At 71.3% G+C, this 57,671-nt stretch carries 48 protein-coding genes, 2 tRNA genes and 1 pseudogene (2 of these 51 cut by a window edge); 17 read left to right on the forward strand and 34 right to left on the reverse strand.

The window, feature by feature from the left end:
• Together ACZ7MY_RS23980 and pknB are read left to right on the forward strand one after the other, a co-directional pair.
• On the forward strand, nt 1–1,189 hold the 3' portion of the coding sequence (locus ACZ7MY_RS23980) for a peptidoglycan D,D-transpeptidase FtsI family protein (RefSeq protein ID WP_499604581.1). Its footprint begins 275 nt before the window's first position; 1,189 of the gene's 1,464 nt are visible here — the last part of the coding sequence; the start codon falls outside the window, past its left edge; its stop codon occupies nt 1,187–1,189.
• Nucleotides 1,190–1,340: 151 nt separating this feature from the next.
• Nucleotides 1,341–3,341 carry a Stk1 family PASTA domain-containing Ser/Thr kinase gene (pknB, locus tag ACZ7MY_RS23985; RefSeq protein ID WP_499604583.1) on the forward strand — a complete coding sequence of 667 codons (2,001 nt, stop codon included), beginning with the start codon at nt 1,341–1,343 and terminating at the stop codon, nt 3,339–3,341.
• A gap of 208 nt (nt 3,342–3,549) precedes the next feature.
• Here pknB and ACZ7MY_RS23990 read toward each other — a convergent pair whose 3' ends face one another.
• The 6 genes from ACZ7MY_RS23990 to ACZ7MY_RS24015 form a co-directional block, all read right to left on the reverse strand.
• Nucleotides 3,550–4,236 (reverse strand): class E sortase, encoded by a 687-nt coding sequence (locus ACZ7MY_RS23990; RefSeq protein WP_499605026.1) that lies wholly within the window; start codon nt 4,234–4,236, stop codon nt 3,550–3,552.
• 70 nt (nt 4,237–4,306) lie between these two features.
• Nucleotides 4,307–5,815, reverse strand: a complete 1,509-nt coding sequence (locus ACZ7MY_RS23995) for a class E sortase (protein WP_499604585.1) — start codon at nt 5,813–5,815, stop codon at nt 4,307–4,309.
• 4 nt (nt 5,816–5,819) lie between these two features.
• Nucleotides 5,820–6,455: an aminodeoxychorismate/anthranilate synthase component II gene (locus ACZ7MY_RS24000; RefSeq protein WP_499604587.1), complete on the reverse strand. Its 636-nt coding sequence runs from the start codon at nt 6,453–6,455 to the stop codon at nt 5,820–5,822.
• A complete protein-coding gene (locus ACZ7MY_RS24005) occupies nt 6,452–6,628 on the reverse strand; it encodes a hypothetical protein (RefSeq protein ID WP_499604589.1) in 177 nt (58 codons plus the stop codon). The genes ACZ7MY_RS24000 and ACZ7MY_RS24005 overlap by 4 nt, the downstream gene beginning before the upstream one ends.
• Nucleotides 6,629–6,668: 40 nt before the next feature.
• A complete protein-coding gene (locus tag ACZ7MY_RS24010) occupies nt 6,669–7,400 on the reverse strand; it encodes a class E sortase (protein WP_499604591.1) in 732 nt (243 codons plus the stop codon).
• Complete coding sequence (locus ACZ7MY_RS24015) at nt 7,397–8,080, reverse strand: DUF881 domain-containing protein (protein WP_499605028.1); 684 nt, start codon at nt 8,078–8,080, stop codon at nt 7,397–7,399. Before ACZ7MY_RS24015 ends, ACZ7MY_RS24010 begins: the two co-directional genes overlap by 4 nt.
• Before the next feature lie 220 nt (nt 8,081–8,300).
• Between ACZ7MY_RS24015 and crgA the strand changes: the two genes are divergently transcribed.
• On the forward strand, nt 8,301–8,555 hold the full coding sequence (gene crgA, locus ACZ7MY_RS24020) for a cell division protein CrgA (protein ID WP_499604592.1): 255 nt from the start codon (nt 8,301–8,303) through the stop codon (nt 8,553–8,555).
• A gap of 241 nt (nt 8,556–8,796) precedes the next feature.
• On the opposite strand, the gene ACZ7MY_RS24025 is transcribed toward crgA, so the two are convergent.
• Entirely contained in the window at nt 8,797–9,651 is an 855-nt protein-coding gene (locus ACZ7MY_RS24025) for a rhomboid family intramembrane serine protease (protein WP_499604594.1), read from the reverse strand.
• A 95-nt stretch (nt 9,652–9,746) separates the two neighbouring features.
• Nucleotides 9,747–10,274, reverse strand: a complete 528-nt coding sequence (locus ACZ7MY_RS24030) for a peptidylprolyl isomerase (RefSeq protein ID WP_499605030.1) — start codon at nt 10,272–10,274, stop codon at nt 9,747–9,749.
• A gap of 218 nt (nt 10,275–10,492) precedes the next feature.
• Here ACZ7MY_RS24030 and ACZ7MY_RS24035 point away from each other — a divergent pair, with 218 nt between their 5' ends.
• A complete protein-coding gene (locus ACZ7MY_RS24035) occupies nt 10,493–11,260 on the forward strand; it encodes a DUF5324 family protein (RefSeq protein WP_499604596.1) in 768 nt (255 codons plus the stop codon).
• Between the two features lie 98 nt (nt 11,261–11,358).
• On the opposite strand, the gene ACZ7MY_RS24040 is transcribed toward ACZ7MY_RS24035, so the two are convergent.
• The 3 genes from ACZ7MY_RS24040 to ACZ7MY_RS24050 form a co-directional block, all read right to left on the reverse strand.
• Nucleotides 11,359–12,948, reverse strand: a complete 1,590-nt coding sequence (locus ACZ7MY_RS24040; RefSeq protein WP_499604598.1) for an MFS transporter — start codon at nt 12,946–12,948, stop codon at nt 11,359–11,361.
• Between the two features lie 56 nt (nt 12,949–13,004).
• Entirely contained in the window at nt 13,005–16,346 is a 3,342-nt protein-coding gene (locus ACZ7MY_RS24045; RefSeq protein WP_499604600.1) for an AfsR/SARP family transcriptional regulator, read from the reverse strand.
• A gap of 148 nt (nt 16,347–16,494) precedes the next feature.
• Nucleotides 16,495–16,567, reverse strand: a tRNA-Ala gene (locus ACZ7MY_RS24050).
• A gap of 111 nt (nt 16,568–16,678) precedes the next feature.
• On the opposite strand from ACZ7MY_RS24050, the gene ACZ7MY_RS24055 reads away from it, so the two are divergent.
• Both ACZ7MY_RS24055 and ACZ7MY_RS24060 read left to right on the forward strand, forming a co-directional pair.
• A complete protein-coding gene (locus tag ACZ7MY_RS24055; protein ID WP_499604602.1) occupies nt 16,679–17,245 on the forward strand; it encodes a DNA-binding protein in 567 nt (188 codons plus the stop codon).
• Complete coding sequence (locus ACZ7MY_RS24060; protein WP_499604603.1) at nt 17,238–18,476, forward strand: serine/threonine-protein kinase; 1,239 nt, start codon at nt 17,238–17,240, stop codon at nt 18,474–18,476. Before ACZ7MY_RS24055 ends, ACZ7MY_RS24060 begins: the two co-directional genes overlap by 8 nt.
• On the opposite strand, the gene ACZ7MY_RS24065 is transcribed toward ACZ7MY_RS24060, so the two are convergent.
• The 12 genes and pseudogenes from ACZ7MY_RS24065 to dnaA form a co-directional block, all read right to left on the reverse strand.
• On the reverse strand, nt 18,462–19,703 hold the full coding sequence (locus ACZ7MY_RS24065) for a hypothetical protein (RefSeq protein WP_499604605.1): 1,242 nt from the start codon (nt 19,701–19,703) through the stop codon (nt 18,462–18,464). The two genes, ACZ7MY_RS24060 and ACZ7MY_RS24065, sit on opposite strands and share 15 nt — an antisense overlap.
• Nucleotides 19,700–21,583: a vWA domain-containing protein gene (locus tag ACZ7MY_RS24070; protein WP_499604607.1), complete on the reverse strand. Its 1,884-nt coding sequence runs from the start codon at nt 21,581–21,583 to the stop codon at nt 19,700–19,702. The genes ACZ7MY_RS24065 and ACZ7MY_RS24070 overlap by 4 nt, the downstream gene beginning before the upstream one ends.
• 168 nt (nt 21,584–21,751) lie before the next feature.
• On the reverse strand, nt 21,752–21,892 hold the full coding sequence (locus tag ACZ7MY_RS24075; protein WP_018559211.1) for a DLW-39 family protein: 141 nt from the start codon (nt 21,890–21,892) through the stop codon (nt 21,752–21,754).
• Between the two features lie 155 nt (nt 21,893–22,047).
• Nucleotides 22,048–22,121, reverse strand: a tRNA-Ile gene (locus tag ACZ7MY_RS24080).
• Nucleotides 22,122–22,174: 53 nt separating this feature from the next.
• Complete coding sequence (locus ACZ7MY_RS24085; RefSeq protein ID WP_499605032.1) at nt 22,175–22,843, reverse strand: DUF3566 domain-containing protein; 669 nt, start codon at nt 22,841–22,843, stop codon at nt 22,175–22,177.
• Between the two features lie 60 nt (nt 22,844–22,903).
• Nucleotides 22,904–25,495: a DNA gyrase subunit A gene (gyrA, locus tag ACZ7MY_RS24090; protein ID WP_499604608.1), complete on the reverse strand. Its 2,592-nt coding sequence runs from the start codon at nt 25,493–25,495 to the stop codon at nt 22,904–22,906.
• A 43-nt stretch (nt 25,496–25,538) separates the two neighbouring features.
• A complete protein-coding gene (gyrB, locus tag ACZ7MY_RS24095; protein ID WP_499604610.1) occupies nt 25,539–27,581 on the reverse strand; it encodes a DNA topoisomerase (ATP-hydrolyzing) subunit B in 2,043 nt (680 codons plus the stop codon).
• Between the two features lie 269 nt (nt 27,582–27,850).
• Nucleotides 27,851–28,399: a DciA family protein gene (locus ACZ7MY_RS24100; RefSeq protein WP_499604612.1), complete on the reverse strand. Its 549-nt coding sequence runs from the start codon at nt 28,397–28,399 to the stop codon at nt 27,851–27,853.
• The gene (gene recF, locus ACZ7MY_RS24105) at nt 28,396–29,526 is read right to left on the reverse strand and encodes a DNA replication/repair protein RecF (RefSeq protein ID WP_499604614.1); all 1,131 of its coding nucleotides are present in this window, start codon (nt 29,524–29,526) and stop codon (nt 28,396–28,398) included. Before recF ends, ACZ7MY_RS24100 begins: the two co-directional genes overlap by 4 nt.
• A 32-nt stretch (nt 29,527–29,558) precedes the next feature.
• Nucleotides 29,559–30,440, reverse strand: a pseudogene (gene gnd, locus ACZ7MY_RS24110) (phosphogluconate dehydrogenase (NAD(+)-dependent, decarboxylating)); the annotation flags it as partial.
• 79 nt (nt 30,441–30,519) lie between these two features.
• Nucleotides 30,520–31,650 (reverse strand): DNA polymerase III subunit beta, encoded by a 1,131-nt coding sequence (gene dnaN / locus ACZ7MY_RS24115; protein WP_499604616.1) that lies wholly within the window; start codon nt 31,648–31,650, stop codon nt 30,520–30,522.
• Nucleotides 31,651–32,530: 880 nt separating this feature from the next.
• Nucleotides 32,531–34,282, reverse strand: coding sequence for a chromosomal replication initiator protein DnaA (dnaA, locus tag ACZ7MY_RS24120; RefSeq protein WP_499604617.1), 1,752 nt, complete (start codon nt 34,280–34,282; stop codon nt 32,531–32,533).
• A 386-nt stretch (nt 34,283–34,668) separates the two neighbouring features.
• On the opposite strand from dnaA, the gene rpmH reads away from it, so the two are divergent.
• From rpmH to ACZ7MY_RS24165, 9 genes are all read left to right on the forward strand, one after another.
• Nucleotides 34,669–34,806, forward strand: coding sequence for a 50S ribosomal protein L34 (gene rpmH, locus ACZ7MY_RS24125; protein ID WP_003975051.1), 138 nt, complete (start codon nt 34,669–34,671; stop codon nt 34,804–34,806).
• Nucleotides 34,807–34,832: 26 nt separating this feature from the next.
• Nucleotides 34,833–35,207, forward strand: a complete 375-nt coding sequence (gene rnpA, locus ACZ7MY_RS24130; RefSeq protein WP_499604619.1) for a ribonuclease P protein component — start codon at nt 34,833–34,835, stop codon at nt 35,205–35,207.
• The gene (yidD, locus tag ACZ7MY_RS24135) at nt 35,204–35,524 is read left to right on the forward strand and encodes a membrane protein insertion efficiency factor YidD (protein ID WP_499604621.1); all 321 of its coding nucleotides are present in this window, start codon (nt 35,204–35,206) and stop codon (nt 35,522–35,524) included. Before rnpA ends, yidD begins: the two co-directional genes overlap by 4 nt.
• 2 nt (nt 35,525–35,526) lie before the next feature.
• Nucleotides 35,527–36,570, forward strand: coding sequence for a membrane protein insertase YidC (yidC, locus tag ACZ7MY_RS24140; RefSeq protein WP_499604623.1), 1,044 nt, complete (start codon nt 35,527–35,529; stop codon nt 36,568–36,570).
• A gap of 15 nt (nt 36,571–36,585) precedes the next feature.
• The gene (locus tag ACZ7MY_RS24145) at nt 36,586–37,083 is read left to right on the forward strand and encodes a Jag family protein (protein WP_499604625.1); all 498 of its coding nucleotides are present in this window, start codon (nt 36,586–36,588) and stop codon (nt 37,081–37,083) included.
• Nucleotides 37,084–37,193: 110 nt separating this feature from the next.
• Entirely contained in the window at nt 37,194–37,910 is a 717-nt protein-coding gene (gene rsmG / locus ACZ7MY_RS24150) for a 16S rRNA (guanine(527)-N(7))-methyltransferase RsmG (protein WP_499604627.1), read from the forward strand.
• Between the two features lie 247 nt (nt 37,911–38,157).
• Nucleotides 38,158–39,204 carry a ParA family protein gene (locus tag ACZ7MY_RS24155; protein WP_499604628.1) on the forward strand — a complete coding sequence of 349 codons (1,047 nt, stop codon included), beginning with the start codon at nt 38,158–38,160 and terminating at the stop codon, nt 39,202–39,204.
• Complete coding sequence (locus ACZ7MY_RS24160) at nt 39,201–40,310, forward strand: ParB/RepB/Spo0J family partition protein (protein WP_499604630.1); 1,110 nt, start codon at nt 39,201–39,203, stop codon at nt 40,308–40,310. Before ACZ7MY_RS24155 ends, ACZ7MY_RS24160 begins: the two co-directional genes overlap by 4 nt.
• A 304-nt stretch (nt 40,311–40,614) precedes the next feature.
• A complete protein-coding gene (locus ACZ7MY_RS24165; protein WP_499604632.1) occupies nt 40,615–41,232 on the forward strand; it encodes a GNAT family N-acetyltransferase in 618 nt (205 codons plus the stop codon).
• 57 nt (nt 41,233–41,289) lie between these two features.
• Here ACZ7MY_RS24165 and trxA read toward each other — a convergent pair whose 3' ends face one another.
• The 7 genes from trxA to ACZ7MY_RS24200 form a co-directional block, all read right to left on the reverse strand.
• Entirely contained in the window at nt 41,290–41,619 is a 330-nt protein-coding gene (gene trxA, locus ACZ7MY_RS24170) for a thioredoxin (RefSeq protein WP_089225436.1), read from the reverse strand.
• Nucleotides 41,620–41,666: 47 nt separating this feature from the next.
• Nucleotides 41,667–42,653 carry a thioredoxin-disulfide reductase gene (trxB, locus tag ACZ7MY_RS24175; RefSeq protein ID WP_499604635.1) on the reverse strand — a complete coding sequence of 329 codons (987 nt, stop codon included), beginning with the start codon at nt 42,651–42,653 and terminating at the stop codon, nt 41,667–41,669.
• 107 nt (nt 42,654–42,760) lie between these two features.
• Nucleotides 42,761–43,624, reverse strand: a complete 864-nt coding sequence (locus ACZ7MY_RS24180) for an RsmA family anti-sigma factor (RefSeq protein WP_499604637.1) — start codon at nt 43,622–43,624, stop codon at nt 42,761–42,763.
• Entirely contained in the window at nt 43,621–44,316 is a 696-nt protein-coding gene (gene sigM, locus ACZ7MY_RS24185) for an RNA polymerase sigma factor SigM (RefSeq protein WP_499604639.1), read from the reverse strand. The genes ACZ7MY_RS24180 and sigM overlap by 4 nt, the downstream gene beginning before the upstream one ends.
• Before the next feature lie 15 nt (nt 44,317–44,331).
• On the reverse strand, nt 44,332–46,071 hold the full coding sequence (locus ACZ7MY_RS24190; RefSeq protein ID WP_499604640.1) for a protein kinase family protein: 1,740 nt from the start codon (nt 46,069–46,071) through the stop codon (nt 44,332–44,334).
• A gap of 119 nt (nt 46,072–46,190) precedes the next feature.
• The gene (gene murJ / locus ACZ7MY_RS24195) at nt 46,191–48,254 is read right to left on the reverse strand and encodes a murein biosynthesis integral membrane protein MurJ (RefSeq protein WP_499604641.1); all 2,064 of its coding nucleotides are present in this window, start codon (nt 48,252–48,254) and stop codon (nt 46,191–46,193) included.
• 33 nt (nt 48,255–48,287) lie between these two features.
• Nucleotides 48,288–50,666: a DUF6049 family protein gene (locus ACZ7MY_RS24200; RefSeq protein WP_499604643.1), complete on the reverse strand. Its 2,379-nt coding sequence runs from the start codon at nt 50,664–50,666 to the stop codon at nt 48,288–48,290.
• 184 nt (nt 50,667–50,850) lie between these two features.
• Here ACZ7MY_RS24200 and ACZ7MY_RS24205 point away from each other — a divergent pair, with 184 nt between their 5' ends.
• The gene (locus tag ACZ7MY_RS24205) at nt 50,851–52,266 is read left to right on the forward strand and encodes a CCA tRNA nucleotidyltransferase (protein WP_499604644.1); all 1,416 of its coding nucleotides are present in this window, start codon (nt 50,851–50,853) and stop codon (nt 52,264–52,266) included.
• A gap of 85 nt (nt 52,267–52,351) precedes the next feature.
• Here ACZ7MY_RS24205 and ACZ7MY_RS24210 read toward each other — a convergent pair whose 3' ends face one another.
• From ACZ7MY_RS24210 to ACZ7MY_RS24225, 4 genes are all read right to left on the reverse strand, one after another.
• Nucleotides 52,352–52,861, reverse strand: a complete 510-nt coding sequence (locus ACZ7MY_RS24210; RefSeq protein ID WP_499604645.1) for an LppU/SCO3897 family protein — start codon at nt 52,859–52,861, stop codon at nt 52,352–52,354.
• 133 nt (nt 52,862–52,994) lie between these two features.
• Nucleotides 52,995–54,284: an MFS transporter gene (locus ACZ7MY_RS24215; RefSeq protein ID WP_499604647.1), complete on the reverse strand. Its 1,290-nt coding sequence runs from the start codon at nt 54,282–54,284 to the stop codon at nt 52,995–52,997.
• Between the two features lie 99 nt (nt 54,285–54,383).
• The gene (locus ACZ7MY_RS24220; RefSeq protein ID WP_499604649.1) at nt 54,384–55,466 is read right to left on the reverse strand and encodes an inositol-3-phosphate synthase; all 1,083 of its coding nucleotides are present in this window, start codon (nt 55,464–55,466) and stop codon (nt 54,384–54,386) included.
• A 23-nt stretch (nt 55,467–55,489) separates the two neighbouring features.
• Nucleotides 55,490–56,140 carry a PadR family transcriptional regulator gene (locus ACZ7MY_RS24225; protein WP_018558161.1) on the reverse strand — a complete coding sequence of 217 codons (651 nt, stop codon included), beginning with the start codon at nt 56,138–56,140 and terminating at the stop codon, nt 55,490–55,492.
• Nucleotides 56,141–56,488: 348 nt separating this feature from the next.
• Here ACZ7MY_RS24225 and ACZ7MY_RS24230 point away from each other — a divergent pair, with 348 nt between their 5' ends.
• Nucleotides 56,489–57,671: the start of a transglycosylase domain-containing protein gene (locus tag ACZ7MY_RS24230; RefSeq protein ID WP_499604651.1), read on the forward strand. Its footprint extends 1,514 nt past the window's final position; only the first 1,183 of its 2,697 coding nucleotides appear in the window; it begins with the start codon at nt 56,489–56,491; its stop codon lies beyond the right edge, outside the window.

Raw genomic sequence — 57,671 nt, forward strand, 5'->3', positions numbered from 1 at the left:
CTCGCAGGCCTTCGGCACGACCCTGCTCCAGGGCGTCGAGGACAAGATCCTCACCGGTGACGACGACCGGCTCTTCTTCACCCGCACCGTCGACGTGCTGTCCGGCAAGCAGAAGCAGGGCGGCGACGTCGTCACGACCCTCAGCGGCGCCGCCCAGAAGGCGGCCTTCGAGGGCCTGGGCAACAAGAAGGGCGCGGTCGCGGCCATCAACCCGGAGACCGGGGCCGTCCTCGCGCTGGCGAGCACGCCTTCGTACGACCCCTCCACCTTCGCCGGCAACTCGCAGGCCGACAGCAAGGCCTGGAACGCCCTGCAGAAGGAGAACGACCCCGACGAGCCGATGCTGAACCGGGCACTGCGGCAGACCTACCCGCCGGGCTCCACGTTCAAGGTCGTCACGGCCGCCGCGGCGCTGGAGAACGGCCTGTACGACGACGTCGACGAGCCGACCGACTCCGAGGTGCCGTACATCCTCCCGGACACGAGCAACCAGGAGCTGAAGAACGAGGGCGGCATCGCCTGCAAGAACGTCTCCCTGAGGGAGGCGCTGCGGGTCTCGTGCAACTCCGTCTTCGGCAAGCTGGGGGCGACCCTCGGCCGCGACAAGATGGTCGAGGAGGCCGAGAAGTTCGGCTTCAACAAGGAGCAGTTCGTCCCGGTCCGCGTGGCGGCCAGCAACTTCTCCACCAAGATGGACAGGCCGCAGACGGCGCTGTCCTCCATCGGCCAGTTCGAGACCGCGGCCACCCCGCTGCAGATGGCGATGGTGGCCGGGGCGATCGCCAACGACGGCAAGCTGATGAAGCCGTACATGGTGAGTGAGCTCCGCGCCTCGAACAACAAGCTCGTGGACAGCGTCAAGCCCGAAGAGCTCTCGCAGCCGCTCAGCTCGGACAACGCGCAGAAGCTCCAGCAGATGATGGAGACCGTCGTGCAGTCGGGCACCGGCACACGGGCCCAGATCCCGGGTGTCACCGTCGGTGGCAAGACCGGTACCGCCCAGCACGGCGTGGACAACAGTGAGAAGCCTTACGCGTGGTTCATCTCATACGCGAAGACCGACAGCGGCTCCCCGGTCGCCGTCGCCGTCGTGGTGGAGGACGCGGCCGCGAACCGCGGCGACATCTCCGGTGGCGGCTTCGCCGCGCCGATCGCGAAGAGCGTCATGGAGGCCGTGCTGAACAAGTGATGCCGGTCACACCGTATCCATGGATGTGCGCTAAGTCGCACGTCGCGATACCGGTCGTATATCGGCTACCGGCGAGGACCGGGATCGGCACGCGGCGGCGGGTACGGTATGCCCGAGCAGCCACACGGACGGTTTAGGAAGGGCAAGCGCTATGGAAGAGCCGCGTCGCCTCGGCGGCCGGTACGAGCTGGGCTCGGTGCTCGGCCGCGGTGGCATGGCCGAGGTGTACATCGCCCATGACACCCGGCTCGGCCGCACCGTCGCCGTGAAGACGCTCCGGGTGGACCTCGCCCGCGATCCGTCCTTCCAGGCCCGGTTCCGCCGTGAGGCCCAGTCGGCCGCCTCGCTGAACCACCCGTCGATCGTCGCGGTGTACGACACCGGCGAGGACTACGTCGACGGGGTCTCCATCCCGTACATCGTCATGGAGTACGTGGACGGCTCCACCCTCCGCGAGCTGCTCCACTCGGGCCGCAAGCTCCTCCCGGAGCGGTCCCTGGAGATGACCACCGGCATCCTCCAGGCACTGGAGTACAGCCACCGCGCGGGCATCGTCCACCGGGACATCAAGCCCGCGAACGTGATGCTGACCCGGAACGGTCAGGTCAAGGTCATGGACTTCGGCATCGCCCGCGCCATGGGCGACTCCGGCATGACGATGACGCAGACCGCCGCCGTGATCGGCACCGCCCAGTACCTCTCCCCGGAGCAGGCCAAGGGCGAGACCGTCGACGCGCGCTCCGACCTGTACTCGACGGGCTGCCTGCTCTACGAGCTGCTCACCGTGCGGCCGCCCTTCGTGGGCGACTCCCCGGTGGCGGTCGCGTACCAGCACGTGCGCGAGGAGCCGCAGCCGCCGAGCGTCTACGACCCCGAGGTCTCGCCGGCGATGGATGCCATCGTCCTCAAGGCGCTGACCAAGGACCCGGACTACCGCTACCAGTCCGCCGACGAGATGCGCGCCGACATCGAGGCCTGCCTCGACGGCCAGCCCGTCGCCGCCACGGTCGCCCTGGGCGCCGTCGGCTACAACGGTGGCGGCTACGGCGGCTACGGCAACGACTCGCCCACCACGGCCCTCCCGCCCCAGCAGGACGCCGGCACCTCGATGCTGCCGCCCATGCGCGACGACGACGGCGGCTTCGGCTACGAGCAGCCCCAGGGCGGTGGCGGCCGGCGCAAGCCGAAGAAGAGCAACACCTCCACGATCCTGCTGGTCGTCGCGGCCGTCCTGGTCCTGATCGGCGCGATCTTCATGGGCAAGGCGCTGTTCTCCGGCAACGGCGGCGGTGCCGACTCGGTGTCCGTCCCGCAGTTCGTCGGCGACACCAAGTCCGAGGCCGAGGCCAAGGCGGCGAACGGCGGGATCACCATCGCGTTCGGCGATCCGATGTTCTGCGCCGACCAGCCCAAGGACAAGGTCTGCAAGCAGTCGGCCGTGGTCAACAGCAAGATCCCCAAGGACCAGACCGTCACCCTGCAGCTCTCCAAGGGCACCGAGAAGATCGACGTCCCGGACGTCACCGGTGACGCCTTCGACGACGCCGAGAGCAAGCTCAAGGACGCGGGCTTCGAGGTCGACAAGCAGTCCCAGACCTCCACCGAGGACGAGGGCACGGTCCTCAAGCAGGACCCCAAGGGCGGCTCGAAGCGGGCCAAGGGCACGACGATCACCCTCACGGTGGCCGTGGCCCCCGAAGAGGTCACGATCAAGGACGTGAGCAACAAGACCAAGGACGAGGCCACTCAGATCCTCCAGGCGGACGGCCTGAAGGTCGTCGCCACCGAGGAGGAGTCCGCCGACCACGCCCAGGGCACGGTCATCCGGACCGACCCGACGGCCGGAAGCACGATCAAGGCGGGCGAGACGGTCACCCTGATCATCGCGAAGCCGCCGTCCACCAACGCCATCCCCAACCTTCAGGGGAAGACGGTCGCCGACGTCAACGGCATCGCGCAGGAGTTCGGCGTGACGCTGCAGTTCGCGCCCGGTTCGTCGACGGACCCGAACGCCATCGTCCAGGGCCAGAACCCGGGTCCCCAGAGCCAGATGAAGCCGGGTGACACCCTGACGATCTTCGCCCGGGACCAGAACGGCGGGAACAACGGTGGCGGCGGAGGCTTCATCAACGGAGGCAACGGCGGCGGCTGACGCAGCCGGTCACCACGCCTGACGAAGCGGGGAGGCGGTCACCACGGTGGCCGCCTCCCCGCTTCATTGCCGCCCGCGAGGGTCCGGCCCGGGGCCCCGGGCACGGGATCCGTCCGCGCCGGAACACGGGAAGGGGCCGCGGACACCGAGTCCGCGGCCCCTTCCCGTTCGCTGCGCGCCTGCGCGTCCGCGCGTCCGCGCGTCCGCGTCAGCCCAGCTCCGCCGGAGGCGTCCGCTTCGCGTCCACCTTCTGGGTGCGGACGAGTTCGGCCCACACGATGTAGCGGTCGCGCGAGGTGTAGACCGGGGTGCAGGTGGTGAGCGTCAGGTAGCGGCCGGCCTTCTTCCTGCCGCTCTCCTTCGGGATCTGGTCGATGACGTCGACGTTGAACTTCGAGGTCTCCGGGAGGACCTTGTAGACCTTGTAGACGTACCAGGTGTCGCGGTCCTCGAAGACGACCGGGTCGCCGTCCTTGATCTTGTGGATGTTGTGGAACTTGGCGCCGTGGCCGTCGCGGTGCGCGGCGAGCGTGAAGTTGCCCTTCTTGTCCCAGGGCATGGCCGACTCCACGGGGTCGGTGTAGTACCCGGCGACGCCCTCGTTGAGCACCTTCGTGGAGGTGCCCTTCTTCACCAGGACCTCGAAGTTCCGGCCCATGGCGGGGACGTGGAGGAAGCCGATGCCGCCCTTGGTGTCGAGCTTGCCCGGGGCGCTGTCCGCCCACTGGCGCCTGACGGCGTCGCCGTCCTGCCGGGCGGCGCGGTCGGCCAGCACGTTGGTCCACCACAGGGAGTAGACGACGAAGAGCCCGAGGATCACGCCCGTGGTGATGAGGAGTTCACCGATCAGGCTGACGGCGGCGGCGAGCCGCGAGAGGGGGCGCCGGGTCGGCACGGCCTCCCGGGCGCGGTCATGCTGGGTGGTCGTCACCACTTGCCCCGATCTGTGTGCGTCCGTTCCTGGCCTACTCGACCAGGGCGTCCGGCTTGCCCTTGCTGCGCGGCCGTTCCTCGACCATCTTGCCCCAGACGATCAACCGGAACTCACTGGTGAACTCCGGTGTGCACGTGGTCAGTGTGATGTAGCGGCCGGGCTTGGTGAAGCCGGATCCGTCGGGGACCGGCTTGATCACCGAGATGTTGGAGGGCGGGGTGGAGGGCAGCATGCTCGCCACCTCGTACGTGTAGTACGTGCTCTCCGTCTCGACCACGACCTTGTCCCCCGCCACCAGTTTGTTGACGTAGCGGAACGGTTCGCCGTGGGTGTTGCGGTGCGCGGCGAGGGCGAAGTTGCCCTTCTTGTCCCAGGGCATGGCCGTCTCCAGCTGGCCGGAGTAGTGGCCGATCATGCCCTTGTCGAGCACCTTGTGCTTGTCGACGCCCTCGGCGATGGGCGCCTTCACGTCCAGCTTGGGGATGTACATGATCGCGAAGCCCTGCCCCGGCGTGAAGGCGCCGGGGTCGCGGTTCGGGCCCTTCTCGCCCTCCCACTGCTTCTGCAGGTTGTTGGCGGCGCCGCCGGCCTGCTGGTGGGCGAGGACATTGGTCCACCACAACTGGTAGGTGACGAAGAGCAGCATCAGCACGCCCAGGGTGATGAACACCTCGCCGGCCACCCGGCTGGCGATCACCGCGGGGCTCTCCTTCGCCGCGCGTGCGGCGCGCCGCGCCTCCATGCGGGACCTGGGGGCGGCCGGAGTCGACGCCATGGGGGCCGTGGCGGCCTCTGTGGCGGCCTGGGAGGCGGCCGGGGCACCGGAACGCCTCCGTCCCCTGCCGCCGCGCCGTGCGGCCTCCTGGGCGGCTTTACGGCGGGCCGCACGGCCGCCGCCCTCGGGCGCCAGGGCGTCGGGGGACGGCTGCGGGGTCTCCTCCCGCTCCGCGTCCCCCTCCAGGTCCCGTTCCAGGTCCCGTTCCAGGTGCCGTTCGGGGTTCCGTTCGCGTTCGGCCGCCGGCTCGGTCACGACGGGCATCGCCATGGTGTCGCCGGGAGCCCCCGCGACCCGGCGGCGCACTGCGGCGCGCTCCTCGTCGGTCAGCGGCCGCCGGACGGCCCTGGCGTCCTCGGCGTGGGGCTGTTCGGCCGGACCCCGGTGCCGGGAGCGCGGCTCCTCGGTGCGGGGAGGAGCGCCGGGCGCCGGAGCCGGCGCGGGCCGGGTCGGCCACGGCTCGGCCGGCTGTGGCTCGTAGGCGGGCCGGGTCGGCGCGTGGAAGCCCTGTGCGTACGACTGCTGGCCCGGCACCACGCCGGCGGGCGTGACGGGCGTGACCGGCCGAGCGGCCGCGGGCGGGGGTGTGGAGGGCTCCGCGGCGGGTTCCGCGGCCGGCTCCACGACGGGTTCCGCGGCGGAATCCTGCGCGGGCCGGGCCGCGCGCCGCGAGGTGCCGGGCAGCGGGTCGTTGAGCGGGTCCGCCAACTGCTCCACCGCGGCGGCGAATTCGGCGGTGTCACCGAAGTGCCGATGCGCGGTCACGCAGTCACGCCCTGGTTCCGACCACAGGCGCGAGGCCCGCGGAACGCTCGACGGCGCCCTTGTCGCCGCATTCCTCCAGCCAGTTGGCGAGCATCCGGTGCCCCCATTCGGTGAGCACCGACTCGGGGTGGAACTGGACGCCCTCCACCCGGGCGCTGCGGTGCCGCAGTCCCATGATGATGCCGTTCTCCGTCCAGGAGGTGATCTCCAACTCCTCCGGCACCGTGTCCCGTTCGACCGCCAGCGAGTGGTAGCGGGTCGCGGTGAACGGTGTCGGCAGCCCGGCGAAGACCCCGCGGCCCTCGTGGGTCACCAGGGAGGTCTTGCCGTGCAGCAGCTCCGGCGCCCGGTCCACCACGCCGCCGTACGCGACGGCCATGGACTGCAGTCCGAGGCAGACTCCGAAGACCGGGACGTCGGTGGCGGCGCAGTGCCGCACCATGTCGACGCAGACGCCGGCCTCCTCGGGGGTGCCGGGCCCGGGCGAGAGCAGGACGCCGTCGAAGCCGTCCTGGGCGTGGGCCGGCCGCACCTGGTCGTTGCGGAGCACCTCGCACTCGGCGCCCAGCTGGTAGAGGTACTGGACCAGGTTGAAGACGAAGCTGTCGTAGTTGTCGACGACGAGGATGCGCGCGCTCATCGGACGGCCGTCATCCCCTCGTCGACGGTCACGTCCCCGAACGGCAGCAGCGGCTCCGCCCAGGGGAAGACGTACTGGAACAGGACGTAGACGGCGGCGAGGACGAGCACCAGCGAGATGAGTGCCTTCAGCCACACGTTGCCCGGCAGATGCCGCCAGATCCAGCCGTACATGCGCCGCCTTCCTGCCTTCCGTGCCGTGCCTCGCCCAAGATTAGCCCGACAAGCCCTCCGGCATACCGTCCTCCACGGGCTGTGTGGATTCCAGGTGCCCCCAGGTGACGAGCCGGTGGCTGTGGCCCCACTCGGGATCGCAGGTGGTCAGGGTCAGATAGCGCCCCGGAACGGTGTAGCCGGACTTCCCCGGTACGGGATCGATCACAGCGACGTCGGTGGGGACGGTGCGGTAGGGTGCGCGGTCGATCTCGTAGGTGTACCAGGTGCGCCCGTCGGTCAGGACGACCTCGTCGCCCTCGCGCAGCCTGGGGAAGTCCTTGAAGGGGTCGCCGTAGGTGCGGCGGTGGCCGGCGACGGCGAAGTTGCCCACGGCGCCGAGCCGGGCGGTGTTCGCGTAGTGCCCGAGGCCCTTCTTCAGGGTGCCGGTCGCCGTCCCCTCCAGCACCGGCTTGTGCCAGGACCGGCCGAGCCGCGGCACGTACATCACCGCGAAGGCCCTCCCGTCCCGGTACGGGGCCGCGGCCGGCGCGGACGGGACGGGTACGGCCGAGGCCGAGGGCGCGGGACCGCCGGTGCCCTCGGGGGACGGTCCTGCCTGTGCGACGGGCCCGGTCGCCCAGCGGTCCCGCAGCCGGTCGATCTCGCCGTCCATCGCGCGGTCCGCCCGCACGCCGGTCCAGAAGAGCACGTAGCAGACGAAGAGCACGATCAACGCGCCCACGGTGATGCACAACTCGCTCAGCGTCCGCACCACCAGGCGCATGCTCACCCCACAGGCTTGGCGTACCGCAGGTCCACTGTGCCGGAGTAGCCGGGAAGAGTCACCCGCCGTTCGTCCTCGACCTTCCAGCCGAGCCCGTAGGCCTGGACGTACTGCAGGTAGTTCTGGATCGCGGGGCTGGCGTCGAGCGCCTCGTGCAGCTTCCCCTGGTCGCCGACCGCCGTGATCGTGTACGGCGGGGAGTAGACCCGGCCCTGCAGGATGAGGGTGTTGCCGACGCAGCGCACCGCGCTGGTGGAGATCAGTCGCTGGTCCATCACCTTGATGCCCGAGGCGCCGCCCGCCCAGAGGGCGTTGACCACGGCCTGCAGGTCCTGCTGGTGGATGACGAGGTCGTTCGGCTGCGGGTCCGGCACGCCCGGGACGAGCGGGGTCGCGTCCGGCGGCGCGTCGTTCAGGGTGACGGAGACCGCCGCGCCGCTCAGCTTGGCGGTGCCCGCCTCGGCCCCGAGCCGCGCCAGCTGCTCGCGGGCGGCGTCGCTGACGCCGCTGTCGGTGTGGGCGAGGCCGTCGACGTCGCTGCGCACCCCGGCGAGCTCGTTCTCCAGTTCCTCGTTCTGCCGGCTCTTGTCCTGGACCCGGTCCGACAGGCGCAGCAGCGGGTCGTCGGTGCGGATGTCCAGGCCCTTGGCCGTGTCGAAACTCATCCAGAACAGCAGACCGGCCATCGCGAACACCCCGGCGCTGAGCACACGAAGCACCACAGACCGGGCGGAACGGCGACCCGAGGAGACGTCGACCGGATTGCTCACCGTAGCCTTATCTCCTTCCAACCCGAGGAAGCACTACGCTAACGGACGCCCGGAGGCATGGGGCCCCCAGCCGTCCGGCCGCACACACAAGACGTCACACGCGCGGTTACGCAGCGCATCGACAGGAGAGTCCCTCGTGCCGAAGTCACGGATCCGCAAGAAGGCCGACTTCACTCCGCCCCCGGAGAAGACCACCCCCATAAAGCTGAAGTCCGGCCGCGGCTGGGTGGCACCGCTGATGCTGGCGCTCTTCCTCGTCGGCCTGGCCTGGATCGTCGTCTTCTACGTGACGCAGGGCAGCTACCCGATCGAGCAGCTGGGGAACTGGAACATCGCCGTCGGCTTCGGCTTCATCGCGGGCGGGTTCGTCGTGTCCACACAGTGGAAGTAGCAGCTCGCACAGTTATCCACAGGCGTCATCCACAGTGTTGAAAAGGTCGCATGATCTGTGGATAACCGCCAGCCGGTTGACACCGGTGTGACCGGTGGTCCGATGTACGGACCACCGGTCTTTCGTTGATCTTGCAGGTCAGACGCGGCGTGTACGGGCCCGCGCACGGCTTGCCCACAGGATGCACAGGAGGCCTCCGCCTCTCTGTGGATAACGTCTGATCAACGGTGTGCGTTACGGCCTACGCGGAGATGTTCGCGACCCCGGCCCACACCGTGACCGCCACGGCGAGCAGCATCGCCACGCACGTCCCCCACTGGACCAGCGCCCGGCGCGAACGCGGCGCGTACGCCATCGCGACGGCGATGATCACCCCGGTGACCAGACCGCCGATGTGCGCCTCCCAGCTGATGCCGCCCCAGGTGAAGGTGAACAGCAGGTTCAGCCCGAGCAGGATCAGGACGGGCCGCATGTCCATCCGCAGCCGCTTGACGTAGACGGCCGTCGCGCCGAAGAGCCCGTAGATCGCGCCCGAGGCACCCAGGGTCAGGGTATCCGGGGCCAGCAGCACCACCAGCGCGCTGCCGCCCAGCCCCGCGACCAGGTAGAGCGCGGTGTAGCGGGCCCGGCCGAGCAGGGTCTCCAGCGGACCGCCGATCCACCACAGCGAGAGCATGTTGAAGGCGATGTGCGCGAACTCCTGGTGCAGGAACATCGAGCTCACCAGCCGGTACCACTCGCCCGGCCCGCCCGCCACGCCGCACTGCACTCCGCCGGGGACGTAGCACGGGGTGAAGAGCCCCAGCTCGTAGACGAACTGCTTGCCCTCGACCTGCACGAGCAGGAAGACCAGCAGGTTCAGCCCGATCAGGATCTTGGTGACCAGCCGGGGGTCGCCGGCGACCGTGCCGCCCGCCACCGTGCGGGGCTCGGCGGCCTGGGCCGCACGCCTGCCCTCCCGCACGCACTCCGGGCAGTGGAAGCCGACCGACGCGTTGATCATGCACTCCGGGCAGATCGGCCGCTCGCACCGGGAGCAGCGGATACCCGTCTCCCGGTCCTGGTGCCGGTAGCAGCGGACGGCCTGGTCGGTCATGTCTGAGCCCTTCGCAGCGGAATCGCCCCGCCCGTCATACGCACGGGCGGGGCGTTCGGGTTCCCGGGACCCCGCGACGTGCCGGGCCGGCCAGGCTAGCGACGCTCGATCACGACGCTCTGGATCACGACGTCCTCCAGCGGCCGCTCGGTGCGGGGGTTGGTCGGGGTGGTCGCGATGGAGTCCACGACCTTCTGGCTGGCGGGGTCCGTGACCTCGCCGAAGATGGTGTGCTTGCGGGTGAGCCACGCGGTCGGGGCGACCGTGATGAAGAACTGCGAGCCGTTGGTGCCCGGCCCGGCGTTCGCCATGGCCAGCAGGTAGGGCTTGGTGAAGGCGAGGTCCGGGTGGAACTCGTCCGGGAACTGGTAGCCGGGACCGCCGGTGCCGTTGCCGAGCGGGTCGCCGCCCTGGACCATGAAGCCGGAGATCACCCGGTGGAAGACCGTGCCGTCGTAGAGGCGCTCGTGGGAGGTCGCACCGGTGTGGGGGTCCGTCCACTCGCGGGTGCCCTCGGCGAGCTCCACGAAGTTCTTGACCGTCTTGGGTGCGTGGTTCGGCAGCAGCCGCACCGTGATGTCCCCGTGGCTGGTCTTCAGGGTGGCGTAGAGCTGCTCGGCCACGGTCTTACCTTCCATAGTCCTCAATGACAGGGACAAATCCTCGCACGCCCCGGCTCGCCCGACGCAACAGTCGCGCCGCAGGTCATCCGGTGGCATCGTCGGGAACGGCTCCCCTTGACCCGGATGCCCGTACGCACATGCCGTACCCCGCGGCGCCGGGCATGATTTCAAACCGGGTGGAAAGGCGAAAACCGAACGCCACCGAGGAGGAGGTTCTCGTGACCCGCATCGACAGCGTGCGCGACGCAGCCGGGAGGACGAGGGACAGCGTGCGGCACGCCGCGGACGTGGTGGCGCCGTACGCCGACACAGCGAGGGTCAACGCCGTGCACTACGCGGACGGGGCCAGGGTCTACCTGGCGCCGCGGGTGTCGGCGGCCGGGCGGCAGGCCCGCACGGCGGCCCGGACGCAGTACGACGCGCACCTGGCGGCGCGCGTCGACCAGGCCCTGGCGGCGGTACCGCCGGGCGTCCAGCAGAGGGTGGGCACCGCCGCCCGGCTCACCCGTGACACCGCCCGTCAGGCGGCGGACTTCACGGGCCCGCGGGTGGGTCAGGCGATGACCACCGTGCGCAGCGTCGCGGCCCCCGCCGCGGAGGAGGCGGCCGCCCGCAGCGCCGCCGCCGTCGCCGCGCTGCGCAGCCACGTCACGGCGGACGACATCCGCGGGCTGGAGCGCCGCCGCGAGCGCCGGGCCCGCACCGGGCGGTTCGCCCGGGGCCTGCTGCTGGCCGGCCTCGTCGCCGGGGCGGGCTTCGCCGCGTGGAAGTGGTGGAGCAAGCAGACCAACCCCGACTGGCTGGTGGAGCCCGCGCCCGCCACCGAGGTCGCCGACCGCGCCTCCCTCAACGGCGGCGTCGGGACCGACGCGTCGTTCGGCAAGGTCGACGGCTCGCCGGTGGAGGCCCTCGACCCCGAGGTGCAGGCCAAGCAGGCGGAGGCGGACTCCGACGACCGCCGCGACCGCGGCGACACCCACCCGTGACGTGACGGCCCGGGCACCGGCGACGGTGCGACCGGAGGCGGGCAGGAGGGCGGCGGACCCGTGACGGGTCCGCCGCCCTCCTGCCGTACGCGCCGTCCTCACCGTCCGGACGCCGCGGGCAGCGGCAGGACGTCCTCCTCCCCGGCCTCCGGGTCGGGGATCTCCGCCGGCACCCCGCGCAGGGTGTACAGCGCCATGACGGCGCCCGCGGCGAGCAGCACCGCCGCCACCACACCGGTGACCTGGACGCTGTGGCAGAAGGCGTCCTTCGCGGCCGCCAGCAGCCCCGACCCGTCCGCGCCCGGCATCCGCGCGGCCGCCTCGGCGGCCCCGCCGACCGACTCGCGGGCGGCGTCCGCGGCCCCCGCCGGCAGTCCCGCGGGCAGGGCGAGGGCGTCGCGGTAGAACACGCCGAGCAGCGAGCCGAGGACGGCGATGCCCAGCGAGCCGCCCATCTCCATGGCGGTCTCCGAGACGGCGGCGGCCGCTCCGGTCCGCTCCTTGGGGGCACTGGCCAGGATCGTGTCGTTGGTGACGGAGACGACCAGGATGACGCCCGCGCCATTGACGACCAGCGGCGCCAGCAGCTCCCAGTACGGCGTCCCCGGCGAGGAGAGCGAGCCGAGCGCCGCGGTGCTCACCGCCAGCAGCACCAGCCCGAGGGCCACCACCCGGGCCCGTCCCAGCCGCGGGATCAGCGCCGTGGCCAGCGGGGCGGCGAAGGCCGCGGCCAACGGGCCCGGGAGCAGCGCCAGACCCGCGGTGAAGGGCGACCAGCCGCGGACGACCTGGAAGTACAGGGAGAAGGCGAGCGACAGGGTGGACGAGGCGAAGATCATGACCAGGTTGGAGCCGACCGCGCCGCTGAAGGCGGGGTTGCGGAACAGGCGCAGGTCGATCAGGGGTTCCTCGACGCGCACCTGACGGCGGGCGAACAGCACCAGGGCCGCCGTCCCGATCGCCGCGGCGATCCACACCGGCGCGTGGTCCGCGCCGTCCCGGAAGCCCTCCTTGACGGCGTAGATGGCGCCCAGGACGCCCACGACCGACAGCGGCACGCCGATCCAGTCCAGCCGGCCCGGCCGCGGGTTGCGGGACTCCGGCAGCACCAGGACACCGGCGACCAGGACGACGGCCATGAGCGGAACGTTGATCAGGAAGACCGAGCCCCACCAGAAGTGGTCCAGCAGCAGGCCGCCGACCACGGGACCGAGCGCGAAGCTCGCGGCGCCGATGCCGCTGCTGATCCCGATCGCCGTGGTGCGCTCCTTGGGGTCGGTGAAGGCGTGGCGCACGACGGAGAGGGTGGAGGGGACCATCGCCGCACCGGCGACGCCGAGCAGCGCGCGTCCGGCGATCAGCGCCCCGGGGCCGGGGGCGTAGGCGGTGAGCAGCGACACCACGCCGAAGGCTGCGGCGCCCAGCAGCATCATCCGCTTGCGACCGAGCCGGTCCCCGAGGTTGCCCATGAGGACCAGCAGGCCGCCCATGGCGAAGCCGTAGATGTCGGAGATCCACAGGATCTCGGTACCGGACGGTCCCATGTCCCTCAGCAGCGAGGGGATGGCGTAGTTGAGCACGCTGTTGTCGATGCCGAGGAGCATGGCGGCCAGGCAGCAGACGGCGAGCGCGGCCCAGCGGTGGCGGGCGGGGGCCGCGGCGTCCTTTGTGCGTATGGGATTCGTCATGCCCGACACGGTGCGCGCGGCCGCTGACCGGCCGCGCACCGCGCGCTGACCGGCGGCTACCGGCGACCGGTCAGCGCGGTCAGGGCCCGCAGCGCCCGGTCGGCGGGCAGGCCCGCACCGCGCGCCCACGCCTGATCGTGGGCCCGGTCGCCGAGGGCGGCCCGCACGGCCTCCCCGGTGCGGGCGGCGTCCGGACCGTCCACCACTTCCCGCCCGCGCAGCGCACGGCCCAGGCCCAGCAGTTCGGCGGCCCGTGGAAGGTCCTCCTCGGCGAGGGCGAGTGCGGCGAAGGCGTCGGCGAGGTTCGCCGCGAGCGGCAGGTCGCGCGCCCCGTGCTCCACGTCGGCGGCCTCGCGGAAGTGCCCGCGGGCGGCGTCGGTACCGCCCTGCTCCAGGGCGATCCTGCCGAGGGCGATGTGCGCCTCGGCGCGGGCGCTCTCGCCGGTGTACCAGCCGTCCAGGGACTCGGACAGGGCCAGCGCCGACAGCCGGCGCGCCTCGTCCGGGTCGCCGGTGAGCCGGGCGCACTCGCCGAGCCCCAGGTGCGCCCCGGCGAACATCTCCCGGGCGCCGCAGCGCCGGGCGAGTTCCAGGCCGCGTGTGAAGTCGGCCCGGGCCTCCTCGTACCGTCCGGACCGCAACCCGCACCTGCCGCGTTCGGCGAGCAGTTCGGCGACGCTCTCGGTGGCGCCCAGTTCGGCGGCGTGGCCGAGGGCCTCGTCGATCAGCCCCACGGCCCGCGCCACGTCGCCGCGGGCGCCCGACAGCCAGGCCAGCTGGGTGAGGGCCATCGTGGCCCCCCAGCGGTCGCCCAAGGCGCGGAAACCGGCGAGGGCCCGGGCGAACTCCGTGTCGGCGGCGGCGATGTCACCGCCGACCATCCACGCGTGGAACCCGGAGCCGACGTGGACCAGTGCCTGCTGCCAGGGCTCGACGAGACTCGTCGCACCCTCCGCGTAGCGGGCGAACGTCTCGTCGTCCGGCACCCCGGCGAAGGGCGCCCAGAGCAGGTTGAGCACGGGGTAGCGACGGGCCATCCCGCCGAGCCCGGCGACGACGTCCGTCGCGGCCGTCAGGTGGACGGCGAGTTCGGACTGGTCGGCGGTGACGGAGGCGGCGCTGATCACGCACAGCGCGTACTCCTCCGCCAGCCCCCGCGGCCCGCCGGGTGCGGTCGCCGCCAGCAGCTCGCGGGCGGGCTGGGCGCCCTCGTACCGCATGCCGCGCAGCATCCAGTAGGTGCACAGGGAGGCGAGCAGTCGCAGCGCCAGGACGGTGTCGCCCGCGGCCACCGAACCGCGCAGCGCGGCGTGCAGGTTGTCGTGGTCCGCGGCGAGCCGGCGCAGCCACTCCAGCTGCTCGGCCCGGCGCAGCCACGGGTCGGCGGTCCGCGCGAGGTCGAGGAAGTACGCGGCGTGCGTCTCGCGCAGCGCCTCCGACTCGCCGGTCTCCACCAGGCGTTCGGCCGTGTACGCCCTGATGGTCTGGAGCAGCCGGTAGCGGACGGCGCCGTCGCCCTCGTCCCCGAGCGCGTCCGGACGGTCCACCACCACAAGCGACTTGTCGGCGAGGGAGGCGAGCAGGTCGAGCATGTCCTCGGCGGCGATGGCGTCGTCGCCCGCCGGGCCCGCGCAGATCGCCTCGGCGGCCCGCAGCGTCCAGCCCCCGGCGAAGACGGAGGCGCGGCGCAGCACGGTGCGCTCGTCCTCGGGCAGCAGCTCCCAGCTCCAGTCCACGACCCCGCGCAGGGTCCGCTGGCGGGGCTGGGCGGTGCGGCTGCCCCGGGAGAGCAGCCGGAAGCGGTCGTCCGGCCCGGCGAGCACGTCCCCGAGCCGGGCGGCGATGTCGGCGGCCGACAGCGACCGCAACCGGGCGGCGGCCAGCTCGATGGCGAGCGGAACGCCGTCCAGGGCCCGGCAGATCCGCGCGGCGGACTCGGCGTCGGGCATCCGGCCGGACGGGCTCACGGCGGCGGCCCGCTCCAGGAACAGCCGGACGGCGGGGGAGCCGAGCACGTCCTCCTCCGGCGCGCCGGGCGCCGGCACGGGCAGTGGCTCCAGCGGGCAGAGCGTCTCGCCGTTGACGCCGAGCGCCTCCCGGGTGGTCGCCAGGACCCGTACCCGCGGGCAGACGGCCAGCAGCTCCGCGGTGAGACGGGCGACGTCGGCGACCAGGTGCTCGCAGTTGTCGAGCACGAGCAGCAGATCCCGGTCGGCCAGTGCGGCGGTGAGGCGGGCGAGCGGCGAGCCCTCCGGGGCCCCGCCCTCGCGCCCGGCGGTCCCGGGGATCAGGCCCGCCTCCCGCAGACCGAGCGCCCCCGCGATCGCCTGCGGCACCTCGGAGCCGTGGGTCAGCCCGGAGAGGTCCACGAAGCGGACCTCCCCCGTGTGGCGCCCGGCGGCCTCCACGGCGATGCGCGTCTTGCCCGCGCCACCCGGGCCGATCAGGGTGACCAGCCGGGCGTCGGCGAGGCGCGCACCGATCCGCGCCAGCTCCGCCTCGCGCCCGATGAAGCTGGTCAGCTGGGCGGGCAGACCGTGCCCGAGGAGCGGAGCGGGCGGGCGCCCCGCGGACGATGTTTCACGTGAAACACCCGAAGACCGGGCATCCGGCACGCCCTCGCCGGCTGCGCGGACCACGGGCGGCGCGGTTCGGGAGGGACCCGGGTCGCCGCGCAGCACCGTCAGATGCGCCGCCGCGAGCTCCGGGCCGGGGTCCGCGCCGAGGGACTCGGCGAGCTCGCGCCGCGCGTCCTCGTACACCCGCAGCGCCTCGGACTGGCGGCCGCAGCTGTACAGCGCCCGCATCAGCTGGGCCCGCAGCCGTTCCCGCAACGGGTAGCGGGCGACCAGCTCCTGCAGCTCCGCGACGAGTTCCTGGTGGTGCCGGGCGTCCAGCACCAGTTCGGCCGCGATGCGGTCCTCCACCGCCGCGATCCGCAGTTCCTCCAGTCGCGTCACCTGCGCCCGGGCGAACGGCGCGTCGCCCACGTCCGCCAGGGCGGAGCCCCGCCACAGCTCCAGCGCACCGCGCAGCAGGACCGACGCCCGCCCCGGCTCACCCGCGGCCAGCGCCTCCCGGCCCTCGGCCGCGAGGCGTTCGAAGCGGTGCACGTCCACCTCGTCCCGGGCGACCACCAACCGGTAGCCCCCGGGCGGGCGCTCGATGGGCACCCCGACGGCCGCGCGCAGCCGCGAGACCTGGGACTGCAGCGCGTTGCCGACCCCGGCCGGCGGCTCGTCCCCGTACAGCCCGTCGATCAGCCGCTCGGTGCTGACGATCCGGCCCGCCTCCAGCAGCAGCATCGCCAGCAGCGCCCGCCGTCCCGGGCCCCCGACGGCGGCCGCGCCCCCGTCGTCCCGCAGCGCTCTCGTCTCCCCCAGAATGCCGAAACGCACGCCGCCGATTGTGCCGCACGAAGCGGCGGGCGTCCCCGGGAGGACGGTGGATGACGCGGTGGACAACCGGCGCCCCGGCGCCGTGGCCCGGCCCCGGGTACACGACAGGCCGGGACCTCGATGAGGTTCCCGGCCCGGTCGGACGGTGTGGAGCCTAGGGGAGTCGAACCCCTGACATCCGCCATGCAAAGACGGCGCTCTACCAACTGAGCTAAGGCCCCGTGCCGCAGACCAGCGTACCGGCTGCGGAGAGGATCACCGACCGAGTATCGGGGGTCCGTAGGATGACGGGCAAGTTCGCGGCCGCAAAGGTCCCCCGTCAGGAGCCCGCAATGGACACCTCGCAGCCGGACGCCGCCACCCGCGTCCAGGACATGCAGCGCACCTGGTACGGCGAACCGCTCGGTGTGCTGTTCCGCGGCCTCATGGAGACCCTGGGGCTGAACCAGGCGCGCCTTGCGGGGGTGCTGGGGCTGTCGGCGCCGATGCTGTCCCAGCTGATGAGCGGGCAGCGCGCGAAGATCGGCAACCCGGCGGTCGTGCAGCGGCTGCAGGCGCTGCAGGAGCTCGCCGCGGAGGTGTCCGGCGGAGCGGTGACCGCGGCGGACGCCGTGCCGCGGATGGAGGAGATCCGCGGCTCCGAGGGCTCGCCCCTGCTCGGCACCACCCAGAGCGCGGCCGGGGCCCCGCTGCCGCCCGCCCGCAGGGTCGTCCACGAGGTCCGCGCGCTGCTGCACGCGGTGGCCTCGTCCGCCGAGATCGCCGAAGCGGCCGACTCCCTCGCCCACCGCCACCCCCAACTGGCAGAGTTCCTCCGGGTGTACGGCGCCGGGCCGTCCGAAGCGGCGGTCCGGGACTACGAGACGCGGAAGCGGGGGGCGGACGCACGTCATGGGTGAGGTGTTCGCGGGCCGGTACGAGCTGGTCGATCCGGTCGGACGCGGCGGGGTGGGCGCGGTGTGGCGCGCCTGGGACCGGCGTCGCGGGCGCTACGTGGCGGCCAAGGTGCTGCTGCAGAGCGACGCCCACGCCCTGCTGCGCTTCGTCCGGGAGCAGGCCCTGCGCATCGACCACCCGCACGTCCTCGCCCCCACCAGTTGGGCGGCCGACGACGACAAGGTGCTGTTCACCATGGACCTGGTGCGCGGCGGCTCGCTCTCGCACCTCATCGGCGACTACGGCCCGCTCCCCGGGCGCTACGTCGGCGGTCTGCTCGACCAGTTGCTGTCCGGGCTGACGGCCGTGCACGCCGAGGGCGTGGTGCACCGGGACATCAAGCCCGCGAACGTCCTGCTGGAGGCGACCGGCACCGGGCGCCCGCACCTGAGGCTGTCGGACTTCGGCATCGCCATGCGCAAGGGGGAGCCCCGGCTCACCGCGGCGAACCACGTGGTGGGCACCCCGGGTTACTTCGCCCCGGAGCAGTTGCTGGGCGCCGAACCGGACTTCCCCGCCGACCTGTACGCGACCGGGCTGGTCGCCCTCTACCTGCTCAGCGGCAGCAAGCCCGACGCGGAGGCGATCGTCACCCAGTACGTCCACGGCATGCCCCGGGCCCCGCGGGGCGTACCCGGTCCGTTGTGGGAGGTGATCGGCACCCTGCTGCAGCCGGACCCGGAGGCCCGCTTCCGTACCGCCGCGGGCGCCCGCAAGGCCCTGGCGGCGGCGGTCGAGCTGCTGCCGGACCCGGATCCGGACGAGGAAGTCGTCGAGGTCTTCGACCAGATCGGGCCGCTGCCCGCCGGCTTCTCCCCCGACGGTCCGCTGGATCCGGCGCCGTCCGTGGAGGAGACCGGGAGCTTCCGCCTGCCCCCGCCCGCGCCCGCCGGCCGGCCGGCCGCGACCGCCCCGACGCCGTCCACCCCGCCGACCCGGGCGCCCGTCACCCCGGCGCCCACCCGTTCGTACACGGGCACCGTCACAGGTGCCGGTGCCCCGGTGGCCGCGCCCGTCGCGCCCCCCACCCCGCCGCTGCCGGCGCCCCCGGCCGTCGCACCCGCCGTACCCTCGGCCCCCGCCGCGGCACCCGCGCGCCGGCCCGGACCTCCCGCCAGGGTCGTCGTGCCGATGCTGCTCGTCGCGGCCCTCTGCCTCGCCTTCGGCTTCTGGGCGCTGTCAGCGTCCTCCTGAGGCCGTGGCCGTCCCGCGCCGACGCGCGGCCACCGTCCACACCGCCAGCGAGAGCAGCAGCACGGTGCCCGCCCCAAGGGCCGCGAAGCCGAGGGCGCGCAGCAGCGGGTCGCCGGAACCGGGCTCCCCGGGGAGGCCGAGGTCCTCGCCCGGGTCGCCGTCGTACGAGGGACCGGCCTGCGCGGCGCCCTCGACGCCGACCCGCAGGGTGACCGGGACCGCGCCGTCGACGAAGCCGGCGACTTCCGGGTGCACCGACACCGCCAGGTAGTAGAAGCCGTCGAAACGGGCCGCCGACACGGCGTCGCCGCTCTCGTAGCGGTTGGCGTAGGCGACCTTCCCGGTCGTGGCGGTGACGGAGGCCTGCTCGCCCGAGTAGGAGGCGGTGTCGGTGCCGATGAAGGCCCAGCGCGGGTTGTAGACCTCCACCCGCAGACCCGAACCGCTGTAGCCGCCGGGCTTCGTGACGGGCGCGTTGGCGAAGTCCGCCGCGACCCAGGCCTGTTGCCCCCAGCCGACCGGCACCCGGTAGAAGCGGGTCTGACCGGGCAGCACCTCGTCCCGCCACACCCCGGCGCCGAGGATCCCGGCGTGGAGGAAGTCCGCGCCGCCGGTGGCGCCGTGGGCGGTGCCGCTCGCGGGCACGGGCGTCCTCGTGGCGGGGCTGAGCGCCGGGCCCGGCGTGGCACCCTCGGTGAGCCCCGGCTCCTCGGTGAGGCGGATCTGGAGCGGCCAGGGCGCGGCGTCCGAGGTGCCCTGCGAGGTGCGGGTGACCTCCAGGACGTAGGCGTGCGCATCCTGGCACGGTCCGTCCCCGCCGATGGTGCGCCGGACCCAGGTGCCGATCGGCCGGGCCGCCCCGTCGTCGGAGAACGTCCGGCGGCCGCTGTCGCAGCGGGTGCCGTCGGTGCTGGTCAGCGTCAGCTCGATGCCGTCCCCGTAGGCCACCTCGGTGCCCGGGCGGGGCAGCGCGAAGACGGCGAGGTAGGACGAGTGCACGGCGTCCAGGTCGAGGGCGTAGTTCCGGCCGCCCCCGTCGGCCGGCAGGCTGTCCCGGTACAGGACGCCGGGCTCGAGCCGCGGGGCGTCGGCGGTGCTCGCCCGGCCCTGTACGGCCTCGCCCTGGGGCTGCCAGGAGGGGACGGCCGCATCGGCGAGCGCCGTTCCCGCCGCACCGGCCGACAGCGCGAGCGCCGCCACCACCGCTGTGACTGCCCTGCGGATCATGCCCCGTCCCTCCGCCTGCGGCCCAGCAGGGCCACCGTCCCGACCCCGGCGAGCGCCACCGCGCCGCCCGCGGCCGCCGCGATCGCGTCGCGCGCCGTCATGAAGCCCCCGCCGTCCGCGGGGGCGCCGCCAATCTCCACGTGCCAGGACACCACCCGCTCCCCGCCGTCCCTGCCGGCGGCCGGACCGCCGCCGAGCGCCGCCGCGTCGTACTCCGGACCGGCCTGCTCCGTGCCCGTCACCGCCACACGCAGGACGACGCGCACCGCCGCGTTCCGCGCCAGTTCCGCCGCGCCCGGCCCGAGCGACACGGCGACGTAGTGCTCGCCCGCCGTACGGGCGCCCCGGGCGCCGCCGGCGGCGACCCAGCGGTTGGTCCACGTCACCGGCACGGTGCCGAGCCCCACGGACAGCGGCCGCCCGAAGTAGCCGCGGCGCTGCGGCATCCCGGAGGCGTCGCCCAGCGGTTGCCGCGCCGGCCCGTACGCGGCCGTCGCCACGAAGGACGAGGCCGTGGAACCGCGCTCCAGAAGAGGTTCGTTGGCGAAGTCCGCGGAGTACGTCAGCCGCTGTCCCCAGCCGACCCGCACCTTGTAGAAGCGCGTCTGCCCCGGCAGCAACGTGTCCCGCCAGACGCCGGTGCCGAGGCGGCGCGCGTCGTTGAAGCCCGTGCCGCCCTCGACGTCGCGCGGTGAGCCCGTCAGCGCCGGCGGCGGGTCCCCGTAGCGGGTGGCGGCCGGTGCCGGGGTGGCGCCCGCGGCGAACGGCCGCTCGGTGCCGTACCGCAGCTCCAGGGGCCAGCGGGCCCGGTCCGAGCCGGCGGCGCTGGTGCGGTGCACGGAGAGCACGTAGCGCCCCGCCTCGTCGCAGGCGCCGCCCCCGTCGTCGCCGGGGATGCGGCTGACGGCGCCGCCGATCACCATGGCGCCCTCGTCCTGCCCGAAGTGCGCGGAGTCCGAGCCGCAGGTGAGGGGGTGCCTCCCGGTGCCGGCCAGCCGCAGTTCGACGCCGTCCCCGTACGCGGCCCGCACCCCCGGCCGCGGCACCGCGGTCACCGCCAGGTCGGCCGTGGAGGCCGCGTCCAGGTCCACGGCGTACCAGCGGGTCTCGCCGGGGCCGATGTCGTCGACGTACTGGCCGGGGGACAGGCCCGGGGCACCGGCGGCGGCCGAGGAGCCGGTCACCGGCCGGCCCCGGAGGCGGTAGGCGTCCGCGCCGAGCCGGGAGGCCCGCGTCAACTGCCGGACGAGTGAGGCGGCGTCGGGGGCGTCGTAGTAGCTCCCGTGCCCGGCCCCGGCGACGCATTCCAGCTGTTCCCGGGCGCCGCCGCGCACCTGGAAGCCGATGGTGTCGATCCGCAGGTCGGCGCCCTGTCCGGCGAGCTGGGCCGCCACCTCGCAGGGCTCGGGTGCCCTGCAGGTGTCCTCGCCGTCGGAGACCAGCACGATCGTCCGCCGGCCGCCCTCGGGCAGGTCGGCGGCCGCCCTGCGCAGCGACAGCCCGATGGGGGTGTCGCCCTTGGGCCGCACGCCGGCCACGGCCCGCTTCAGGGCGTCCCGGTCCAGCGGCCGCACGGGCTGCAGCAGCCGGGTGTCGTCGCAGCCGTGCTCCTTGCCCGCGCCGTAGACGCGCAGTCCCGTCGGGTAGCCGTCCGGCAGCGCGTCCACGACGGCTCCCACGGCCTCCCTGGCCGCCGTCATACGGGCGCCCGCCATGGAGCCGGAGGAGTCCAGCACCATGACCAGCCCGTCGCCCTCGTCGCCCGTGGCGGCCCGTGCCGCCCCGGGCGGCCCCAGCAGGGCGCCCAGCACCGCCAGCCCGCCCGCGGCCGCCCACAACCGGCCCAGGGACCCGCACGGCAGCGCATTCCCTCGTCGCATGTGCTGTTCCCCCTCGCACATCGTCGGCCTCAGCGAAGCTATTGATTTGCGACAGCAAATACAAGCGGATCACGTCACGGTCGGGCAACGACGCCGCCGCGGGCATGACGAAGCCCCGACCACATCGTGATCGGGGCTCCGCGAATCCTTCGTCCGTGCTGCCGCGTCTCAGACGCTCGCGCCGGAACCCGCCGGAACGGAATCCGTGGCCTCCGTCCACAGGTCCTGCTCGGCGCGGTCCGCCTGGATCTGGCGGTACACGAGGAGACCGCCGATGGCGGCCAGTGCGACCAGGAGAAACTTCTTCACCGCGCGACCTCGTCCTTCTTGCGTTGGGGGTCTTCCGACGGGCCCGACTATACACACCGGTCGATATCGAACGGTGACCTGCCACCGGAACCAACTCCGCCGGCGCGGACAAGGAAACGGCCCGTACGGATGATCCGTACGGGCCGTTCACGCGGTGGGGCTAACAGGACTTGAACCTGTGGCCTCTTCCTTATCAGGGAAGCGCTCTAACCGTCTGAGCTATAGCCCCGCGCTGCGTTGCGTTGAAAGATTAGCGCACACGGGGCCGTGGCCCAAAATCGGTTACTCGTCCTCCGCCAGCGTCAGCTCGACGCCGCCGACCATGCCGGCCGACATGTTGTAGATGAAGGCGCCGAGCGTGGCCAGCGCCGTGGCCAGCACGACGTCGATGACCGCGATGACCGCCGTGAAGGTCAGCACGCGCGAGAGCGACAGGAAGGACACCAGGTCGAAGCCGCCGTCCGAACCGGACGAGGTGGCCTCGCTGAGGGTGCCGCCGACCGTGGTGAAGACGCCGATGGCGTCCATCACCATCCACAGCACCGCGACCGCGATGACCGTGCAGATGCCCAGCGCGATGGAGAGCAGGAAGCTGACCTTCATCACCGACCACGGGTCAGCCTTGGCCACCCGCAGCCGCGCCTTGCGCGTGCGCGGGACGGTACGGGCCGCCGGACGCGGCTGGCGGACGCCGGCGGTCGCGGGGGGCCCGGCCGGGGGCGCGTACGCCTGCGGCGGCTGGTGCGGGCCCTGCGGCTGCTGCTGGGGCTGCGGCGGCTGCTCCGCGACCGGGGCGCCGGGCGCGCCGCCGTAGGTCTGCTGGTGCACCGCGTGCTGGTGCTGCTGCTGCGATGGACGGGTGTCAGTCACGGTGATTCCCCCCTGGTGCGGGCCGTTGTCCGTACGTGGGCCATGGGCACCGCCGATCGCCTCCGGCAGGGCCGCCGGCATCGGCTGCCCTCCGTCCGCGCCCGTCCCACCCGCGGCGCCCTTGGCTCCATTCACGGCTTCTTACTCCTCCGACTCGGCGGCCACGGGCTGTTCGCCCTCGGCCTCTTCGGCGGCGACGACCTCTTCGGCCTCCGCCCCCGCCTCGGCATTGCGGGCGACGCCCACGACTGCATCCTTTTTACCGAGGTTGATCAGTTGGACGCCCATGGTGTCACGCCCGGTTTCCCTGATCTCGTTGACACGGGTGCGGATCACGCCGCCGCCGAGGGTGATGGCGAGGATCTCGTCGGTCTCCTCCACCACCAGCGCCCCGACCAGGGAACCCCGGTCCTCGACGATCTTGGCCGCCTTGATGCCGAGTCCGCCGCGCCCCTGGACCCGGTACTCGTCCACACTGGTGCGCTTGGCGTACCCGCCGTCGGTGGCGGTGAAGACGAACGTACCCGGTCGCACGACATTCATCGAGAGCAGTTCGTCCCCTTCGCGGAAGCTCATGCCCTTCACACCCGAGGTCGCACGGCCCATCGGGCGCAGCGTGTCGTCCGTCGCGGTGAACCGGATGGACTGCGCCTTGCGGCTGACCAGCAGCAGGTCGTCGGCCGGACCGACCAGCTCGGCGCCGATCAGCAGGTCCTCGCTGCCGTCCTCGGTCTCCCGCAGGTTGATCGCGATCACACCGCCGGAACGGGGCGAGTCGTAGTCCTTCAGCGAGGTCTTCTTCACCAGGCCCGAACGGGTGGCGAGCACCAGGTAGGGCGCCGCGTTGTAGTCGCGGATGGCCAGCACCTGGGCGATCTGCTCGTCCGGCTGGAAGGCCAGCAGGTTCGCCACGTGCTGCCCGCGGGCGTCACGGCCGGCGTCCGGCAGCTCGTACGCCTTGGCGCGGTAGACCCGGCCCTTGTTGGTGAAGAACAGCAGCCAGTGGTGGGTGGTGGAGACGAAGAAGTGGTCGACGATGTCGTCTTCCCGCAGCTTCGTGCCCCGCACGCCCTTGCCGCCGCGCTTCTGGGACCGGTAGTCGTCGGTCTTGGTGCGCTTGACGTAGCCGCCGCGGGTGATCGTGACGACGATGTCCTCCTCGGCGATCAGGTCCTCGATGGACATGTCGCCGTCGAAGGGCACCAGCGCCGAGCGCCGGTCGTCGCCGAACTTCTCGACGATCGCCGTCAGCTCCGTGCTGATGATGCCGCGCTGCATCTCGGGCGAGGCCAGGATGCGGTTGTACTCGTTGATCTTCGCCTGGAGCTCGTCGTGCTCCTGGACGATCTTCTGCCGCTCCAGGGCCGCCAGGCGGCGGAGCTGCATCTCCAGGATCGCGTTGGCCTGGATCTCGTCGATCTCCAGCAGGCCCATCAGGCCTTCGCGCGCCACGTCGACCGTCGCGCTGCGCCGGATCAGGGCGATGACCTCGTCGATCGCGTCCAGGGCCTTCAACAGGCCGCGCAGGATGTGCGCGCGCTCCTCGGCCTTGCGCAGCCGGAAGCGGGTCCTGCGGACGATGACCTCGATCTGGTGGGTCACCCACTGCTTGATGAACTGGTCCAGCGAGAGCGTGCGCGGCACGCCGTCGACCAGCGCCAGCATGTTGGCGCCGAAGTTCGTCTGCAGGTCGGTGTGCTTGTAGAGGTTGTTCAGCACGACCTTGGCCACGGCGTCGCGCTTGAGCACGATCACCAGGCGCTGCCCAGTCCTGGAGGACGTCTCGTCCCGGACGTCGGCGATGCCGCCGACCCGGCCGTCCTTCACCAGGTCGGCGATCTTCTGCGCCAGGTTGTCGGGGTTGACCTGGTACGGCAGCTCGGTGACCACCAGGCACTGCCGGCCCTGGATCTCCTCGACCTCGACCACCGCGCGCATCGTGATGGAGCCGCGGCCGGTGCGGTACGCCTCCTCGATGCCCTTGCGGCCCACCACCAGGGCGCCGGTCGGGAAGTCGGGGCCCTTGATGCGCTCGATGAGCGCGTCCAGCAGCTCCTCGTTGGACGCCTCGGGGTTGGCCAGGTACCACTGGGCGCCCTCGGCGACCTCGCGCAGGTTGTGCGGCGGGATGTTGGTCGCCATGCCGACCGCGATGCCGGCGGAGCCGTTGATCAGCAGGTTGGGGAAGCGCGACGGCAGGACCGTCGGCTCCTGGTTGCGGCCGTCGTAGTTGTCCTGGAAGTCGACGGTCTCCTCGTCGATGTCCCGGACCATCTCCATCGACAGCGGCGCCATCTTGCACTCGGTGTACCGCATGGCGGCGGCCGGGTCGTTGCCCGGGGAACCGAAGTTGCCGTTGCTGTCGACCAGCGGCATGCGCATCGACCACGGCTGGGCCAGCCGCACCAGCGCGTCGTAGATCGAGGAGTCGCCGTGCGGGTGGTACGTACCCATGACGTCGCCGACCACGCGGGCGCACTTGTAGAAGCCGCGCTCGGGGCGGTAACCGCCGTCGTACATCGCGTACAGCACGCGGCGGTGGACGGGCTTGAGGCCGTCCCGGACGTCGGGCAGCGCGCGGGACACGATGACGGACATCGCGTAGTCCAGGTAGCTGCGCTGCATCTCCGTCTCGAGGCCCACGGCCTCGATCCGCATGGTGTCCGTCTCGGCGGCGGCGCCCTCGGCGCCCTCCGGGGTGCCGGGCGTGACAGGGGTGTTCTCGTCGGCCATTGCTGGTCAAAGTCCTTTCGGGCGGCGGCTGATGGGGGCCGACTCAGATGTCGAGGAAGCGGACATCCTTGGCGTTGCGCTGGATGAAGGAGCGCCGGGCCTCGACGTCCTCGCCCATCAGCACCGAGAACAGGTCGTCGGCGAGGGCCGCGTCGTCCAGGGTGACCTGGCCGAGCACGCGGTGGTCGACGTCCATCGTGGTGACCCGCAGTTCCTCGGCGTTCATCTCGCCGAGGCCCTTGAAGCGCTGGATCGAGTCCTCGCGCACGCGCTTGCCGTTCTGCCGCCCCAGCTCGATCAGGGCGTCGCGCTCGGAGTCGGAGTACGCGTACTCGAAGTCGTCCCGGCCCCACTTGATCTTGTAGAGCGGGGGACGGGAGAGGTACACGTGGCCCGCCTCGACCAGCGGCCGCATGAAGCGGAACAGGAAGGTCAGCAGCAGGGTGTTGATGTGCTGGCCGTCCACGTCGGCGTCGGCCATCAGGATGATCTTGTGGTAGCGCAGCTTGGAGATGTCGAAGTCCTCGTGCACACCGGTGCCGAAGGCCGAGATCAGCGCCTGGATCTCGGTGTTCTGGAGGATCTTGTCGATCCGCGCCTTCTCCACGTTCAGGATCTTGCCGCGGATCGGGAGGATCGCCTGGTACTGCGGGTTGCGGCCGGACTTGGCCGAGCCGCCGGCGGAGTCGCCCTCGACGATGAAGATCTCGCACTTGGCGGGGTCGTTGGACTGGCAGTCGCTCAGCTTGCCCGGCAGCGACGCCGTCTCCAGCAGGCCCTTGCGGCGCGTCAGGTCGCGCGCCTTGCGGGCGGCGACGCGGGCGGTGGCCGCCTGGATCGACTTGCGGATGATGTCCGAGGCCTCGTTGGGGTTGCGGTCCAACCAGTCCGTCAGGTGCTCGTGCACGACCTTCTGGACGAAGGTCTTCGCCTCGGTGTTGCCGAGCTTGGTCTTGGTCTGGCCCTCGAACTGCGGCTCGCCCAGCTTGACCGAGATGATCGCGGTCAGGCCCTCGCGGATGTCCTCACCGGTGAGGTTGTCGTCCTTCTCGCGGAGCAGCTTCTTCTCGCGCGCGTACTTGTTGACCAGCGTGGTCAGCGCGGCGCGGAAGCCCTCCTCGTGGGTGCCGCCCTCATGGGTGTGGATGGTGTTGGCGAAGCTGTAGACACCCTCGCTGTACTGGGTGTTCCACTGCATCGCGACCTCGACGGAGAGCATCCGCTCCTTGTCCTCCGCGTCGATGTCGATCACCGACGGGTGGACCGTCTCGCCCTTGCGCGAGTTCAGGTACTTCACGAAGTCGACGATGCCGCCCTCGTAGTGGTACGAGACCGAGCGCGGCTGGCCCTCGTTCTCCACGTCCGCGTGCTCGGGGCGCTCGTCCGTCAGCGAGATGGTCAGGCCCTTGTTGAGGAAGGCCATCTCCTGGAAGCGCCGCGAGAGCGTCTCGAAGGAGTACTCGAGGGTCTCAAAGATGTCCCCGTCGGCCCAGAAGGTGACCGAGGTGCCGGTCTCCGGGACCTCCTCGTTCTTCTGCAGCGGGGCGGTGGGGACACCCATCTTGTAGTCCTGGGTCCAGCGGAAGCCCTCACGCTTGACCTCGACCGCGACCTTCGTCGACAGGGCGTTCACCACGGAGACGCCGACGCCGTGCAGACCGCCGGAGACGGCGTAGCCGCCACCGCCGAACTTGCCGCCGGCGTGGAGGACGGTCAGCACGACCTCGACGGCGGGCTTGCCCTCGGACGGCACGATGTCCACGGGGATGCCGCGACCGTTGTCGACGACGCGCACGCCGCCGTCGGGGAGGATCGTGACGTTGATGGTGTCCGCGTGACCGGCCAGCGCCTCGTCGACGGAGTTGTCGACGACCTCGTACACCAGGTGGTGCAGGCCACGCTCGCCCGTCGAGCCGATGTACATGCCCGGGCGCTTGCGAACCGCGTCCAGGCCCTCAAGGACGGTGATCGCGCTGGCGTCGTACGCCCCGCCGGAAGCGGGTGCGGCGGAGCCGTCAGCTGCGGACGTATTGATCTCGTTGGGGTTGCCGGAATCGGCCACGAAGCGCCCTTTCTGGCACAGCATGAGCCGGGTCCCGCGGGGCGGAACCGGCTTCATCACTCGACATCTTCGACTGGTCCCGCTGGGGTCCCCCGGTGCCGGAGGCCAGGGGCGGGCGGTACTGCTGCCAGTCTACCGGTAGCGCCGACATAGATGGGGCTTTGGCGGTACCTGAGTTCCCGTGTGCCCGACGGAAGTACCTCCTGACGACTCCCCACACGCGGACCGGGTCCCAAAACCGCTCACGCGGGCGCACAGGGCTTCGACCCGATTACGCACAGCAGGTTTCCGGCCTATCCGTACGTATCGCCCGGCCCACGGCTCCCGGGAGCGCGCAGCCGCCCGTACGAACGCACCGGTCCCCCCGGTCCCAGGACCTTGATCAGCTTCACGGTGCCGTGCCCGAGGTCGGCGTTCAGCCTGGCCACCAGCGTCGGGGCGAGCAGCCGCAGCTGCGTCGCCCAGGCCGTGGAGTCGCACTGCACCGTGAGGACCCGCTCCTCCTCGTCGTACCGCTGCGGCTGGCAGTGCAGGGCCACGTCGTCGCCCACCAGTTCCGGCCAGCGGCCCATCACGCCGCCCACCGCCGCCGGGGCCTCCCAGCCGCGCTCGGTGATCAGCCGGCTGATCGCGGCGCCCAGCGGCAGCGGGTCACGCCCGTCCGCCCGTGCGCCGCTGCGCAACCCCCCGCGCCGGGCCTGCTTCTTCTGCTGCGCGGCCGCGCCCCTCGCGCGGGCCTGCTCCTTGGCGGCGCGCAGCGCGACCCTGGCCAGGTCGACGCCGGACACCGGCTCGCCCTGGGCGCCCGTCGCCTGCCCCGACGGCTGCTGCTGATCCGTCATGCCCGCTCCACGCCGCCGTCCTCCACCGCGTACCGGGCGCCGACCAGCACGTCCGGCACGTCGTCGTCCACCGCCGCCGTCACCAGCACCTGCTCACCGGGGGCCACCAGCTCCGCCAGCCGGGCCCGGCGCCGGGCGTCCAGCTCGGCGAAGACGTCGTCCAGCACCAGCACCGGCTCGCCGCCGTCGGCGCGCAGCAGGTCGTACGAGGCCAGCCGCAGCGCCAGCGCGTACGACCAGGACTCCCCGTGGCTCGCGTACCCCTTGGCGGGGAGCTGCGCCAGCTTGAGCGAGAGGTCGTCCCGGTGCGGGCCGACCAGGGTCACCCCGCGCTCGATCTCCTGCTTGCGGGCCTCCCCGAGGGCCTCCAGCAGCAGCCCGTACAACTGCTCGCGGCCCGACGCCCCGGCGATCCGTTCGCCGATCGAACTGCGGTACTCCAGCACGACCGGACCGCCGCCCGGCGCCAGCCGCTCGTACGCCTTGTCCGCCAGCGGCTGCAGGGCGTGGGTGAGGTCCAGGCGCTGGGCCAGCAGTTCGGCGCCGGCCTTGGCCAGGTGCTGGTCCCAGATGTCGAGCGTGGACAGGTCGGCGCCGCGGCCGCCGTGGCGGCGGGCCATCGTGGCCGACTTCAGCAGGGTGTTGCGCTGCTTGAGGACCCGCTCGTAGTCGCTGCGGACGCCCGCCAGCCGGGGCGCCCGCGCCGTGAGCAGCTCGTCGAGGAAGCGCCGGCGCTCCCCGGGGTCGCCCTTGACCAGGGCCAGGTCCTCGGGGGCGAAGAGCACCGTCCTGACTATCCCCAGCAGGTCGCGCGGGCGGACCTGGGAGGAGCGGTTGAGCCGGGCCCGGTTGGAGCGCCCCGGGTTGATCTCCAGCTCGACCAGCTGCTGCCGCTCGCCCTGCACCACCGACGCCCGCACGATCGCCCGGTCCGCGCCCATCCGCACCAGCGGTGCGTCGCTCGCGACGCGGTGGCTGCCGAGGGTCGCCAGGTAGCCGACCGCCTCGACCAGATTGGTCTTGCCCTGGCCGTTGGGCCCCACGAAAGCGGTGACGCCCGGGTCGAGCGGGACCTCGACCCGGGCGTAGGAGCGGAAGTCGGCGAGCGACAGATGCGCGACGTGCATGGCTGCGCGCCGCCTCCTTCCCGTGGGTGTGACTAGTGCTTCTCGACGGCGTGGCCGCCGAACTGGTTGCGGAGCGCGGCGATCATCTTCATCTGCGGGGAGTCGTCCTGGCGGGAGGCGAAGCGCGCGAAGAGGGACGCGGTGATCGCGGGCAGCGGCACGGCGTTGTCGATGGCGGCCTCGACCGTCCAGCGGCCCTCGCCGGAGTCCTCGGCGTAGCCCTTGAGCTTGTCGAGGTGCTCGTCCTCGTCGAGGGCGTTGACGGCCAGGTCCAGCAGCCAGGAGCGGATGACGGTGCCCTCCTGCCAGGAGCGGAACACCTCGCGCACGTCGGTGACCGAGTGGACCTTCTCCAGCAGCTCCCAGCCCTCGGCGTAGGCCTGCATCATGGCGTACTCGATGCCGTTGTGGACCATCTTCGCGAAGTGGCCGGCGCCGACCTTGCCCGCGTGGACGGAACCGAAGTTCCCCACCGGCTTGAGGGCGTTGAAGACCGGCTGCACCTTCTCCACGTGCTCGGCCTCGCCGCCGTACATCAGCGCGTAGCCGTTCTCCAGGCCCCAGACGCCGCCGGAGACACCGCAGTCGACGAAGCCGACGCCCTTGGCGGCGAGCTCCTCGGCGTGCTTCTCGTCGTCCGTCCAACGGGAGTTGCCGCCGTCGACGACGACGTCACCGGGGGAGAGCAGCTCACCGAGCTCGTCGATCGTCGACTGGGTGGCGGCGCCGGCCGGCACCATCACCCACACCACGCGCGGGGCCTCGAGCTTGTCCACAAGTTCCTGCAGGCTGTGGACATCGGCGAGGTCCGGGTTGCGGTCGTAGCCGATGACAGTGTGACCGGCCTGGCGGATGCGCGTGCGCATGTTCCCGCCCATCTTGCCGAGACCGATGAGACCGAGCTCCATCGTTGATCCTTCGTTCGAAGCCTGCCTGACCTACGTCGAGCCTACGTCGGCCCCCGCAGGGCGACGCGACCGGACAGGCCTCGCGTCAGCCGGACAGCCGGACCGGCATGATCAGGTACTTGTACGCGTCGTCGGCCTCGGCGTCGACCGCCGGACGGCCGCTGAGCAGCGCGGGCTTCGTCGACGTGGTGAAGGACAGCTGCGCCACCGGCGAGTCGATCGCGCTCAGGCCGTCCAGCAGGAACGTCGGGTTAAAGGCGATCGAGATGTCGTCGCCCTCAAGCGTGGCGTCCACGCGCTCCACAGCCTGTGCGTCGTCGCTGGAACCGGCCTCCAGGGTCAGCACGCCCTGTTCGAAGCTCAGCCGGACCGGCGTGTTGCGCTCGGCCACCAGGGCCACGCGCTTGACGGCCTCGACGAAGGGGGCCGTCTCGATCACCGCGACGGAGTTGAACTCGGTCGGGAAGAGCGTCCGGTACTTCGGCAGGTCGCCCTCGAGCAGACGCGTCGTGGTGCGGCGGCCCGCGCCCTCGAAGCCGATCAGGCCCTCGCCCGCGCCGGAGCCGGCCAGGGCGATGGCGACGGAGTCGCCGTTGGTGAGGGACTTGGCGGTGTCCAGCAGCGTCTTGGCGGGTACCAGGGCGACCGCGGAGATGTCCGGGGTCTCCGGCTTCCACAGGAACTCGCGGACCGCGAAGCGGTAGCGGTCTGTGGCGGCCAGGGTGACGGTGTCGCCCTCGATCTCGATCCGCACACCGGTCAGCACCGGCAGGGTGTCGTCACGGCCGGCGGCGATGGCGACCTGGGCGGCCGCCGCGGCGAAGACCTCGCCGGGGACGGTGCCGGAAGCGGTGGGCATCGCGGGCAGCGCCGGGTACTCCTCCACAGGCAGGGTGTGGAGTGTGAATCGCGAGCTGCCGCAGACGACGGTCACGCGCACGCCGTCGGTGGAGATCTCCACAGGCCTGTTGGGAAGTGCCCGCGAGATGTCGGCGAGCAGCCGGCCGGAGACGAGGACGGTGCCGTCCTCCTCCACGTCGGCCTCGACGGAGACGCGGGCCGAGACCTCGTAGTCGAAGCCGGACAGGCTCAGCTGCCCCTCCTCGGCCTTCAGCAGCAGGCCCGCCAGGACCGGCACCGGGGGACGGGCCGGGAGACTGCGGGCCGCCCAGGCCACTGCCTCCGCGAGTACATCGCGCTCCACCCGGATCTTCACCGGAACCGCCTCCTGCTGTTGCTGGCTGTCTGTGGCCGACTCTCTGGCCCTGCTGGCCCTCTTGCCGAGAACAGTCTGACAGCCGCCACGGACATGCGGTGCGGGTTGGGGTCAAGCCGGAGGGCGGGGAGGCGGACGGCCCGCGGCTCGGTTGTGCACAGGTCCCACTTCGAAGCAGATTCCCCGGTAACTATCCCTGGTCGTAGTAATAGGGGTTGTGGAAACCGTGGATAAGTGGTTCCGGTGCAGGTCAGGCCCTGTTTTTTGTCCACCGAGCCTGTGGGCGGAGCCGGTGGACAACCGGGCCCGTCTGTGGACGGCCGGAAGTTGTGCACACGCGATTCACAGGAGCCCCCCGGTTCTCCCCAGCGCTGTCCCCAGGAATACCCGGGTTCTCCCCAGCCCAACCCACCACGTTGGTGTGACGCGGTTCACTCCGACCGGTGAGCGGGTGTGTTCCGTTGCCGAACAGTGGACAGGACTGTGGAGAAGCGGCCCCTGACTGGGGACAACCGCCCCCAGCCTGTGGGCGAGCGGTGGACAACCGCGAGAGGGGTCCTGTGGGCGGCCGGAATGTCCACAGTCTGTGGACCGGGGTTGCCCACAAATCCACATGGCCCCCAGCAGGCCGAACGAGCATCGTACGGCCCGGCCTGTGGACACGTTCGGGACAACCCGGGCATCCCCAGGCTGTGGACGGGGGAAAACCGCCCCGTCCTGTGGAGAGACGTTCCTGTCCCCGGGCCGCGGCCGGCGCAATCGAACAACGAGAAGCGCCCCGGGAGTTGGCCCGGGGCGCTGTGGACGTACGGAGTGCGTGCGGAAGGCGCCTGAGGGGACGCGCGGGAGAGCCGCGGGAGGACGCGCGGAAGGTCCCGCGTCAGCTCTTGATGCGGTTGGTGAGCTCGGTGACCTGGTTGTAGATGGACCGCCGCTCGGCCATCAGGGAGCGGATCTTGCGGTCCGCGTGCATGACCGTCGTGTGGTCGCGGCCGCCGAACAGGGCGCCGATCTTCGGCAGCGACAGGTCCGTGAGCTCCCGGCACAGGTACATGGCGATCTGCCGGGCCGTGACGAGCACGCGGCTGCGGGAGGAGCCGGAGAGGTCCTCGACGTCCAGGCCGAAGTAGGAAGCCGTCTCCGCCATGATCGCCTGTCCGCTGATCTCGGGGACGGAGTCCTCCCCGCCGGGGATCAGGTCCTTCAGCACGATCTCGGTGAGCTGCAGGTCCACCGGCTGACGGTTGAGGCTGGCGAAGGCCGTCACCCGGATCAGCGCGCCCTCCAGCTCGCGGATGTTCCGCGAGATCCGGGAGGCGATGAACTCCAGCACCTCCGGCGGGGCGTTGAGCTGCTCCTGCACCGCCTTCTTGCGGAGGATCGCGATCCGGGTCTCCAGCTCGGGCGGCTGGACGTCGGTGATCAGGCCCCACTCGAAGCGGTTGCGCAGCCGGTCCTCCAGGGTCACCAGCTGCTTGGGCGGCCGGTCGGAGGAGAGCACGATCTGCTTGTTTGCGTTGTGCAGGGTGTTGAAAGTGTGGAAGAACTCCTCCTGCGTCGACTCCTTGCTCGCCAGGAACTGGATGTCGTCGACCAGCAGGATGTCCATGTCCCGGTAGCGCTTGCGGAACGCGTCCGCCTTGCCGTCGCGGATGGAGTTGATGAACTCGTTGGTGAACTCCTCGGAGCTCACGTAGCGCACCCGCGTGCCCGGGTAGAGGCTGCGCGCGTAGTGCCCGATCGCGTGCAGCAGGTGCGTCTTGCCGAGGCCGGACTCCCCGTAGATGAACAGCGGGTTGTACGCCTTGGCCGGTGCCTCCGCCACGGCGACCGCCGCGGCGTGCGCGAAGCGGTTGGAGGCGCCGATGACGAAGGTGTCGAAGAGGTACTTGGGGTTCAGCCGCGCGGTGGGCTCCGCCGGGCCCCCCGAACCGCCCGACCCGCCGGCGCCCGAGTGGGAGCCGGCACCGCCGTTCCCCCCTCCGGTGCGCGGCGGGGGCATGGCCGGCATCTGCGGCGGCGCCGGCTCCGGCCGCGCCGGGGGCTGGTGGGGCGAGGGGATCTCGTAGCGGGAGGCGGGCGGCTGGTAGTGCTCGCGCTCCTGGTAGTCGCCGAAGCGCTGCTGCTGCCAGCGGTCCTCGGGCTCGCGGGGCGGCCAGCCGCCGGAGCCGCCGGTGGGCCCGACCACGTGCTCGGGGTAGGCCGGGCGCATGCGCGGGACCTCGCCGTAGCCGTGCGGCCGCTCGTCGTACCGGCCCGGCTCCGCGGCGTACGCGGGGGGCTGCGGATGCGACGGCGCCTCGAGCTGCGGCTGCGGTTCGGGGACGACCGGCGCCTGCGGCGCGGGGGCCGCCTCCTGCTCGCCGCCCGAGGCGACGGCGATGGCGATGCCCACGGGGTGGCCGAACTCACGGCTGAGGACGTCGGTGATCAGCGGCAGGAGCCGCCCCTCCAGCACGCTCTTGGCGAACTCGTTGGGCGCGGACAGCACGGCCGTGCCGGCGACGAGCGCCAGCGGCTGCGTCCGCTGCAGCCAGTCCGCGTCCTTCGGCTTGAGGTCGTCGCTCTCCACGAGCAGTTTCTGCAGGACCCTGGGCCACACTGAGGCAAGATCGGCAGTTACGTCAGCCACAGTGCACGCTCTCTCGGTCGCTGGTTGGTGCCGATGGGTCCCACGAAGGTGTGGTTCTTGGGACGGACGGGAAGGTTTCGGAGTTCAGCCACGGTAGTCAGCGCAGCCTGCCTGGTTCAAGTCGTTGTCCACAGGGTGTGCAAAACCACGTCCGGATGGCGGCGCGTACGGCGGTGACCGGGGCTGGTTTGACCTGACGCCGCGGCCCCGCGTACCGTAACCAGGTCGAGTTGTCGATGGCTGCTGCCGCCTGCCTACCGATGGGCGAGGATCACCGAGGTGATCGTCAAGCGGTGCACACCAGGATGTTCCGCGAGTTCTTCGTGGGCGCACGGTGACAGCCAGGCGACGCCCCGCCAACACACGATTCATCCTGGAGCCCCCGAGTGAGCAAGCGCACCTTCCAGCCGAACAACCGTCGTCGCGCCAAGACCCACGGCTTCCGGCTGCGCATGCGTACGCGTGCCGGCCGCGCCATCCTCGCGACCCGCCGTAGCAAGGGCCGCGCCCGCCTGTCCGCCTGATCGCACCGAAGCGCGAGGTGTGAGTCGTGCTGCCCACCGAGAATCGGCTGAGGCGGCGGCAGGACTTCGCGACCGCGGTACGTCGAGGACGCCGGGCCGGACGACCACTTCTGGTCGTCCACCTGCGCACCGACAGTGACACAAGGGACCCGCACGCAGCGGGGGGGAGTGCCTCCCCGGCGCGTGCGGGTTTCGTCGTGAGCAAGGCCGTCGGTAACGCGGTGACCCGGAACCTGGTCAAGCGTCGGCTTCGTCACCTTGTCCGCGAACGTCTGTCCGTGCTGCCCCCCGGTAGCCTGGTAGTCGTACGAGCGCTGCCCGGTGCGGGTGACGCAGACCATTCACAGCTGGCCCGAGACCTGGATGCCGCCCTCGGGAGGCTCCTGGGGGTGGCGCTATGAAGTACCCGTTGCTGGCCTTGATCAAGATTTACCAGTGGACCATCAGCCCGTTGCTCGGTCCGGTCTGCAAGTACTACCCCTCGTGTTCGCACTACGGGTATACGGCGATCGATCGGCACGGCGCGATCAAGGGCACTGCCCTGACCGCGTGGCGGATCCTGCGTTGCAACCCGTGGTCGCTGGGCGGCGTGGACCATGTCCCGCCGCGCAAGCGCCCACCGTGGCACGCTCGCCTGCGCGACGCCCTCCGGGGTGACGCACCGGGTGGGTCCGTTACTCCCGAGCCCGTCGAGTCGCCTCATGCCCAAGGAGCCTGACCGTGGGGATCTTGAACCCCCTCTACGCTGCCGTTTCGTGGATCATCGTCCAGTTCCACTCGCTGTACAGCCTTGTCTTTGACAAGGACGGCGGCCTGGCCTGGGGCCTGTCGATCGTCTCCCTGGTGGTCCTGATCCGGATCTGCCTGATCCCGCTCTTCGTGAAGCAGATCAAGTCGACCCGGAACATGCAGGCGCTCCAGCCCAAGATGAAGGCGATCCAGGAGCGCTACAAGAACGACCGGCAGCGCCAGTCCGAAGAGATGATGAAGCTGTACAAGGAGACGGGCACCAACCCGCTCTCCTCGTGCCTTCCGATCCTGGCGCAGTCCCCCTTCTTCTTCTCGCTGTACCACGTGCTCAGCTACATCGCGCAGGGCAAGCAGGTCGGCGTGATGGGCCAGGACCTCGTCAACAGCGCCCAGAAGGCCCACATCTTCGGTGCTCCGCTCGCCGCGAAGTTCACCGACGGCGCCGACAAGCTCACGCAGCTCGGCGCCTCGGTCACCGACGTCCGCGTGGTCACGGTCATCATGATCGTCCTGATGTCGGCCTCGCAGTTCTACACGCAGCGCCAGCTGATGACGAAGAACGTCGACATGACGGTGAAGACGCCGTTCATGCAGCAGCAGAAGATGCTGATGTACGTCTTCCCGATCATGTTCGCCGTCTTCGGCATCAACTTCCCCGTCGGTGTCCTCGTCTACTGGCTGACCACCAACGTGTGGACCATGGGGCAGCAGATGTTCGTCATCCGCCGGAACCCGACTCCCGGCAGCCTCGCCTTCCAGCAGCGCCAGGAGCGCCTGAAGGCCAAGGGCAAGCTGAAGGACGAGCCCGCCGCCGCCAAGGAGCCGCAGGACGCGGCGCCGGTGAAGCGCACCCAGCCCAAGCGCCAGAGCAAGTCGCAGCGCCAGACGGGCGGCACCGCGCAGCCGGCCGGTGCCGGCGGCACCAAGCCCAAGCCGGGCGGCGGGGCGGCCGCGGGCACCAAGCCGAAGCCGAGCAGCGGCGCGGACAAGCCGAACCTGTCGAAGAAGAAGTAGCAGAGGAGTCCCGCCGTGACGGACGGCAACACCACCGACGCGCTCACCCGCCTCGAGCAGGAGGGCGAGATCGCGGCCGACTACCTCGAGGGGCTGCTGGACATCGCCGACCTCGACGGTGACATCGACATGGACGTCGAGGGGGACCGGGCCTCGGTCTCCATCGTCGGCGAATCGTCGAGCCGTGACCTCAACAAGCTCGTCGGCCGGGACGGCGAGGTGCTGGAGGCGCTCCAGGAGCTGACCCGGCTCGCGGTCCACCGGGAGACCGGCGACCGCAGCCGGCTGATGCTCGACATCGCCGGCTTCCGGGCCCGCAAGCGGGCCGAGCTGACGGAGCTGGGCGAGAAGGCGGCCGAGGAGGTCAAGGGCTCCGGCCAGCCGGTGAAGCTGAAGCCGATGACGCCCTTCGAGCGCAAGGTCGTGCACGACGCGGTGGCCGCCGCGGGGCTACGCAGCGAGTCCGAGGGCGAGGAGCCCGAGCGCCGGGTGGTCGTCCTCCCGGCCTCCTGACCTCCACCGGTCTCAGCTCTCAGCGGTACTCACTCGGCCCCGTCTGTTCGCAGGCGGGGCCGAACCTTGTCAGCCTGGTGAAAGCTTGCAACAACGGAAGGACGGTTCTCGTGACGGAGGCAGCGGCGGAGCTTCCCCCGGCGCCGGAAGCGGCACGTGAGGTGTTCGGTGAGCGCTTCGCGGACGCGGTGCGGTACGCGGAACTGCTGGCCGACGCGGGAGTGCGCCGCGGGCTGATCGGCCCGCGCGAGGTGCCCCGGCTCTGGGAGCGCCACCTGCTGAACTGCGCCGTGCTCGCCGAGGTGATCCCCCAGGGCGTCTCGGTGTGCGACGTGGGCTCGGGCGCGGGGCTCCCGGGCATCCCGCTGGCACTGACCCGGCCGGACCTCAGCATCACCCTGCTGGAACCGCTGCTGCGCAGGACCACCTTCCTGGAGGAGGCCGTGCGGCTGCTGGGACTGTCCAACGTCGTGGTGGTGCGTGGCCGGGCCGAGGAGATGGTCGGCAAGGTGCCGCCGGTGGACGTGGTGACCGCCCGCGCCGTGGCGCCGCTCGAGCGTCTCGCCGGCTGGGGGCTGCCGTTGCTCCGTCCGCACGGGGAGATGACCGTCCTCAAGGGCGACACCGCCGAGGAGGAGCTGAAGGCCGCACGCGCCGCCCTGAGCCGCCTCGGGGCCGTGGAGACCTCCGTGGTCCAGGTCGGCGAGGGGATCGTGGATCAACTCTCGACCGTGGTGCGGGTGCTGGCGGGCGAGAGCCCCGGCGGTGTGCGGGGAGCGACCCGCAGGGCCAAGGCGGCCCGGGCGAGCCGTCGGCAACGGCACTGATCGCGGCCGTGTGCTCCATACAAACGGCCATACGTACATAATCCGGAGTGTCGGGTAGGAAACGGTCGCGGCGCTGCGCATCGTGTTTCACGTGAAACGGCGCTCTCTGCTCCCAGGAATCCTCGGCCGCGCTCGTGCCGCGGCCGAGATGCTCTCGCATCGGCCCTCCGAGATGACCCATTCGGTGACTCAACCGGTGGATTCATCCACAGGAGAACCGCCCTCACTGGTTCGCGACCCCGAAAGCATGGCAGGCTCTGTTCATTGCGAGCTTGTAGTCGAGGAGAGTGAATCCTTGCGGTCCGACGCCAACATCGCGGGACCGATGGCCGATCCGGTCCCCGGTCCCCGCACCGAGCCGTTCGGGGATGATGTTTCACGTGAAACACCGCCCCCGATGGACGACACCCCCATCGGCCGTGCCGCCCAACTGGCCGTGGAGGCACTGGGGCGGGCCGGTGAAGGACTCCCACGCCCACCACAGACCCGAGTGATGGTGGTCGCCAACCAGAAGGGCGGGGTCGGCAAGACCACCACCACGGTCAACATGGCCGCCTCCCTGGCCCTCCACGGGGCCCGGGTGCTGGTCGTCGACCTCGACCCCCAGGGCAACGCCTCCACCGCCCTCGGGATTGACCACCACGCCGAAGTCCCCTCCATCTACGACGTGCTGGTGGAGAGCAAGCCGCTCTCCGACGTCGTCCAGCCGGTGCCGGACGTGGAGGGCCTCTTCTGTGCCCCCGCCACCATCGACCTGGCCGGCGCCGAGATCGAGCTGGTCTCGCTGGTGGCCCGCGAGAGCCGGCTGCAGCGGGCCATCGAGTCCTACGAGCAGCCACTGGACTACATCCTCATCGACTGCCCGCCCTCGCTCGGTCTGCTGACCGTCAACGCCCTGGTGGCCGGCGCCGAGGTCCTCATCCCGATCCAGTGCGAGTACTACGCCCTGGAGGGCCTGGGGCAACTCCTCCGCAACGTGGAGCTGGTGCGGGGCCACCTCAACCCCAAGCTCCATGTCTCCACCATCCTGCTGACCATGTACGACGGCCGGACCCGGCTCGCCTCGCAGGTCGCCGAGGAGGTGCGCACCCACTTCGGCAAGGAGGTGCTCAGCACGAGCATCCCGCGCTCGGTCCGCATCTCGGAAGCGCCCAGCTACGGTCAGACGGTGCTGACCTACGATCCCGGTTCGAGCGGCGCGCTGTCGTACCTCGAGGCGGCACGCGAGATGGCCCTGCGCGGCCTTGGGCGCAGCCAAGACACAGAGCAGAACACGTCGAAGGGGATCCAGTGAGTGAGCGACGCAGAGGACTCGGCCGTGGTCTCGGCGCGCTGATTCCCGCCGCACCGAACGGTGCGGACGCGGCAGCCGCGACCGCGGTGGCGACGGCGACGCCCGCCGCGCCTGTCCTGGCGCCGGAGCGAGGTGTCGCCGTCGCCAAGGTGACGGCCCTGGCGGAACAGCAGGGACGTGAGGGGACCGCATCCATCCCCGTTTCACGTGAAACACCTGAAGCCATCGTGGTTCAGGAGCCGTCCCTGGTGGCGGGGGCGTACTTCGCGGAGCTGCCGCTGGACGCGATCATCCCCAACCCCCGTCAGCCGCGTGAGGTCTTCGACGAGGACGCGCTGGCCGAGCTGGTCACCTCCATCAAGGAGGTCGGCCTCCTGCAGCCGGTCGTCGTCCGTCAGGTCGGACCGGAGCGCTACGAGCTCATCATGGGCGAGCGGCGCTGGCGGGCCAGCCGGGAGGCGGGCCTGGAGGCCATCCCGGCGATCGTGCGCGCCACGGACGACGAGAAGCTCCTCCTGGACGCGCTGCTGGAGAACCTGCACCGTGCCCAGCTGAACCCGCTGGAAGAGGCGGCCGCCTACGACCAGCTCCTCAAGGACTTCGCCTGCACCCACGAGCAGCTCGCCGACCGTATCGGCCGCTCCCGCTCCCAGGTCTCCAACACCCTGCGCCTGCTGAAGCTCTCCGCCCCCGTACAGCGGCGTGTGGCGGCCGGTGTGCTCTCCGCGGGGCACGCCCGCTCCCTGCTCGCCCTGGAGGACGTGGAGGACCAGGATCGGCTCGCCAGCCGGATCGTGGCCGAGGGGCTCTCGGTGCGCGCGGTCGAGGAGATCGTGCATGTGATGAACTCCGAGTCCCAGCCGGCGCGGAAGGCACCGGCGCCCCGGGCCGGCAAGCGGATGTCCCCCGCGCTGACCGACCTCGCGCTGCGGCTCTCGGACCGCTTCGAGACCCGTGTGAAGGTGGACCTCGGGCAGAAGCGCGGGAAGATCGTCGTGGAGTTCGCCTCGATAGAGGACCTGGAGCGCATCCTCGGCTCGATGGCACCGGGCGAGGGAGACGTCCTCGAGCGGTCGCTCACCGAGGAGTCCGACGAGGAGGAGTGAGCCCCGGCGTCCTCACCGCCGCGTGACGGATCGCAACTACCGGGCGGGTCACGTCCCGAGAGGGATGTGGCCCGCTTTTTGCTGGGCCGTTAGCGTTGCTCCGGTGTCGGACTTGTCCGCTCACGGATACGATGCGTACGGGATGGAGCACTACCTCCGGGGAGGGGCTCATGCGATCGGTGCGGCGCGTCGGAGTGGAGCACGATTGGCAGAGGGCCGCCCTCCTCGCAGCGGGGCTCGGGCTGGGCGCCGTGGGTGGCTTCGTCGGCAGTTGGGTCCACGACAGAAACGAGGGTCAGACCTCATGGGGCGTCGGATCGTTCCGCTCACGCTGGACAACCTCCCGGATCTCCCCAACCGCTGCCGCGCGTGCGTCTTCTGGGAGCTCGATCCGGTGAGCGGGGAGGCCGCCGTCCAGGCCGGCAAGCCGGAGCTGGAGAAGGAGGCCTGGATCTCGGCGGTGCTGCTGGAGTGGGGGTCCTGCGGCCGGGTCGTCTACGTGGACGAGGTGCCCGCCGGCTTCCTGCTCTACGCCCCGCCCGCCTACGTGCCGCGCTCGACGGCCTTCCCCACGAGTCCCGTCTCCCCCGACGCCGTCCAGCTGATGACCGCCCGGATCCTCCCGGGCTTCCAGGGACAGGGACTGGGCCGGGTGCTGGTGCAGACGATGGCCAAGGACCTGGTGCGGCGGGGCTTCCGGGCGATCGAGGCCTTCGGTGACGCGCGCTGGGAGGAGCCCGCGTGCGTCCTGCCCGCCGAGCACCTGCTGGCCGTCGGCTTCAAGACGGTGCGGCCGCACCCGCGGTTCCCCCGGCTGAGGCTGGAGCTGCGCACGACGATCTCCTGGAAGGAGGACGTCGAGATGGCGATCGACCGGCTGCTCGGCGCCGTGCAGAAGGAACCGGCGCTGCGGCCCCTGTGAACGGACGAAGGGCCCGCCCCTCACGGGGGCGGGCCCTTTCGCGTCCGTCTGCGGTGCTCAGCCGATGAAGTCCGCCAGGTCGCGCTCGATGGCGGCCTTCGGCTTGGCGCCGACGATGGTCTTCACGACCTCGCCGCCCTTGTAGACGTTGAGGGTCGGGATCGACATGACGCCGTACTTGGCGGCGGTGACCGGGTTCTCGTCGATGTTCAGCTTGACGATGGTGATCTGGTCGCCGTGCTCCGCGGCGATCGCCTCGAGCGACGGGGCGATCTGGCGGCACGGACCGCACCACTCGGCCCAGAAGTCGACGAGCACGGGCTTGTCGCTGGACAGGACCTCCTCGTCGAAGGTCGCATCGGTCACGGTCTTGGTGTTGCCGGCCACGGCTGTCTCCTCGGTGTGTAGGACGGGTACTTGGTTGTGCTGCGCGGTCAGACGACCGCGGCGGCGGTCTGCTCGGGCTCGCGGGTCTGCTCGTTGCCGGCGTCGCTCAGGGCGGCGAGGTAGCGCTCGGCGTCCAGGGCGGCGGAACATCCGGTGCCCGCGGCGGTGATCGCCTGGCGGTAGGTGTGGTCCACGACGTCACCCGCGGCGAAGACACCGGGGATCTTCGTACGGGTGGTGGGCGACTCGACCTTGAGGTAGCCCTCCTCGTCCAGGTCGAGGATCCCCTTGAACAGCTCGGTGCGGGGGTCGTGGCCGATCGCGATGAACAGGCCGGTGACCGGCAGTTCGGAGGTCTCGCCGGACTTGGTGTTCCGCAGGACCAGGCCGGAGAGCTTGCCCTCGCCGTTGATCTCGGCGACCTCGTTGTCCCAGACGAACGAGATCTTCGGGTCGGCGAAGGCGCGCTCCTGCATCGCCTTGGAGGCGCGGAGCGTGTCCCGCCGGTGGACCACCTTCACGCTCTTGGCGAAGCGCGAGAGGAAGGTCGCCTCCTCCAGGGCGGTGTCACCGCCGCCGATGACGGCGATCTCGTGGTCTTTGAAGAAGAAGCCGTCACAGGTGGCGCACCAGGAGACACCGCGCCCGGAGAGCTGGTCCTCGTTGGGGAGGCCGAGCTTGCGGTGCTGGGAACCGGTGGCGATGATGACGGCCCTCGCCCGGTGGACGGTGCCCGCGGAGTCGGTGACGGTCTTGATGTCACCCTCGAGGTCGACCTCGACGATGTCGTCCGGGATCAGCTCGGCACCGAAGCGCTCGGCCTGGGCCCGCATGTTGTCCATGAGGTCGGGGCCCATGATGCCGTCGCGGAAGCCGGGGAAGTTCTCGACGTCGGTCGTGGTCATGAGGGCGCCGCCGGCCGTGACCGCACCTTCGAAGACCAGGGGCTTGAGGGAGGCGCGGGCGGTGTAGAGCGCGGCTGTGTATCCCGCCGGCCCGGAACCGATGATGATCACGTTTCGGACGTCGCTCACGGGTTCTTCCTCGTCTCTGCTGTGCCGATTCGCCGGGTGCCTCGGCGGCGGGACCGTTGTCATCCCGCCTAACGGATCCTACGGTCCGGGCATTCCCGTCGGCGTGGCTAGCGAGGGTATGTCTCCTCGCGGAGGAGGGTGCCCGTGGCGGGGGGCTGCGCTGTGGTGCACGAGGCGTCCACGACGTAGGCGTCGACCAGCGAGGGGTCACCCTCGTGCGGGAGCACGACCAGATAGGAGTCCATGCCCTCGTACCTGCCCCGCTGGAGGGCGATCGGGGTCTCCGTGCGGTCGACGGCCCCCAGGACGCAGGACGGGGCGGCACTGTCCATGCCGACCATCGGGGACTGCCCGGCGGGCTTGCTCTCGGGCTTCCCGCCCGCGCCGCTTGTCAGCAGATCGTGTACCTGCGCGCCGAGCGTGTCGGCGTCAGCCTTGGCGCCGGCGTCGGAGGCCGTCGACGACTCGAGGCCGGCGCTCCCCCCGGTGCTCCAGGTGGACTGCGCGAGGAAGCTTCCGAGGCCGACCACGGCGGCGACGGAGGCGGCGACGAGGACGCCCTTCACCCGGCGCCGACCGGATCCGGCGCCGGCGCGGCCGGGGCCGCTGAGGCCGGAGCCGCGACCGGAGGGCCGTCCACCGACGGGTGCCGATGTTTCACGTGAAACACGAGGCGGCTCCGCGGTCCCTGTTTCACGTGAAACATCGGCGGTGCTGGAGGCGAGCAGCGCCTCGGCGGCGAGCGCGGCGTCGATCCGGCCGGCGATGTCGGCGGGCATCCGGAGCGGTCCCGGGAGCGTGCCCAGGAGTCCGCGGATCTCGTCCAGGGAGGCACGAACGTCGGCACAGAGCGTGCAGCCGTCGATGTGCCCGCGGACGTCGGCCGAGCGCGTCGGCGGGAGGATGCCCTCGGTGAGTGCCGAGATCTCGGCGACCTCGGGGTGCTCGTCCGTACCCGTCGTCGACGTCATGGGTGTCCACCTCCGCCCTGTGTGAAGCCGTGGCCCGGCCGGGCCTCCGTCTCTGGGACGGATGCGTTCTCCGTCCGGTTCCTTGCCCCTGCCTGATCGCCGCTACTCCCCGGCGTGTCCCGCAGATGGGAGAGGAGAGGCAGCAGCCGCGCCCGGCCCCGGGCGCATCTGCTCTTGACCGTCCCCGCCGGCACGTCGAGGACGGCGGCGGCCTCCGCCACGGGGTAACCCTGCATGTCGACGAGGACCAGGGCTGCCCGCTGCTCCACGGGGAGCGTCGCGAGCGCCCGCAGCAGTTCCCGGTGCAGCTCGCCCCGCTCGGCGGGGGCCGCGGCGGACTCGTGCGGTTCGAGCAGCTCCTCGAACTGCTTCTCGTCCGTCACCGCGGCGGTGCGGCGCGAGGCCGCCTTGCGCGCCCGGTCCAGGCACGCGTTCACGGTGATGCGGTGCAGCCAGGTCGTGACGGCCGACTGCCCCCGGAAGGTGTGGGCGGCGCGGAAGGCCGAGACGAGTGCGTCCTGCACGGCGTCGGCGGCCTCCTCGCGGTCCCCCAGGGTCCGCAGCGCCACCGCCCAGAGCCGGTCCCGGTGCCGGCGGACGAGTTCCCCGAAGGCGTTCGGGTCCCCCGCGACATGGCGGGCGAGGAGGTCGCTGTCGCTGACCTCCCCGCCCGTACCCTGCGTGGCCACCATCCCCCTCCCGCGGGGCTACTGCCCCTCGAACCTCACATTGGTGATGGCCTGCTTGTAGCCGGCCTGGGAGTACCCGTCGGCCTGTGAATAGGGAAGGGCGGTCAGCCAGACCACGACGTACCGCGTCTCCACGGGTGCCTTCAGGGTGAGCTTCGCCGTCTTGTCGCTGGTGGTGACGGTGGCCAGTTTCCTCAGTCGGCCCGGCTCGGCCGTGGTGTTCAGCGAGTCGGCCGCGTAGAGCGTGACCGTCGTGTGGTCGCCGCCGTAGTAGAGGTCTATCGAGGCCTGGCCGAGCTTCTTCGTCGCTCCGAGGTCGTAGGCGATGCCGACGCCCTTCTTGACGGAGGGGGCGAACTCGGGACCGTCGGCGAAGCTGTTCGTGCGCCAGTAGGTGGACGTCTTGCTGTCGTAGGTGGCGTCGACGTCGTTCGGGTGCTGAGCGCCGCCGAAGGGTGCGTACTCGGCCGCCCCCTTCACGGGCAGCGGCTGCAGCGTCACCTGGTTCGCGCCGCCGTTGTCGCTGCCCCCGTCGTTCCCCGTGGTGTGGGAAGTGGAGGTGCCGCCGGACTTCGCCTGGTTCTCGCGGTCCATCAGCGTCTCCGCGAGCTGCCAGCTGCCGAGGCCGAGGGCGACGATGAGGAGGGCCGAGACGGACCACTTGAGGGCCTTGCCGGTGCGGCCGGGCAGGGCCGGCGGCGGCGTGGCGGAGAGGGCGCTCGTGGCGCCGGGGGACGCGGGGCCCGCCGGGGTCTGGCGGTAGGAGCCCTGCTGGTAGGTGGTGCGCGAGTAGGGCGTCATCGCCGGCTGCTCGGGCGGCCGGATCTTGGGGATCGCGGTGACCGCCTTGGACAGCTCCTCGGGCGTGGTGCAGGGCTCCGGCTCACGGGAAGCCGTCGCCCCGTCGTTGACCAGGGCGCGCATGGCGAGCTCCGACAGCCCGCGGTGGACGCCCGCCCGCACCTGGTCGGGCGCGACGAGGCCGACGTCCTTGGGGAGGCCGGTGAGCCCGTGGTCGTCCTCCGGGTACGGCCAGCGCTGGGTGAGCGAGGCGTACAGGAGGGCTCCGATGGCCTCGGTGTCCTCACGCTGCGGACGCTCGGAGGAGATGCCGCGCAGCGCGGCGGCGACCGCAAGACCGCGGATGCGGTACTGCCCCGCCTCGGTGCGAAGGACGGCGTCGGGGCCGAGCCGCAGGTGCGCCAGGCCCTCGCGGTGCGCGGCGGCCATGGCCTGGGAGATCTGGTTGACCATCTGGTAGGCCTCGTGCGGCTCCAGCGGGTCGGCGGTGATCAGGGTGGTGAGTTCCCGGGCGTCCGGGAGCCACTCGTGGATCACGTAGACGAGGTCGTCCTCCTCGACGGCGTCGAGGACCTGCACGAAACGGGGGTCCCCGAGGAGGGCCGCGGAGCGGGCCGCCGCCAGTACGGAACGGGCCCGGTTGTGTTCGGCGGGCAGGATGTGGATGCCCACGGCCCGGCGCAGCTTCTCGTCGACGGCCTTCCAGCTGCTGAAGCCGTCGGCACGGGTGAGGCAGTCCTCCAGGCGGTAGCGCGCGGCGAGCTTGTGGCCGCTGTGGAGCTCGGGCGGCTCGGAATTGGTCGGTGCTGTCTCCTCGGGGATGGTCTGCTGTGGCGCGTCCTGCTCTTCGCTCCGGTCCGTCGCCTCGTCGGCCGTGGCACTGTCCGCATGGGCGGCGAGCTGCTCGTCGCCGCTCTCGTTGGCCACTCCGACGGCAGCCGTGCTCCGTTCCGCCACCGTCGTTCCTGCCTCCCCATCCGTTGCAAGATCTGACTACACAGCCGAGGACAATTGTGCCAACAGTCCACCGCTATGCACGACACACGACGGCCCACGAAGGTTGCGCGGTGGGCGCATCAGCGGCCCAGCCGGCCCCTGACCATGCCGACCATGGCCGTCATCTCCTCGACGCGCATGCGCTTGGCGGCGACGAAGAAGATCCCGCCCAGCACGACGGCGCCGAGCAGCAGCGACAGCAACGATGCGGCAGCGCCGTGACCCAGCGAGTGCGAGACACCGTAGACGACGGCGCCGCCGCCCGCGGCGGCGGGGATGCACGCACCGATGAGCCGCGCGTAGGTGCGCACCACGCGCTTGCCGTCGATGTCGCCGCCGAGGCGCCTGCGCAGCCGCTTGACCGCCACTCCGACGCCGATCGCGTAGGCCAGGCCGTAGCCGGCGGCCATGCCCACCACGGCCCAGCGGGCGGGCAGGACGAAGTAGCAGACGGCGGCGGCGACGGCGTTGCACGCGGCGACGATGACCGTGTTGTAGAAGGGGGTGCGGGTGTCCTCGTAGGCGTAGAAGCCGCGCAGGACGATGTACTGCACGGAGAAGGGGATCAGGCCCAGTCCGAAGGCCATCAGGACGAAGCCGATGTTCACCGCGCCGTCGCCGGAGCTGCTGTAGAGCAGGGTCGCGATGGGGAGCCCGAGGGCGAGGAAGGCGAAGGCGGCGGGCACGATGGCCACGCCCGAGGTCCGCAGGCCGTAGGAGAGGTCGTCACGGACCGCGGCGGCGTCCCCGTCGGCGGCGGCGCGGGAGATCCGCGGGAGCACGGCCGTCATGACGGAGACGGTGATGATGGCCTGCGGCATCTGCCACAGGAGCAGCGCGTAGTTGAACGCGGTGATGCCGGTGCCCTCGTGGCCCGCCTTCTCGGCCGCCGCACCCGCCGCCGTGGCGAACTGGGTGAGGACGATCAGGCCGATCTGGTTGGCGAGCACGAAGAAGAAGGTCCACTTCGCGAGCTTCGCCGCGTGGCCGAGGCCGTGGCCGCGCCAGTCGAACCGCGGCCTGATCCGGAACCCGGCCTCGCGCAGGTAGGGGATCATCGCCAGGGCTTGCACGGCCAGGCCCAGCAGGGTGCCGAGGCCGAGCAGCCGGGCGCCTTCCGGGGTGATGGTCTGCGAGGTGACGCCGGTGCTGGTGAAGGAGCCGAAGGCCCAGATGAAGGCACCGAAGGTGGCGATGATGACGACGTTGTTGAGGACCGGGGTCCACATCATCGCGCCGAACCGGCCGCGGGCGTTCAGCACCTGCCCGAGCACCACGTGCAGACCCATGAAGAACATCGTCGGGATGCAGTAGCGGGCGAAGGTGACCGCGACCTCGAACCTGACCGGGTCGGAGGCGATGTCGTGGGACATCGCCCTGATGAGCAGCGGCGCGCCGAACACACAGAGGGCCGTGACGGCCGCCAGGCCGACGGCGACGAGGGTCAGCAGGCGGTTGGCGTAGGCCTCGCCGCCGTCCTCGTCGTTCTTCATGGCGCGGACGAGCTGCGGGACGAACACGGCGTTGATCGCGCCGCCGCCGACCAGGATGTAGATCATCGTGGGCAGGGTGTTGGCGACCTGGTAGCCGTCGTTCAGCGTGCCGACGCCGATCGCGGCGGCCATGACCAGGGTGCGCAGGAACCCGGTGACCCGGGAGACCAGGGTGCCGGCCGCCATGAGGGCGCTGGACTTGAGGATGCTGCCGGCCCGTCCCCCGGACTTCCCGGACACGGGCGCCGCGGCGGGCTCGGGCTCCGCGGGGGCCTCCTGGACCGGCTCGTCGCGGAAGAGGTGGGCGTACTCGTCCGGGCGCGCGGGCGCACCGTCCTCGTCCGGCGCGTGGGAGACCAGCTCGTCGACGCCGACGTACCGGGTGTCGGCGTCGTCGGCGTACGGCATGCGGTACGGCTCCTGGTGGGCGTACGGCGGGCCGTAGGCATGCGGCTGGGCCGGCGGGTGCGCGGTGCGGTCGTAGAGGGCCTCGCCCACCGGGTCCTGCACGGTCGGATCCTGCCGGCGGTAGGGATCGCGGGCGTAGGTGTCCTGCAGGTACGGGTCGGGCGCGGCAGGGTGCTGCCCGGGCTGCTCGGGGAACCGCTCCCCGGCTTCCCGTTCGCGCTCACCGTCGTACGGTGCGTTCATCTCTGCCCCACCTCATCGGCCATGGCTCGCTGGCTATCGGTCCACCTTCTCACCCGTCCCGGACGGGTCCGTACTTTCCGGGGAGGTGTCCGGGGCCAGGTCACCCGGCTGCTCCTCACGGTCGTCGTCCCGGCCACCCATGGTGCCCGTTCCGGCGTCGTCCCCGTCCTGCCCCGTCCCGTCGTCGCCGGCGGGCTCCGCGTCGTCCTCGGACGGGTCGCCGTCCTCGTCCTCGTCGCCGGTGGCCGCGCGGCGCTTGCGCTGGTGGTACATCCGGACGCCCGCCAGCACGAGCAGCAGGAGACCGGCGGCGATCACCAGCATGACGGTGGACGTGATGGAGGTGACATCCACCTGGAAGGTGATGGGAGCGCCGAACGTGGCGCCGTCCGGCGTGTAGAGCTGGGCCGTGATCGTGTTGAGGCCGTTGCGGGCCGCGGTGCCCTCGAACTTCAGGGAGCGGGTGTGGCCGCCCTCGACGGTCACGGGCTGCGGGGCGCCCGGGTCGAGGCTGTTGCCCTGGCTGGAGGACAGGCGCAGCTCCAGGCCCTGCACGGTCTGGCCGAGCTCGTTCTTCACGGTGACCGGGATGGTGCCGCTGCGGCCGGACAGCGTGAGTGTGCCCGTCTTGGGGAGCAGGTAGACCAGGCTCATCAGGTCGGACAGGTAGTCGGAGATGGCCGTGCGGAAGGCTGCCGAGCTCCGGGGGGAGCCGCGCCACTCGGTGGACATCGAGCGCATCAGCGCGTTGCCGAAGGGGGTCCGCACCCGGTCGGGCTTGCTCAGCAGGGCCATGAAGTCGTCGAGCTCTTCCTGGGTCGCCTGGACCTGGCGGAAGGACGCGGTGCTCATCTCCTGCTTGCGCAGGCGCTTGGGGTAGGCGCCGGCGCCGGGCACCGAGCGGTTCGCCCGGGGGTCGGGGGTGGCCTTCGCCGCCGCGGAGAAGTCCGCGGTCTCGGCCCAGCCGCTGCCCGCGACCTCCGTGATCGCCTGGGCCATGGCCTGGGCCTGGGAGGCCTTGGCCATGCGCTGCGGGGCGACGACGACGCTGCGCTGCCGGTCGGGCGCCTGCATCGTGATCATCAGGGTCTGCGCCAGGTACTTCTGGACGGCGAGGGTCGAGGACCCGGCCGTCGTCATGTCGCCCTGGAAGGCCTTGGAGAGCCCGGAATCGGCGACGACCGCGGTGGTGCCCCCGCCGATGGGCCGCGCCGAGGTGGGGGTGTAGTTGAGGCTGCCGGGCTCGCCGAGGCTGTCGCTGCGGACGATCACCTTGTCCGCGCCGGCCGAGGTGGCCACGTCGACGATGGAGGGGTCGACCGCGCCCTCCACGGGCCAGGAGACGTCCGTGTCGGGGGTGACCATGCCGTTGAGGACGGTCTCGACGGTGGTCGTCGCGAGGTCGGTGGCGGTCTTGAGGTGGTTCAGGGTGCCGGGGACGCTCTTCCCGTGGTGCGCGATGGAGGCGATGTCGGGGTCGGCGAAGGGGAGCGCGACGACCTCGTCCCCGGCGACGGCCTCCTTGAGGCTGTTCAGCCAGCGCTTCGCGTTCTCGGTGCCGGTGCCGGACGTGGTGTGATCGAGATCACGGTCGGGTCCGGCGACCTGGTACCGGCGGGTCATGGCGTCCACGGTGGCGAGCAGGTCCGGGTCGATGACCCAGGTGACGGGGAGGTCCCGGCCGAGGGTCACCAGCTGCTGCAGCCGTCCCCCGGGCGCCAGGTCCCCGGCGAGGTCGTCGTCGAGGAAGATCGGGCTCTGCTGGTCGTCGCTCTCGCTGCGCACGGCGAGGTGCGGGCGGTCGATCAGCGGCCACAGGAAGGTGTAGCGGGTGGGCTTGGCGTCCCCGTCCGGGTACCAGGGGAGGAAGGTCCGCTCGATGCCGAGGTACTCGTCGTAGCCGCGGTTCCTGGTCTGCCCGGTCAGCGAGATCCCGAGCTGGTAGACGCCGTCACGGCCCAGGTCGAGGTCCTTGACCGGCACCTTCAGCGTGAAGGTGCGGCTGATGCCGGCGGGCAGGTCGTCGACGGGCACGGTCTGCCCGGAGATCTCCGCGCCGTCGGCGAGGGTGTGCGGCGCGCTCGTGGACACGCCGTTGATGGCGCTGCGGCTGTCCAGCGGGCCCTGGGGGGCGATCTCCACGCCGACGTGGGCGCCGCTCACGGCGTGCTTGCTCTTGTTGGTCACGGTGCCGGTCACCGTGAGGGTGTCGCCCTTCACAGGGGCGGAGGGGGACAGCGAGGTCAGCGACACGTCCACGGTGCGGCCGTCGGGGGTCTCGGCGTACGCCGCGGGGGCCGTACGGGCCTGGACCAGGCCGGCGAAGAGGGTGGCGCCCACGAGCAGTGCCGTGGCCCGGCGCAGCCTCGAACGGGCCGGAGTTCCTCCGGGGTGCTGTGCCGCCTCGCCCACGCGCTGGCCGTCCCTCGTCGTCTTCGGATGTGCGTCCTGGAATGGTAACGATGCTCGATGACCCAAAGTGCTGTGAGTGGGCCACAAGATCGATACAGTCCGGGGTCGCGGAGGCGTCGGCTTGATCGCGGGAGCCGGTAAACCGGTCCGCCGCGGGGCGCATGGGCACGTACCCTTTTCTGTTGTGCCGAATGCCAACAACGCCCCCCAGACCCTGAAGAGCGCGCCCGTGATCGCGCCGGTTGCCGAGGAGCTCGGTCGCCGCTTCCAGGACGCCGGATTCCGGCTTGCCCTCGTCGGCGGCTCGGTCCGCGACACCCTGCTCGGCAGGCTCGGCAACGACCTCGACTTCACCACGGACGCCCGGCCCGACCAGGTGCTGAAGATCATCCGCGGGTGGGCGGAGGCCGTCTGGGAGGTGGGCATCGCCTTCGGCACGGTCGGGTGCCGCAAGGGCGGCTACCAGATCGAGGTGACCACGTACCGCTCCGAGGCCTACGACCGGACCTCGCGCAAGCCGGAGGTCTCCTACGGGGAGACGATCGAGGAGGACCTGGTCCGCCGGGACTTCACCGTCAACGCGATGGCGGTCTCCCTGCCGGACGCCGAGTTCGTCGACCCCTACAGCGGGCTCGGCGACCTCGCGCAGCGGGTCCTGCGCACGCCCGGTACCCCTGAGGAGTCCTTCTCCGACGATCCGCTGCGGATGATGCGCGCCGCGCGGTTCGCGGCGCAGCTGGACTTCGAGGTGGCCCCCGAGGTCGTGACGGCGATGACGGAGATGGCGGAGCGCATCGAGATCGTCTCCGCCGAGCGCGTCCGGGACGAGCTCAGCAAGCTGATCCTCTCCGACCACCCCGGCAAGGGCCTGCAGCTGCTGGTGCAGACCGGCCTGGCCGCACGGGTCCTTCCGGAGCTGCCGGCGCTGCGCCTGGAGCGGGACGAGCACCACCGGCACAAGGACGTCTACGACCACACGCTGACCGTCCTGGACCAGGCGATGGCGCTGGAGACCGAGGGGCCGGACCTGGTGCTGCGCCTCGCGGCGCTGCTGCACGACATCGGCAAGCCGCGAACCCGGCGCTTCGAGTCCGACGGGCGGGTCTCCTTCCACCACCACGAGGTGGTCGGCGCCAAGATGACCAAGGGGCGGCTGACCAAGCTCAAGTACCCGAACGACATCGTCAAGGACGTCGCCCGGCTGGTGGAGCTGCACCTGCGCTTCCACGGTTACGGGACCGGCGAGTGGACGGACTCCGCCGTGCGCCGCTACGTCCGCGACGCCGGACCGCTGCTCGAGCGGCTGCACAAGCTGACCCGCTCCGACTGCACGACCCGCAACAAGCGCAAGGCCGCGGCCCTGGCGCGCACCTACGACGGGCTCGAGGAGCGGATCGCGCAGCTGAAGGAGCAGGAGGAGCTGGACGCGATCCGGCCGGACCTGGACGGCAACCGGATCATGGAGATCCTGGGCATCGCCCCGGGGCCCCAGGTCGGCAGGGCGTACGAGCACCTGCTGGAGCTGCGTCTGGAGAACGGCCCGCTGGGCGAGGAGGCGGCGGTGACGGCGCTGAAGGAGTGGTGGGCCGCTCAGGGCTGAGCGTCATCACGTCCGGACGCCGGGCGAACCGAGGGGGTCGTGTTTCACGTGAAACACGACCCCCTCGGCCGTAACGGTGTCCCCGTCACTTGGTGATGCTCTGCAGGCAGAGCACGACGTTGTTGAAGTCGGTGCCGGACTGCGTGTAGTAGACGTCCGACTCGGTGACGGCCTCACACTGCTTCTGGTCGCTCGAGTCGTCGAACTTCTTGACGATCTTGAACTGGGCGTCGCCGGAGGAGCATTCGACGTCCACGAGGTCCGGGCTCGTGTCGGTGCCCTTGTTGTGGAGGCACCCGCCGACCTTCGACGTCTCGGCGTCGGTCTTGTCGAACTGGGAGAACGCGAACCGCACTCCGATGATGACGATGATGGTGACGATCACGCCGAGGACACGCTTGCCGATGTTCCTGCCGCGCCGCGGCGGGGCGGCCGGCGGCGGGAAGGCGCCGGGCTGACCCTGCGGGGGCGGGAAAGCGCCGGGCTGGCCCTGTGGGGGCGGAAAGGCGCCGGGCTGGCCCTGCGGCGGCGGGTAGGCGCCGGGCTGACCCTGTGGGTCCGGGTTGTTGAAGTTCTGGGGCGGCGGAGTCGCCATGGTCGTTCCCCTCCCTGGGATGAACCTGTCAGTTCCTTGCGAACGCGCGAACGCTACTGGAGCGGTCGGACAGCCCATCCCCCGGGGCGGCTGTTTAACGTGAAACGGACGGACGCGGGGTGATCGTCGTGTTTCACGTGAAACGACGCGGAGTCCTCGCGGTGCCGATCGCCACCGAGGCGTAGACCGCGGAGAGCGCCAGGAGGAGACCCGTGGAGCGGCCGTCGGGCGGGAGGACCAGTGCGCAGATGGCGGCCGCGCCGACGAAGGCGACGTTGAACAGAACGTCGTAGAGGGAGAAGATGCGCCCCCGGTAGGCGTCGTCGATCGAGGACTGGACCACCGTGTCGGTGGCGATCTTCGCCCCCTGGGTGGCCAGTCCCAACACGAAGGCCGCAGCCAGCACCGGGGCCGGCTCGAAGGGGAGGCCCAGTCCGGGGAGCAGGACGGCGGCCGAACCCGCGCAGACGGTGATCCATCCGAAGGTGCCGAAGCGCCCTGTGGCCCACGGCGTGACGACGGCCGCCGTGAAGAAGCCGGCCCCCGACACGGCGACCGCCAGGCCGAGGAGCGCGAGTCCGTCCGCCGTGCCGTCGCCCGTACCGCCGGAGCCCGACCACGCGTAGCGGCAGAGCATCAGCACCGTCACGGTGAGCCCGCCGTAGCAGAAGCGCATCGCGGTCATCGCGGCCAGGGCGCGCGCCGCACGCGGCCGCCGGCGCAGGTGCCCCAGACCGTGCGCGAGACCGCGGAAGGTGCTCAGCAGCGCCTCTGCCACCCGTGGCTGGACACGCGTCGGATCCGGCCCCAGCCGGTCCCGTCCCAAGGTGAGCGCGGTGAGCCCGGCACAGAGATAGAGGACGGCGCCCAGCACCACGACCAGGACGTCGGAGCGGGTGCCCTCGGCGACGGCCAGGTGCACCAGGAAGGCCGCTCCGCCGCCCACCGTGGCGGCGAGCGTGCCGGCGGTCGGGGAGAGCGCGTTCGCCATGACCAGGCGCTCCCCGTCGACGACGCGGGGCAGGGCGGCCGACAGGCCGGCGAGCACGAAACGGTTGATGCCGGTGACCGACAGGGCGGACAGGTAGAACAGCCAGTCCGGGACGCGCAGCAGCATCAGCACGGCCGTGCCGACGGAGAGCACCGCCCGCAGCAGGTTGCAGTGGAGGAGGACCTGCCGGCGCCGCCAGCGGTCCAGCAGGACGCCCGTGAAGGGACCCACGAGGGAGTACGGCAGGAGCAGGACCGCCATCGCGGAGGCGATGGCGGCCGGCGAGGTCTGCTTCTCCGGGGAGAAGACGACATAGGCCGCCAGCGCCACCTGGAAGACCCCGTCGGAGAGCTGGGACAGCAGCCGGACCGCCAGCAGCCGGCGGAAGTCCCGGAAACGCAGCAGCACACGGAGATCACGGACAACGGGCATGCGCACAGCCTCACATGACCGACAGGCCCCCGGGTGCGGTACCCGGGGGCCTGTGCGATCGCGTCGTACGACGAGTGGTGACGGGGGCTAAGCCGCTGCTCAGCGCTCGACCTCGCCGCGGATGAACTTCTCCACGTTCTCGCGGGCCTCGTCGTCGAAGTACTGCACCGGCGGGGACTTCATGAAGTACGAGGACGCCGACAGGATCGGGCCGCCGATGCCGCGGTCCTTGGCGATCTTCGCCGCGCGCAGTGCGTCGATGATGACACCCGCGGAGTTCGGGGAGTCCCAGACCTCGAGCTTGTACTCCAGGTTCAGCGGGACGTCGCCGAAGGCACGGCCCTCGAGGCGGACGTACGCCCACTTGCGGTCGTCCAGCCAGGCCACGTAGTCCGAGGGGCCGATGTGGACGTTCTTCTCACCCAGGTCGCGGTCGGGGATCTGGGAGGTGACGGCCTGCGTCTTGGAGATCTTCTTGGACTCCAGGCGCTCGCGCTCGAGCATGTTCTTGAAGTCCATGTTGCCGCCGACGTTCAGCTGCATGGTGCGCTCGACGACGACACCGCGGTCCTCGAAGAGCTTGGTCAGCACACGGTGCGTGATGGTGGCGCCGACCTGCGACTTGATGTCGTCACCGACGATCGGCACACCGGCCTCGGTGAACTTGTCCGCCCACTCCTTGGTGCCGGCGATGAAGACCGGGAGGGCGTTGACGAAGGCGACCTTGGCGTCGATGGCGCACTGCGCGTAGAACTTCGCCGCGGCCTCGGAACCCACCGGGAGGTAGCAGACGAGCACGTCGACCTGGCGGTCCTTGAGGACCTGCACGACGTCGGCCGGCTCCTCGGCGGACTCCTCGATGGTCTCGCGGTAGTACTTGCCGAGACCGTCCAGGGTGTGGCCGCGCTGGACGGTCACGCCCTTCTGCGGCACGTCGCAGATCTTGATGGTGTTGTTCTCGCTGGCGCCGATGGCGTCCGCGAGGTCGAGGCCGACCTTCTTCGCGTCCACGTCGAAGGCGGCGACGAACTCGACGTCACTCACGTGGTAGTCGCCGAACTGCACGTGCATGAGGCCAGGCACCCGGCTGGCCGGGTCGGCGTCCTTGTAGTACTCGACGCCCTGCACCAGCGAAGCGGCGCAGTTTCCCACGCCAACGATGGCTACGCGAACCGAACCCATTCCGGTTGCTCCCTGTGTAATCGTCACGCGGGTCCCCGGCGCGTGCCGGGTCCGCCGTTTTCCTGTTGGTTGTCCTGCTCGGCATCGGCGGACGGAGCGGCCGGGGGCTGCTTGCCGCGCCCCGCCCGCTCGGTCTCGATCAGCTCGTTCAGCCAGCGGACCTCTCGCTCCACCGACTCCATGCCGTGCCGCTGCAGCTCGAGCGTGTAGTCGTCGAGCCGCTCACGGGTACGCGCGAGGGACGCGCGCATCTTCTCCAGGCGTTCCTCGAGGCGGCTGCGCCGCCCCTCGAGGACGCGCATCCGTACGTCCCTGGACGTCTGGCCGAAGAAGGCGAAACGAGCCGCGAAGTGCTCGTCCTCCCACGCGTCAGGCCCGGAGTGGGCGAGGAGCTCTTCGAAGTGCTCCTTGCCGGCCGCCGTCAACCGGTACACGATCTTGGCCCGTCGGCCGGCCAGCGGCGCGGCGAGCGGATCGGGTTCAGGGCCGGTCTCCTCGACCAGATAGCCCTGGGTGACCAGTGTCTTGAGGCAGGGGTAGAGGCTGCCGTAGCTGAACGCGCGGAACACACCGAGCGAGGTGTTGAGCCGCTTGCGCAGCTCGTAACCGTGCATCGGGGATTCGCGCAGCAGGCCCAGGACGGCGAACTCGAGGATGCCGGAGCGCTTGCTCATGCCCGCGTTCCCCTCCCGTCCGTTCTGTCGTCGCCTCTTATCTCGCCGTGATGTATCGGCTCGATACATCGGGACGATAGAACGAGTTCCCGGATACGGCAAGACGGCTCACGGTGACCGACGTCACATCACCAAATCCGTCCACCGTCAACCGTCCGTAATGTGATGAACATCTGGCTAGAACCTCTTTTGACCGTGCGTACTCTGTTCGCCATGCAGAGCACCGGGAACCGTGTGACGTCAGTGAGCGTCCTTGTCCCTGGTGCAGTGCGGCCATCGCACGCCGGGGGGACCGGAAAACCAACTGCCGCTTTCAGGCGATTCCGCCTGTCCTAGGAGTAGCTGTTCATGAGCGAGCACCGTCGCAAGCCGCCGCAGTCGCCCGGCGACGGCCGGGCAGCCGCCCGGCGCGGCGCGCAGCAGCAGCCCCCGCCGCCCGGCGGCCGGCGGGCCGCTGGGCCGCCGAGGCCGCAGCAGCCGTACGGCGCGCACGGCACCGGTTCGGGGCAGGGTCACGGCCCGCGCCAGGGCACGGGACAGCCCCCCCGTCAGGGTGCGGGCACAGGCGCGGGGGGCCGCGCGAGCACCGGTGGCCGGGCCCGCGGGGCCGAGCCGCCCTACCAGGGGCGTGCCGCGGCACGCAGGGCCGCCCAGGAGGCACAGAAGGGTGGCCGTCGCAGGACGGCCACGGGGGGCGGCCGCGGAGGGGGGCAGCCCCCGAAGAAGCGCATCATCGACTACCCCCGCTGGGGCAGGGACGGATGGCGTCGCTGGATGCCGTCCTGGAAGCTCGCCTCCGGGTTGTGCCTGTTCTTCTTCGGCAGCATCGTCACCGTCGCCGGTGTCGGGTACGCCATGGTGGGCATCCCCAACGAGAACGACGCCGCCAAGTCGCAGAACAACGTCTACTACTGGGCGAACGGCGACCGCATGGTGGCGACCGGCACCGGTGCCAACCGGCAGAACGTGTCGCTCGCCGAGATCCCCAAGGCGATGCAGAACGCGGTCATCTCCGCGGAGAACAAGAGCTTCTACGACGACTCGGGCGTCGACCCCATGGGTGTCGCCCGCGCCCTGTTCAACATGGCGAGGGGCGGCCAGGCGCAGGGTGGTTCGACGATCACCCAGCAGTACGTCAAGAACACGTTCCTGAGCCAGGACCAGACGGTCACCCGTAAGTTCAAGGAACTGTTCATCTCGATAAAGGTGGGGACGAAGCTCGAGAAGGGCGAAATCCTCCAGGGCTACCTGAACACGTCGTACTACGGCCGCAGTGCCTACGGCATCCAGGCCGCGGCGCAGACCTACTACGGCCGTGACGCCTCCAAGCTCACGCCCAGCCAGTGCGCCTTCCTGGCGGCGCTGCTCAAGGGCCCGACGTACTACGACCCGGCCGGTGCCACCAGCATCGACAGCAGCGCGACGGCCAAGGCGAACCGGGAGCGCTCCGAGCGCCGCTGGAAGTGGATCCTCGGCGAGATGTACAAGGACGGTGCGCTCAAGAAGGACGAGTACACCGAGGCCGTCAGCA

The organism is Streptomyces sp. NPDC111520, from assembly GCF_055635295.1.

Excerpts from the sequence above, each read along its gene's own strand:
- ACZ7MY_RS24060 (WP_499604603.1), top strand. The coding sequence starts at position 17,238 with ATGGGTGAGGTGTTCGCGGGCCGGTACGAGCTGGTCGATCCGGTCGGA.
- ACZ7MY_RS24000 (WP_499604587.1), bottom strand. The coding sequence starts at position 6,455 with ATGAGCGCGCGCATCCTCGTCGTCGACAACTACGACAGCTTCGTCTTC.
- recF (WP_499604614.1), bottom strand. The coding sequence starts at position 29,526 with ATGCACGTCGCGCATCTGTCGCTCGCCGACTTCCGCTCCTACGCCCGG.
- ACZ7MY_RS24225 (WP_018558161.1), bottom strand. The coding sequence starts at position 56,140 with ATGAGCAAGCGCTCCGGCATCCTCGAGTTCGCCGTCCTGGGCCTGCTG.
- ACZ7MY_RS24155 (WP_499604628.1), top strand. The coding sequence starts at position 38,158 with ATGGCAGGCTCTGTTCATTGCGAGCTTGTAGTCGAGGAGAGTGAATCC.
- pknB (WP_499604583.1), top strand. The coding sequence starts at position 1,341 with ATGGAAGAGCCGCGTCGCCTCGGCGGCCGGTACGAGCTGGGCTCGGTG.
- yidD (WP_499604621.1), top strand. The coding sequence starts at position 35,204 with ATGAAGTACCCGTTGCTGGCCTTGATCAAGATTTACCAGTGGACCATC.
- gyrB (WP_499604610.1), bottom strand. The coding sequence starts at position 27,581 with ATGCTGTGCCAGAAAGGGCGCTTCGTGGCCGATTCCGGCAACCCCAAC.
- ACZ7MY_RS24005 (WP_499604589.1), bottom strand. The coding sequence starts at position 6,628 with ATGTACGGCTGGATCTGGCGGCATCTGCCGGGCAACGTGTGGCTGAAG.
- ACZ7MY_RS24065 (WP_499604605.1), bottom strand. The coding sequence starts at position 19,703 with ATGATCCGCAGGGCAGTCACAGCGGTGGTGGCGGCGCTCGCGCTGTCG.
- ACZ7MY_RS24180 (WP_499604637.1), bottom strand. The coding sequence starts at position 43,624 with ATGACGTCGACGACGGGTACGGACGAGCACCCCGAGGTCGCCGAGATC.
- sigM (WP_499604639.1), bottom strand. The coding sequence starts at position 44,316 with ATGGTGGCCACGCAGGGTACGGGCGGGGAGGTCAGCGACAGCGACCTC.
- ACZ7MY_RS24085 (WP_499605032.1), bottom strand. The coding sequence starts at position 22,843 with ATGCCGGCGGCCCTGCCGGAGGCGATCGGCGGTGCCCATGGCCCACGT.
- ACZ7MY_RS24100 (WP_499604612.1), bottom strand. The coding sequence starts at position 28,399 with ATGACGGATCAGCAGCAGCCGTCGGGGCAGGCGACGGGCGCCCAGGGC.
- ACZ7MY_RS24015 (WP_499605028.1), bottom strand. The coding sequence starts at position 8,080 with ATGGCCGGTCTGCTGTTCTGGATGAGTTTCGACACGGCCAAGGGCCTG.
- gyrA (WP_499604608.1), bottom strand. The coding sequence starts at position 25,495 with ATGGCCGACGAGAACACCCCTGTCACGCCCGGCACCCCGGAGGGCGCC.
- ACZ7MY_RS24215 (WP_499604647.1), bottom strand. The coding sequence starts at position 54,284 with ATGCCCGTTGTCCGTGATCTCCGTGTGCTGCTGCGTTTCCGGGACTTC.
- ACZ7MY_RS24040 (WP_499604598.1), bottom strand. The coding sequence starts at position 12,948 with ATGACGAATCCCATACGCACAAAGGACGCCGCGGCCCCCGCCCGCCAC.
- ACZ7MY_RS24165 (WP_499604632.1), top strand. The coding sequence starts at position 40,615 with ATGGGGCGTCGGATCGTTCCGCTCACGCTGGACAACCTCCCGGATCTC.
- ACZ7MY_RS24070 (WP_499604607.1), bottom strand. The coding sequence starts at position 21,583 with ATGCGACGAGGGAATGCGCTGCCGTGCGGGTCCCTGGGCCGGTTGTGG.
- ACZ7MY_RS24055 (WP_499604602.1), top strand. The coding sequence starts at position 16,679 with ATGGACACCTCGCAGCCGGACGCCGCCACCCGCGTCCAGGACATGCAG.
- ACZ7MY_RS24210 (WP_499604645.1), bottom strand. The coding sequence starts at position 52,861 with ATGGCGACTCCGCCGCCCCAGAACTTCAACAACCCGGACCCACAGGGT.
- murJ (WP_499604641.1), bottom strand. The coding sequence starts at position 48,254 with ATGAACGCACCGTACGACGGTGAGCGCGAACGGGAAGCCGGGGAGCGG.
- ACZ7MY_RS24025 (WP_499604594.1), bottom strand. The coding sequence starts at position 9,651 with ATGACCGACCAGGCCGTCCGCTGCTACCGGCACCAGGACCGGGAGACG.
- ACZ7MY_RS24220 (WP_499604649.1), bottom strand. The coding sequence starts at position 55,466 with ATGGGTTCGGTTCGCGTAGCCATCGTTGGCGTGGGAAACTGCGCCGCT.